We start from the raw sequence: 57,181 nt of genomic DNA, 5'->3' as shown, positions 1-57,181 counted from the left end.
CAATGGCTCGGGTGTGGACAGCAAGGTGCGTGACCTCCTGGTCGCCCAGATGGCCACCGATGTCTGGACCGCGGTGTTCCACGGTGCCATCGGCGATCTGGAGGTGGAACCCGATGGCAGGCCGGTCTTCCCCACCGACTGGCAGGGCGAAGTGCTGCGGGAGATGCTGCCGGACGTGATTCCGGGCGTCCATGTCGAGGAGGCCCTACGGCAGGTCCACCGCCGGCGCACCGGCGAGTCGGGCTGGGTGGAGCTACAGACGCGTATCCATTACGCGGCAATCCGCCGCGCCGATGCGACCAAGGCGCTCGCCCTTGTCATCCGCAGTCTGGAACAGATGAACCGCGAGAGGGAGACGTGATCACCCAACCGAACCATGTGCCGGAGCGCCTGGGGTTGCTCGCCACCTCTGCCGTCGATCCGTTCCTCACCGAGGAACTTCTCAAAGGCGAACAGGTTCATGGTGGGATCGATCTCGCCAAGGTCGTCGAGCCGCTCCCCGAGGACGACGCCAGGTGGTGGGTCGAGCCGATCCGGAGCCTGCTGGAAGACGCCATGTTCGAGTTCCAGGAGGACCGCACCCGAGCCGACGCATGGCTCGCGCCACGGCTCCATGCCACGCTGCGTCTGGCGCGACGAGAAGCGGCGGACAAGCGTCTGTGGAACCACCTCGCCCTGGCTGTGGCCCCGGACTACGTGGTCTGGCGGCACCTGTCGGAGCCGACGGCGAACAGGCCGGAAAGACGCATCGCCGCCGAACGCTTCCGTGGCCCCGCGGACCGTCAGTGCTTCGCCCGCCTGTGGTGGGCGGCCGAACTCTTCAGGAACGGGTCGGACTACGAGCCTGTCGAGGTCGCCTGCGGAAATCAGGACCTCATCCACACCGTGCTCCGGAGTGAGTTGATCGATCACCGTCCTACCGCTCAGGCCTTGGTCCGTCTCCTGAAGAGCGGCCAGGTCTCCGGCGGGCGAGAGATCAACGGCCTCAGCGTGGCGATCAACGCGGCCGGAGCGACCTTGATCTACGACATCCTGGCGCCGGACCAGCCCCGCGACCCCGCACCACTGCGGGATTGGATCGCCGAAGCGGAGTCGGCGCCACCGGTCGAGCGGTACGAACTGCCGAGCGGGCCCGATGAGGACCCTGTCCCTGAGGAATCCGTGGCCGCGCTGACCAGCTACTTCGCGGAGCTGTTCGAGACTGCGCCGGTCAGGGGCAGGAAGAGCGGGGAATGACCCGGGCCGTGCTCGGACTACTTCGCCGACACCTTCTTGCTCTTACGAGGGCGCACGGAGGAAGGGGGCGGCACCTGGTCCTCAGGGCGAGGGCACTTGTCGGTGCAGGCATCGGGGGCCCCGCAGCCGCTGCTGCGCAACTTGGCCCGCTGTTCGTTCGTGGCCGACTGCCACGGCTTCCTCAACGCCTCCGGGTCCGGCTTGGGAAGGCCTAGAGCGGCGCCCAGCAGATGTGCACCGAACAGGGGGGGTACGGCGTTGCCCACCTGCTGGGCCTGCGCCGTACCGGACCACGGATAGTCCGGCGGGAAGCTCTGCAGCATCCCGGCCTCGTTCATGCTGAACCGCGGGCCCTCGTAGACGATGTTCTCGTCGAGGTGCTCGAAGACGACGAAACGTGAGATGCGGCCCGTGACGGTGGCGGCGGGCTGCTGATCGGTCCGCACTCCACGCCTCCCCGGGATCCCGGAGCTGCCGTAGTTCGAGCGGACGAGGAAGGGATGGGGGCGCCCCGGATGGGAGCCCACCGGTTGCGCCAGGGCATCCCGCATCGATCTCCAGGGCTGCGGGTCCGCGTCGCTCGTCGTCGCTGTGGCGGCCTCGTAGAGAGTTGGCTGATGGGCCTGGGGTGCCACTTGGCCGGGCTCGGTCGTCCCGGTCTTCCGGTTCCATTCCTTCGCTTCATAGGAATGGTGGGTCGGCGCGGGGAGCGAGGGTTCGCCGAGCCCGTCACGCCGAGCGATCAGTACCGCGCGGGATCGTGTCTGAGGCACGCCGTAGGTCTCGGTGTCGAGGACGTCGACGACGACCTTGTACTTGGTCCCGTCGGGGAGCCCCGTCTCCTCCAGCACCTTGGCGTAGTGCGCCCAGAGCGGGGCCACTGCGGGGACCTGCTCCAGGACGATGACGTCGTACGGGCGGTGCTCCCGATTCGGGCTCCTGGTCGCCTGAATCGCGTATCGGAGAGGTTCGAGGACCAGCGCAGTGCGCGGATCGGGGAGGGTTTTCAGGTCCTTGTCGATGGCCTGGTCGGACTCGCCCGCCATCAACCGTTCGATGTACTCCTTGACCCGGTCCAGGGCCTGGCGTCCGGCGCCGTGCCCGGCCACCGAGTACGTCTGGCACGGAGGGCCACCTGCGAGCACGTTGATCTCCGGCGGCAGGGCCTCGAAGGAATCCCTGCGTACCGCGCTCACGTCGGCGTGAAGGGTGTCCAGCCCGGCCGCATATCGTGTGAGGCACGCACTTCTGTCCCACTCGATACCGAGACTCGGGATGTCGAGCGCGTTCCCAGCGACGTCCAGCCCTCCGGGTCCTGCGAAGAGGTCCAGGACAAAGGGCTTGTCGAGGATGGACTGGTGGTGCGCCGAGCTGGTCATGTGGCGGAAGTCTAGCCGGCCGCGGGCGGTCGCGGATCCCCGTTCAAGGCCTCGGCGACGGCCCGTCCCAGCGCCTCTCCGACCGGCGGCGGGGTCGCGTGCCCGATCTGGCGGTACCGGGCGGTCTTGAGGCCGGAGATCACCCAGGCTTCGGGGAAGCCTTGGAGCAGGGCGGTCTGGTCCACCGTTATCCGTACCAGTCCGTCGTCCCCGAGTGACGGATCCCATCTGAAGTCGGGGCCGGGCGGCTCGTTCCCGAACGACTTCGTGTAGACCCCCATCCGTCGCCACTTGGCCTTTGTGCCGCTCGGTCCGAAGTCGGGCCCGCCGTGCGTCTTGGATCCGCCGACCACGGTAGGTGCCACACTGGTCGCCTGGGCCGCCCAACGGTCGGCGTCCGGCCAGCCGCAGGAACGCATCGAAGGCGCCAGCGTCTCTCCGACCGACACGTACTCGTCGACGCTGGGGCGGGGCGGTCGGAAGGCACCGGCCCACTGCCGCTTGACGGCCACGAGGATGCCTTGCATGCGGTGCTGGGGCACTCCGAAGTCGGAAGCGTTCAGGGTGAACCAGGCCAGTACGTAGCCGAGGTGCTCCAGCTCCTCGCGGAGGAACTCTCGTACGGGAGCCAAGGACTCCTCGTCCACCAGGGTGGGCACGTTCTCGATGATCAGTGCACGTGGTTGGACTGCGTGGACCAGATAGGCGGTCGCCTCGATGAGACGCGACTCGGCGTCCGAGGACTGGCGCGTCACGGTCGCGCTCGACCTCACCCTGGGCAGACCGGCTGTCAGCAGATCGACGTCGTACACCTCGGGATGATCCACGGGGTCGAAGTCGAGAAGGTCCGCCTTCAGCACGTTCCAGTGCGGCCGGTTGGCTTTGAGCGTGTCGCAGGCAGACGACTCGTTGTCCAGGAGGAGTCGAGGCGTGAAGCCCGCCCGTTCCAGCCCCAGAGCGAGTCCACCTGCCCCCGAGCACACGTCGACAAAGCTCAGTCCGCTCACCGGTTCCTCCCCAGTCCCCGCTGGATCCTCCGCCGATCCACCGCCGCCGCGATGCGGAGAGCCACGTCATCCGGTGCTTCATGCTCCCAGAAGCGCAGTACCTCCCAGCCGGCCGCTACGAGGTGTTCCGTGGTCTCCGTGTCACGCGCCATGTTGCGGTCCAACTTCTGTCGCCACCACTCTGCGTTCGCCACTGGCTGCGTTGCGTGTTCGGGGCAGCCGTGCCAGAAGCATCCATCGATCAGGACAGCTACTTTGACCGAGGTGAACGCCACGTCGATCCGGCGCCGCGCCATGCCTGGCACCGGGTACTCCACGCGGTAGCGCAGGCCCGCTGGGTGCAGGAGGCGCCGAACCAGCAGTTCGGCGGCCGTGTCCTTGCTGGGTTGGCTGCTCATGCGTGCGGAGACGGAGGGCGACGACGGCTTCATTGTGCTCAAGACGGCTGGTGCCTCACGATCGTGGCTCGGTCCCGGCGGCATCCGAGTCCGTACGGCCGAGCCGCCCGGACTACGGCTGTCGTGTCGATTCCATCATGGGGCCGAGCGCTGCCGCACCGGATTCCGCCTGCCGGGCGGTACCGCCGATGCAGGCGGTCTCGGGCATCGCCGCCGGCTATGTCCACGTCACGCCGGACCCGTTCGAGAGCTCTTCCGCTGCCTGAGCCATCTCGGCCGGTCCTGGAAAGTTGATGCCGCGCACGCACTCGACCAAGGTGCTCGCCCCAGGCTGCCGTGCAACCTTCCGACGAACGGCTCGCCCGTCTCCCGCGAGGCGGTGAGGTAGGCGACGAGCTCGGTGCGTTCGAGGGAGTGGGTGAGCTTGGAGACGTACAGCGGTTCCAGACCCGTGCGGTCAGGGGGTTGCCGCTGGCTGGGGGCTGTCCGGGCATGCGCATGCCGCAAAGGACCCCCGCGAGGCTCATAACCCTTCTCCATCCCCCCTCCCCCCAAAGATGGACGTGACCTGCATGGATGGCCGACCATGGGGCGATGTCGATCAGTACGTACGAAGCCGCTCTGTTCGAGGGGTTCCGGGGGCGCCTGGAGGCCATCGCCTATCGGCTGCTCGGGTCGGCCGGGGACGCCGAGGACGCCGTGCAGGACACGTTTCTGCGCTGGCACGCGGCCGACCGGGAACGGATCGAGACGCCCGAGGCGTGGCTGACCAAGGTGCTCACCAACCTCTGCCTCAACCAGCTCACTTCGGCGCGGGCCAGGCGCGAGACGTATGTGGGGGAGTGGCTTCCGGAGCCGGTGCTGGCCGGGGACCCGATGCTCGGTCCGGCCGACACCGCCGAGCAGCGCGAGTCGGTCTCGCTCGCGGTGCTCACCCTCATGGAGCGGCTGTCGCCGAACGAGCGCGTGGTGTACGTACTGCGGGAGGCGTTCGCGTACTCGCACCGGGAGATCGCCGAGATCCTCGACCTCACCGAGGCCAACTGCCAGCAGATCTACCGGCGGGCCAAGCAGCACGTCAGCGCGGACCGGTCGCGGGGCAAGGTCGACGCGGCCGCCGCGCGGAAGATCGTCGAGGAGTTCCTGGAGGCGGCGCTCAGCGGTGACACCGAGCCGCTGATCCGGCTGCTCACCGATGACGCGGTCAGCATCGCCGACGGCGGTGGCCGGGTCTCGGCCCGCCGGACGCCCGTCATCGGCGCTCTCGGGATCGCGAGGTACGTGCGGGGGCTGTTCCGGCCGAACGAGGCCAAGCGCGCGTACACGGGGAGCAGCCCTCTCGTCCATGTCGCCGTGGTCAACGGCGCCCCCGCCGTGCTCATCCAGGTCGGCGAGCAGGTCGCCGGCGTCATCTGTCTCGACACGGCCCCCGGCCGCGTCGGTGCGCTCCACATCCAGGTCAACCCCGACAAGCTGGAGCGCATCACGCGCCAGTGGGCGGCCGAGGGGCCGCACCAGCCCCTTGCCGCCATGTGGTGAGTCACGTCACAACGGTTTTCTGTCAGGGATCGCGAGGGTGTCCGGTTCAGGTGGTGAACGCAGCCGGACGGGCCAGCAGGGCCGGGCCGGACAGGACAGGTCTGACAGGAGCGAGACATGAAGCACCGCATCGTCGTCCTCGGGGCCGGATACGCCGGAGCCGTCACCGCCGGTCGCCTCGCCAAGCGGCTCCACCGCGACGACGTCGAGATCACCCTGGTCAACGGGGACCCGGACTTCGTCGAGCGGGTGCGGATGCACCAGCTGGCGAGCGGGCAGGACCTGCCGAGCCGCCCGCTGCGCGATCTGTTCGCGGGTACGGGGGTACGGATCCGGACGGCGTTCGTCACCTCCGTCGACGTGGACCGCAAGACCGTCGAGCTCAGGGGCGGGCAGGGCGGCGAGGCCCTGGGATACGACACCCTCGTGTACGCCCTCGGCAGCACCATCGCCGACCACGGCGTCCCCGGCGTCGCCGCGTACGCCCACCACCTCGCCGGCAAGCCGGCCGCGCTGCGACTGCGGGCGCGGCTGGGCGAGTTGGCGCCGGGCGGGACCGTGCTGGTCGTGGGCGGAGGCCTGACCGGCATCGAGGCGGCCACCGAGATCGCCGAGGCGCACCCGGGGCTCAAGGTGTCCCTCGCCGCGCGCGGCGGCGTCGGCGACTGGCTCAGCGACAAGGCCCAGCGCCATCTGCGCGGCGCGCTGGACCGGTTCGGCATCACCGTGCACGAGCGGACCGAGATCGCGCGCGTCGAGGCCGACCGCGCGGTCACCGGCGCGGGCGACGAGCTCGCGGCGCAGGTGACGGTGTGGACCGCCGGTTTCACCGTCCACCCGATCGCGGCGGCCAGCACCCTGGAGGTGTCGGGCACCGGGCGGATCGTCGTCGACGCCACCATGCGCTCGGTCTCACACCCCGACGTCTACGCCGTCGGTGACGCCGCGTACGCCATCGGCGCGGGCGGCGAGCCGCTGCGGATGGCCTGCGCCACGGCCAACCCGATGGCGTGGCTGGCCGCCGACGCCCTCGCCGCGCGGCTGACGGGGCGCAAGGTGCCCGACGCGCCGGTCGGTTATGCCGCCCAGTGCATCAGCCTCGGCCGCCGCGACGCGATCTTCCAGCGTGTGACCCACGAGGACCGGATGACGTCCACCGTCATCACCGGCCGCGCGGGCGCCCGTATCAAGGAGTTCATCGTCGCGGGCACGGTCTGGGGCATCACCCACCCCACCAATATGGCGCCGAGCCGTCGCCGCCATCTGCTGGCGAACGGCGAGGCGGCGGGAGCGGACGCGGCGCAGGCCCGCTTCGCGACGGCCCGGTGAGCTGCCTCACTCTGCCCCCGCCGTGTCGGGCGCCTCGGCCCAGACTGCCTGGAGGTCGCGGGCGCGGACCGTGATCGTGGCATCGGTCAGGGCGATCTCATGGACGCAGCCGCCGTCGTCGGCGGGCAGGAGCTCGTCGAGAAGTACGGCGTCGGACCGCATCCAGTCGATCTCGTGGTCGTAGTCGATGGCGAAATGAACCACGCCCTGGTAGACGATGCGCAGCCCGGTCTCGTGCTTCCACTGGTTGGGGGCGAATTCAAGGGTGAGCGTGCCGCTCTTGTCCGTCGCGATCCGGATGTCGGAGAGCTCCAGGTCCTTCACACACCGCACGGCGTTCCGGCGGTAGTGGTCGGCGTCGGAGGCGAAGGCGCGGGCCCCGGGCGGCAGCGCCCCTTCGAGCTCCGGGAGCGCTGCCAGATACGCGGTCGCGTCCGTGAAGAATCCCTGGTGGTCGTCGTCCCAGGCGGCCTCGACGTACTTCATCCACACCCCTTCGCCGCCCGGTGGTGGGCCTGGGGAAGTGCGGCGCGTTTCCCTTCCCGCAGCGCGCTCAGTAGTAGTCCTCGTGCTTCCGGTCCCGCCCCGTCGGGGTCAGCTCATGGCGTTCGAACTGCACTGTGTAGTCGTAGTCGTCCACCATGATCGCGTAGGCGGGCGGGACTTCGGGGTCCTTCGGCTCGGTGATGCCGAGGATCGCGCCGAGGCGGCCCGCCAGCTCCGGGCGGCGCGGGGAGTCGGTGATGCGCACTTCGGCGTAGAAGTGGAACGCGTCTTCTGCGGGCTGTTCCATGGCGGTCATTCCGTTTCCTGCTGTCCGAGTGCCCGTTCCTGCCGGCCGGGCGCCTGCGCCGTCCACTGTCTCACTTGTGGGTGATCTCCCCGTCGAGGGATACGTTCAGATGGCTGCCGTCCCGGCTCAGCCAGCCGAGCTGGGCCTTGCCCTTCTTGCTCAGCTGCACGTCCCACTCGAACGGCTGGCCCGCCGTACGCGACGGCCCCTTGATCCACTCATTACCGAAGCGGTCGATATAACCCTTGCGCGTGCCCCTCGGAAGGCCCGAGTTCACATTGACGTCCTGCGACGGTACGAATCGGATGCGCCCGGAGGTCGGTAGCTGGGCTTCCTTGATGAGCCCCTTCACTCCGGTCCGGGGCTTCTGCGTCGGCACCGGCTCGTCGCACGTCTTCAGTCCCAGCGGGTCGATCATCGACAGCGGGGTGTCGACGTATCCGTGGTGGTTGGGTGCGGGATCCAGGCCGAGGGGGTCCGCCGACAGATAGCGGGCGGTCTCCGGGTCGTAGTAGCGGAAGTAGTTGTAGTGCAGCCCGGTTTCGGGGTCGGCGTACTGGCCGGGGAAGCGCAGGGGGCAGTCGGCCGAACCGTCGTCCGGGGCTGTGGAGCGGCGGGCGCCCCACAGCACGTGGTGGTGCTGCCACGCCAGCTCACCCTCGGCGCCGACCAGTTCGGTCGGGGTGCCCGCCGTGTCGGTGATGACCGCGTGGAAGCGGATCGTGCGGTCGGCGGTGGTGTCCTCGGCCAGCGACGACAGGAGGGAGGCTCCGCCGGTACGGACCAGAGGGCGGTGGCCGGTCTGGGTCAGGGGGGTGTGCGTGCCCGGGGCGTAGTCCCAGGCGGTGACCCGGCCGTCGGGGGCGGTCTGTTCGGCGAGTCGGGTGTCGTCCCAGGTGAAGCCGGTGCGCTCGGCCTCGGTGCCGTCGTCGAGCAGCCGGTACTTGGCGATGCGGCGGCCCACCGGGTCGTACGCGTACTGCCAGCGCTCACCCTCCGGGGTCACCGCTTCGGTGAGGCGGTCCTCGGCGCTCCAGGTGTAGGTCCAGCTCCGGCGCTTGCCGTTGAGCAGCTTGCGTATGCGCCGGACCAGCCGCCCCTGGGCGTCGTGCTCGTACGTCGTGTTCCCGGACCGGCGGATCAGGGTGCCCTCGAACTCGCGCGCGCCGGACGGCCCGTCGGGCGCGGTGCTCTTCGTGGCGCCGGTGGCGGGCACGGCGGCGTGGGTCAGGTTGCCGGAGCTGTCGTAGGCGTACGTCTCGGTCCAGCCGTGCGCCCGGACCTTTGTGACCCGGCCGACCGGGTTGGTGAGGAACTTCCTCGTCCCCGAGGTCAGATCGCGGATCTCGGTCAGGAAGCCGTCCGCACGGTAGGCGTAGGTGCGGTGCTGGAGGAGGCGGTCCGCCTGGTCGGAGCGGCCGATGGCGGACGAGGCGATGAGGGACTGGGAGGCGAGACGGCCCCCGGCGTCCCAGCTCTGGTGCAGGGTGACCCCGTCGCCGATCCGGCGCGCGGTCTCCCGGCCTGCCGCGTCGTACGCGAAGGTCAGCGTGCCCGCGTCCGAGACCAGTTCGACCGGGCGCCCGGTCGGGCTGTACGACCAGCGTGAGACCAGCCCCGACGGGGTGGTCCGGCCGACGAGCCGCTCGCAGGCGTCGTACTCGTACGTCGTGGTGCGGCCGTTCACCGTCTCGGCCGTCACCCGGCCGAGGGCGTCGCGCGCGAGGACGAGCTCCGCGTCGGCGTTGACCGCGCGGACCAGATGTCCGGCCGGGTCGTAGGTGTACGTCGTCGTCGCGTCCGGGCCGGAGCGCTGTTCGGTGATGCGGCCGCGCGGGTCCCGGGTGAAGTGCAGGGGTTCGCCGGCGCCGTTGGTGCGCGAGACCAGCTCGCCCGCCGCGTTGTACGTGTACGTGAGAGTGCGGCCGTTGAAGTCGGTCTCGGCGGTCGGACGGCCGACCTCGTCGTAGGTGTAGCTCCAGGTCAGGCCCTGGGCGTTGGTGACGCCTGTGAGCCGGCGCTCGGTGTCGTGGGTGAAGGTGTAGGTGGTGCCGTCGGGGGTGGTGCGGGTGGCCGGGACATCGAAGTGGCCCGCCGTGTGGTGGGTGGTGTGGCCGGCCTGGTCGGTGTGGGTGAGCGGGTTGCCCTCGCAGTCCCAGGTCCAGGACTCCGTCGTGCCGTCGGGGTGCTCGCGCCGGGACGGCTTGCCCTCCGTGGTCCAGGCGGTGCGGGTGGTGTGGCCCAGGGGATCGGTGACCTCGACCGGGCGGCCGAATGCGTCACGGCGGATGGTCGTGGTGTGGCCCAGCTCGTCGGTGATCGCCACGGGGATGCCCGCCCCGTTCGGGGTGACTCCGCGCACGCCGCCGAGGGCGTCGGTGACCGAGGTCAGATGGCCCAGCTCGTTGTATGCATGGCTGGTGCGGGCGCCCAGCGGGTCGGTGGTGGTGAGGAGGTTGCCCTGCTCGTCGTAGGTGTGGTGCCAGGTGGCTCCGCCCGGCTCGACGACCTCGACGGCCTGGCCCAGCGGGTTGTAGCGAGCGCGTGCCGCCGAGCCGTCGGGCAGGGTGAGCTCGGTGAGGTTGCCCTGGTCGTCGTAGGCGTATCGCGTGGTGCGGCCGAGGGGGTCCGTGCTGGTGAGGGGGTTGTCTCCGCGCTCGTCCCACTGGGTGCGGGTGGTGTGGCCGAGGGCGTCCGTCTCCTCGACGACCAGGCCCTCGGCGTTGTAGCGGTGGCTGGAGGAGTGTCCGAGGGAGTCGGTGTAGGTGGTGGTGCGGGAGGCGTCGTCGTAGGTGAGGGTGCCGGAGAGGATGCCGTCGACGCCGTCGGTGCGCGTGACGCGGCCGCGCGCGTCGTACACGTAGGAGAACCAGGTGCCGTTGCGGTCCGTCCAGCGGGTCATCCGGCCCTGGTCGTCGTAGGCGAACTTCAGGGGCAGGCCGCTGGAGTTGATGACCTCGCTGAGATTGCCGGCGTCGTCGTATCCGTAGCGCATGACCACGGTGCCCGCGTCCGGGGGGAGTTGGCCGCTGTAGCGGTCGGGGGCGTGCTCCAGCAGGCGCAGGGCGGTGATGCGGGGGCCGTGGGAGTCGACGGCGAGGTAGTAGCCGCCGGAGTGGCGGATGCCCTCGGGGACGCCGCCCGCGTTGCGCTCGATGTCGATACGGGCGCCGTTGCGGTCCTGCCACGCGTCGAGGGGCAGGTGGAAGATGCCGGGGGTCGCGGAGTTGAGCGGGGTGCTGAAGGAGCGGATCACTCCGGTGGCCGGGTCGGTGATCGTCATGACGCCGTCCGGCTTGCCGTCCCACTCCAGCGGCCAGCGCGGTCCCTTCACCGGCAGCACCGGCTCGCCCGGCGCCGGTACGGGATAGACCAGGCGCATGCCGTCCGCGCCCGCGTAGACGACACCCTCGCTGTCGATCTGGACGCACTCGTCGAGGGTGGAGATCCAGGTGGGGCCGAAGCAGACCCCGCCCCGGTACGAGGAGAGATGGGTGCGCTCGAAGACGAACGGCAGCGAGGCGGGCAGGCTCAGGTCCGTCTGCGACATCAGCATCGCGCCGGTCGCCACGTCGATCGGCTCGCCCACACAAGGAGTGCGCTCGCCGTTGCGGGCGGCGGGGCCCAGCTCCACCAGGTCGGGGCGGAGCGAGGGCGGGCGCAGCATGAACGGGGTGGGGTTGGTGAACGCGCCCTCGACGCCGGCCTTCAGGACCCCGCTGCCGGCGCCCAGCGCACCGCCGAAGATCATGCCGTCCTTGGCGGCCTGGTTGATCTCGTCCAGGCTGAAGCCGCTCTGCAGACCGGTGGCGATCTTCAAGGGCTGGGCCACGGCCAGGTCGACGGTGACCGACTCGACGCCGCCGAACGCGGCCGCCACCAGCGTCCCCGCCGCGATCTCCGCGACCGTGGTGGAGACCGCGACGCCCAAGGTGGCGCCCATCTCGATGATCACGTCGGCGGCCGCGACCGCCGCCCCGGAGGCCAGACCCGCGGTGAAGAAGGCCAGCGCGATACCGCCCGCGATCACCGCCGCGTCGATGCCGATCTGCGTCCACAGCTTGGTGATCGCGTCGTCGACCGCGTCCGCGAACTTCTCCAGCCCCTCGGCCATCTTCCGCGACGACTTGGACAGATCGCTGAGCCAGCCCGCGTCCTTGCCCTTGGCGTACCGCTCCCAGAACGTGGTGAAGGTCTCGATCGCCTCACCCTGGTTGTTGTGGATGAGCGAGGTCGCCGTGTTGTTCACCGGCGTGCGCACGTCGTCGACCGCGTCGGCGAAGGTCCGCCAGGCCTGCGCCGCGTGCCGCAGGGTGCCCGAATTCGCGTCCGGCCACCACATGCCGAGCTTCAGCAGGATCTTCTTGGCCTCGTCCTCGATGCTCACTCGGCACCGCCCTGCTGCGGCTCCTGCGGTTTCTGCGGCTTGACCTTGGCGAACATCCCGGCGATCAACTCGTCGTTGTCCACGTGCCCGTCCGACATGTCGAGCATCGCCTCATGGATGCTCGTCAGCCCGAGCACCAGGATCCCCGCGCCGCGCTCGATCGCCTTCTGCTGCGGCTCGTACGCGTCCCCGAACGCACTGCCCTGCTCGTCGTCGCCCCACGGCTTGCCGAAGCCGTCGAGTGCCTTCACCAGATTCGTCAGCGCCGTGCTCAGGTTCTTCGCCTGCTCGTGGAACACCGGCGCCGACAGCTTCAGATCAGCCGTCTTGATGTCCAGGACCTTGCCGTCGTCGCCCACCCCGCACCTTCCCCCGTCGATCCGCACCCGCCCCTGCCGTCTGCGTGTGCAACCCCTCGACCGTAAGAGCCCCAGGTCAAGGTGTCGCAAAGCGCATGTCGTGGATGGGTAACGAAAGGCCAGGCCGGAACCGTTCCGACCTGGCCTCACTCGTTCGGGTGGCGTTCAGGTGCAGGTGCTTGACGCTCTGTCAGGCGGCGCCGGTCAGTCGATGCCCTGCGCGAACGAGAACACCCCGTACGGGTCGTACTTGGACTTCACGTACGACAGGCGGCCGTAGTTCTCGCCGTAGTACGCCTCGCGCCAGTCCGTCAGTGCCGGGTCGATGAAGTTCTGGTAGGACTCGCCCCGCGAGATCGGGTCGACCGCGGTGAAGCCGTTGTCGACGAAGCGCTGGCCGGAGGCGAGCTGGTCGCCGGAGAGGATGCCGAAGGCGAACGTGTAGTACGACATCAGCAGCGTGCTGTCGCGGTGGACGTACGCCGTCGAGGTGCGCGGGACCTTGTTGGCGGCGCCGCCCAGCGCCATGATCTCGAACTTGTGGAAGTGGCCGGCCGTGCGCTCGGTGTCGAAGACGCCGACCAGCCGGGCCCACTCGGTCTCCGAAGGCGATCTGCTCAGCAGCCGGCCGCGGCCCAGGACGTGGCCGAACGGGGCGAGCTTGCCGTTCGCCGGGTCCCAGGTGTTGTTGTGGCACTGCTGCTGCGAGTACGAGCCGCAGCCGAAGATCTTCATCATCGCGGACTTGTAGGTGTCCGTGTAGATGTTCTGCTGGATCGGGGCCGCGCCCGTCAGGGCGATCAGCCGGGCGATCTCGGTGTCGAACTCCGCGCGCGTGCCCACCGAGGTGACGAGCAGCGTCACCAGCGGGGCGTTGCCCGCCGCCGAGTCGAACAGGTCGATGTTGGAGCGGCTGCCGAACGTGGTCGGCGCGGACTCCAGCCACTGGGTGAGGCCGTGCATCGCGCCGACCGCGTGGTCGTAGCTGAACAGCAGCTCGGCCACGTTCAGGTTCGGGACGGCGGTCGGGGTGACCGTGTACTGGGTCACGATGCCGAAGTTGCCGCCGCCGCCACCGCGGATCGCCCAGTACAGGTCCGGGTTGGAGGTCGGGGAGGCGGTCACCTGGCGGCCGCTGGCGAGGACGACCTTCGCCGAGGTCACCTTGTCGGCGCCGAGCCCGTGCTGGCGGGTGAGCAGGCCGACGCCGCCGCCCTGGAGGAAGCCGCCGAGGGCCACGGTCGGGAACATGCCCCCGGGGATGGCCAGACCGCTCGCGCCGAGGCCGTTGACCAGGTCGACCAGCTGCGTACCGCCGCCGACGGTCGCCGTGCCGGAGCCGGCGGTGACCGCGTTCAGCCGGGAGACGTCGATGATCAGGCCGGTGGTGGTCGAGAAGCCGCCGCCGCTGTGGCCGCCGCTGCGGGCCGTCACCGGGATGTCGTGGTACTGGCCGAAGAGCAGGCTCGCGGTGACGTCGTCGGCGTTCGCCGCGTACACGATGGCCTGCGGGTTGGTGAGGCTGTACTGGCCGTACTCGACGGTCTTGGCCGCCGTGTACGCGGAGTCGGACGGCAGCACCAGCGTGCCCGTCAGATGCGCGCGCAGCCGGTCCCACTGGCTGGCGGTCGTGGCGGTGGCGGTGGTGAACCCCGACAGGGACAGGGCCGCGGCTCCGGCCCCCGCCATCCCGATGAACGACCTGCGTGTGATCATGCCTTGCTCTCCCCTGTGAGCCTCATCGATCTCTGAGCCTGCGGCCGCTCCGGGACCACCGGGTCCTTCGATCCCCCGCGGACCTTCCCCCACGATCCCCGCGCCCGAGGGATCGGAATCCTGCCACGGATTCCGGCCGACGGGTGGGGCAGTTGGCCAGTACGGCGCGACCTCGACTGCCACTCAAGTCCCGCTGGAGCTGCGGTTGTTCACGGCTGCCGGCGCCTTGCGTGCCGTTCAAGTGTGGAGCTTGACGTGGTCCCGGGCCGTGTTCGCGCCCCCTAGGCTGAACCGGTAGCGACCACGTAGAGGACGGGTGTTCATGGCGGAGTCATGGGTCAATTCCGCGGAGCGGATCGGTGCCGACCTCCATGTGGAACTGGCCGGATCCGGCAGCCGGCGGGCCGCCCTGATCCGTGCGCTGCGCTCCGCCGTCCAGGACGGACGCCTCGCCCCCGGCACCCGGCTGCCCCCGTACCGCTCGCTCGCCGCCGACCTCGGGCTCGCCCGCAACACCGTCGCCGACGCCTACGCCGAGCTCGTCGCCGAGGGCTGGCTCACCGCACGCCAGGGCTCGGGCACCCGGGTCGCGCCCCGTGCCGAGCCCGTCCGCCCCGCGCGCGTGCCGAAGAGGGTGCCGCCCCGGACCGCCGCCCCGGCGCACAACCTGATGCAGGGGCAGCCGGATGCCGGATCGTTTCCGCGCGGCGCCTGGCTCTCGGCCGCCCGGCGCGCGCTCAACGCGGCCCCCAACGAGGCCTTCGGGCCCGGCGATCCCCAGGGCCGTATCGAGCTGCGCCGGGCGCTGGCCGGCTACCTCGCGCGCGTGAGGGGCGTGCGGACCACGCCCGACCGCGTCGTGATCTGCTCCGGGTTCGCCCATGCCCTGCGGCTTCTCTTCGGCGGCCAGGTGCTGCGCGGCCCGCTAGCCGTGGAGGCGTACGGGCTCGGCTTCCACCGCTCCCTGCTCGCCGCGGCGGGCGTACGGACCGTGCCGGTCGGGCTCGACGAGCAGGGCGCGCGCGTGGAGGAGCTCACCGAGCGCCAGGAGCTCAAGGGCGTACGGGCCGCCCTGCTCACGCCCGCCCACCAGTTCCCGACCGGCGGACCGCTGCACCCGGAGCGCCGCGCGGCCGCCGTCGACTGGGCACGCGCGCGAGGGCGGATCATCCTGGAGGACGACTACGACGGCGAGTTCCGCTACGACCGCGAGCCGGTCGGAGCGGTGCAGGGGCTCGATCCCGAGCGGGTCGTCTACATCGGCTCGGTCAGCAAGAGCCTGTCCCCTGCGGTGCGGCTCGGCTGGATGGTGCTGCCGGAGCAGCTCGTGGACCCCGTGCTCGCGGCCAAGGGTCAGCGCGAGGCCTGGGTGAGCGTCCTGGACCAGCTGACCCTCGCGGACCTGATCGAGAGCGGCGCGTACGACCGCCATGTGCGGCGGATGCGGCAGCGCTACCGGGGCCGCCGCGACCAGCTCCTCGCGGCCCTGGACGAGCACGCCCCGCACATCGCGCCGACCGGCATCGCGGCCGGGCTGCACGCCGTGCTGAGGTTGCCGCCGGGCACCGAGCGGGCGGTCCTGAAGGCCGCGGCCTGGCAGGGGGTCGCGCTCGACGGGCTGGCCGGGTACCGCCACCCGGACGCGACCGTGCCCGCCCAGGACGGCCTGGTGGTCGGCTACGCCACCCCGCCCGATCACGGCTACCCGGCAGCCCTGGACGCCCTGTGCCGGGCGCTGCCGCCGGCACCGTGACGTTGGAGCCTGTCTTCCCACCTCCTCGGCTCGCGCCCCGATGACCAGCACGCACGCTCGGACCGTGACCGTAGGGTGGGAGCCACGGAGATCATGAGGGGGAGTGGCTGAAAGTGGCCCAAGTGACCGAAGCCGTGGGGGAGTTCGACGGGGAGCGGATCAGCTGCGCGGTGGCGGAGCCCGACGGGGTGGTCCCCTCCGTCACCGTCGTCCTGCTGCACGGCGCAGGAAGCGGCGACAAGGCGCGGCTCGCGGAGCTGGGTGAGGACTTCCGCGCCCGGGGCCACCGCGTCCTCGCCCTCGACTTCTCCGGTCACGGCGCCTCCAGCGGCGCCCTCGCGGAGCTGAGCCTGGAGCGCCGCTTCCGGCAGGCGCGCGCGGCGATCGACGCGTACGTCCCGCCCGGCCAGAGCCTGGTCCTGACCGGCTTCAGCATGAGCGGCCAGACCGTCGCCGACCTGTCCGCGCACTACGGCTCCCGGGTCGCGGGTATCGGCCTGTGCGCGCCCGCCGTGTACGCCGACGCGGCCTGGTCCGAGCCGTTCGGGGCCGAACCGGGCGCCCCGGGGACGCCCCCCGACGCCCCCGTCTCGCGCTTCACCGAGATCCTGCGTACGCCCGACAGCTGGCGCGGCTCACGCGCCCTCGACGTCTTCCGGGCGCTGCGCACCCGGGTGGTGCTGGCCGTACCCAAAGTGGACGAGATCATTCCGTACGCCGTCACGGAGGCGGTGAGCCAGGCGCTGGCCGCCGGGAACGAGCCGCGCTTCACCCGACTGACCTTCGAGGGCGCCCACCACCGGCTCGGGGTGTGGTTCCGGGAGCACCCGGTCGAGCGCGCGCGATTCGTGGACGCGCTCCTGGACGACCTGGGCGCGGACGGCTGGGAGCTGACCCGCCGCTGGGTCGAGAAGTCCCTTCCGCGGGGGGAGCGCGTACGGGACGCGGTGGCGTTGCGGGGCGGCTGGACGTCACAGATGCGGCTTGTCCGGACGGAGGGAAGCGACGGCCTCCTTGACGACGGCCTCCTTAAGAAGGGGGGAGGTACGCCGTCTCAGGAAGACGGTGTTCGAGCAGAACCAGCCACCGCCGCACGCGAACTGGTGCTGCGCTCCTTCGCCAAGCCCTTCTACCGGCGGCACGCGCACGGTCTCCTCGCGCGCGAGGCGGATGTCCTCGGGCTGCTGGCCGGGACGGACGTGCCCGCGCCCGTACTCGTGGCGGTCGACCCGCGGGGCGAGCACTGCGATCACCCCTCGTTGCTGATGACCCGCCTGGAGGGCGCGGTCCGGCTCGACGAGGAGGATCTGGAGCGGCGGATCGGGCTGCTCGCCGCACAGTTGCTGGACATCCACCGCGTACGGGTGCCGGAGGCGGACCGCCCCCGCGAGTACGAGGCCTGGACCTCCGCCGACCGGGTGCGCGTGCCCGAGGGCACCGACCGGCCCGACGTCTGGCGCCGCGCGGTCGACGTCATCCGGCAGCCGCCGCCCCCGTACGAGGGCTGCTTCCTGCACCGGGACTTCCACCCGGGGAACGTGCTGTTCAGCGGCGCGGGCGAGGAGCTGCGGATCAGTGGGGTCGTCGACTGGGTGGAGACGTCGTGGGGACCGGCCGCGCTCGACGTGGCGCACTGCTCGACGGCGCTCGCGCTGCTGCACGGGGCCGGGGCCGCACGGGAGTTCGTGGCGCGCTACCGGGCCGGGGGCGGACGCCTGGACGGCGGGCTGCTCCACTGGCAGCTCCTGGACGCGCTGGCCTACGCGCCGGACGCCGAGAAGGTCGCCGCGCCGTGGCGGGAGCTCGGCCGCACGGATCTGACGCCCGAGGTGCTGGGCGGGCGGCTGGAGGAGTACATCGCGTCGCTGCTCGACAAGGACGCCTCCCAGGGCCTGTCGGACCAGTCGGACCTGTCGGGCATGTGCTGGGGCCTGCCGTCGAAGTAGCGTCGTCGCCCGGGCGGGCGGCCCGGGCGGGCGGCGCGGCCCGCGCCTCAAAAGAAGGCGCTCACGGGCGGACGGACGAGGTCCCCGGGCACTCACCTGGGATGCCCGAGGACCTCTCTGTCCTTCGGTCCCGTTCCGACGGTGACACTCCCCCGAGTGTGTTTGTCCACCGAGCACCGGCGGTCCGGATCCGATGGAAAGATCTAATCAGCGCCCACCAACAGATCGCTAACATGTGCCCAACGGTCAACGGGGCAGCCGGTGGACGAGCAGCGGGGGAAACCGGTGGAGGTCGGGGTGTGTGTGCGATTCGGCCTGCTCGGGCCGCTGACCGTGGGCGGCGCGCCCGTCGGAAGCGGCAAGGTCGGCTCCCTGCTCGCGGCCCTTCTGATGCGGCCGGGCAGGGTCGTCCCCAGCGACGACCTGAAGCTGGCCCTGTGGGGCGACGAGCCGCCCGCCTCCGCCACCGCGTCCCTGCACAACCACGTGGCCCGGCTGCGGCGCCTGCTCGACTCCGAGGACCGGGTACGGGCCGTGCCGCCGGGGTACGTCCTGCGGGTCGGCCCGGGCGAGCTCGACTCCCAGGTGTTCGAGGCCCACGCGCGCGTGGCGCTGGCCGCGCACAACCAGGGCGACTGGCCGGTGGTGGCCGAGGAGACCGCCGCCGCCCTCGCACTGTGGCGCGGCGCCCCGCTCAGCGGGCTCTACGACCCCGAGGACGGCGAGCCCGCCCTCGTCCAGCGGCTCGCCGAGACCCGGCTGCTCGTCCTGGAGTGGAAGTACGAGGCGGAGCTGCGGCTCGGCCGCCACGAGGGCATCGGGCCGGAACTGGCGGCGCTGACCGCCGAGTTCCCGCTGCGCGAGGCCTTCCACCGGCAGCTGATGCTGGTGCTGTACCGCACCGGGCGCCAGGCGGAGGCGCTCGCCGTGCACCAGCGGCTGCGCCGCACCCTGGTGGAGGAGCTGGGCGTCGATCCGGGGCCCGTCGTACAGGAGGCGTACCAGGAGATCCTGCGCGAGCCCACCCCGCGCGCGGAGCTGCCCGCGCCGGCCCAGCTGCCGCCCGGGCCCGCCCACTTCACCGGCCGCGACGAACTGGTGAGAGAGCTCAGGGTCGTACTGACCCAGGGGCGCCGACCAGAGGCGCGCGCCGGGTCGGACGCGCCACCGGGCACTCCCGTACGCACCCCGTGCGGGCCGACACCCCCCGGCGACCCGGCCGCTCTCACCGAGCCCGCGCGGACGGAGACCTTCCCTCCGCGAAACGAGGCCACCGCCCGGCCCGAAAGCGCCCTCGCCGCCCCCCTCGCCGTGATCACCGGCATGGCGGGCGTCGGGAAGAGCGCGCTCGCCGTCCAGGTGGCGCACGCACTGCGCGAGGAGTTCCCGGACGGGCAGCTGTATCTGAACCTGCGCGGCGCGACCCCCGGACTCACCGCGCTGCCGCCGATCCAGGCGATCGCCGCGCTGCTCAACGCGCTGGGCGTCGACTCCCGCAGCATCCCCGACACCGCCGACGCGGCCGCCGCGCTGCTGCGGTCCCGGCTGGCCCCGACCCGTACGCTCCTCGTCCTCGACGACGCGGGCTCCGCCGCCCAGGTGCGGCCGCTGCTGCCCGCCGGGGGCGGCTGCGCGGTGGTCGTGACCAGCCGTTCGCCGCTGGCCGCGCTCGACGGCGCGACCCGCTTCCCGCTCGCCCCGATGACGGCGGCCGAGAGCCTGCGGCTGCTGCGGGCCGTCTCCGGGCGCGAACTGGCCGAGGGAGCGGCCCGGTTGGTCGACCTCTGCGGGCGGCTGCCGCTGGCGCTGAGGGTCGCGGCCGCGCGGCTCGCCGCCCGCAGCGCGCTCACCCCCGACGCGCTCGCCGGGCTCCTGGACGCCGAGGACGGGCGCCTGGACCACCTGGAGTACGACGATCTGAGCGTGCGCCGCTCACTCGCCGTCGCGCTCGGCGCGCTCGACCCGGACGCGGCGCTCGCGCTGCGCCGGCTGGGCGCGCTCGATCTGCCCGCGTACGAGGTGCCCGTCGTCGCCCGGCTGATGGGCCTGCCGGAGCAGCGTGCGGGGGCGGCCCTGGACCGCCTCGTCGAGGTGGCACTGCTGGACGAGACCTCGTACGGGCGGTACGCGCCACACGATCTGGTGCGCGACTTCGCGCGGGAGCTGGCGGCCCACGACGAGGAGCGGGAGGCGGCCGTCGAGCGCGGGCTGCGGTGGTACGCGGAGGCCGCCCGGCAGAGCGGCCTGGTCCTCGCCCCGCCCGAGCGCGAGGGCCCGGCCCGGGTCCCCGACCCCGTCGGCGACGCCGCCCCCTTCCCGGACACGGCTGCCGCACTGGCCTGGGGTGACCGCGAACTGCCCGCCGTGGTGACGCTCACCGAACGGTACGCACACCGCTCACCCACTGTGTTTCTGCTGGTCAGGGCGTATTTCAGTCATCTTCAGTACCGGGGGAAGTACGCCGCGCTGCGCCATCTCAACCGGTTCGTCCTGACCGCCGCCCGGGCGAGCGGCGACCGGGTGGCGCAGGCGCACGCCCTAGGTGACTTGGCCGGGGCACACTTCCTGGCCAGCCGTATCGAGGAGGCGCTGGCCCTCAACGACGAGGCGATCGCGCTGTGGCAGGAGCTCGGCGAGCGGGGCCGCACCCAGCGCACGCTGGCCAACCGGGGCATGCTCCTGGAGCGCCTCGGCCGGCACGCCGAGGCGGCCGAGCCGCTGGAGCGGAGCCTCGCCCTGACTCGCGAACTCGACGACGCCTACGGCGAGGCGATCATCCTCAGCCACCTGGGCAACCTGTACGAGCACACCGACGCGCGGCTGGCCATCGACTACCACGAGCGCAGCCTGGCGACCGGCTGCCGCATCGGCAGCGAGCTCCTGGTGCACACCGCGCACTGCAACATCGGGTACGCGCACGTCACCCTGGGCGAATGGGCCGACGCCGTCGGCCACTTCGAGCGGGCGCTGCGGATCCTCGGCGAGCAGGGCGACTGGCACGGCCGCTCCCAGTCCTGGGTCGGCCTGGTGCGGGTGCTGGGCGAGCTGGGCCGCACCGACGAGGCGTACGCGGCCTGCGCGGACCTGCTGGACCAGGCCGTGGAGAGGTGCGACGCGTACACCGAGGGGCTCGGCAGGCGCGAGTACGGCCGGCTGGAGCGGTCACGCGGCCGTGCCGCCGAGGCCCGGGCCCAGTGGGAGCTGGCGCTGAAGGCCCTGGAGGGCGGCGCTCCCAAGGCGTACGCGGAGGTGGCGGAGCTGCTGGCGGGGCTGGACGCGGAGGCGTGGCGGGGCGGCGCGGTAGCGGGGCGGTCCGGTGCCGGGCGGGGCGGCGCGGAAGGCGGGTGAAACATTCTCGGGCCCCCAACGCGTCAATGAGGTGTAGGGGAGGTCAAGGGGTCGGGGGAGAGCATGAGAAGGCCGGGGCAGCAGAGGCAGCCGAAACAACAACGCAAGGCGCGCCAGACGCGGACGGAGGAGTTCCTTGAGTTCGCGTCCGGGCGCGCGAACCATCTCTTCCGCTCGGCGTGCCTGCTGACCAGCGGGGACACCCATCTCGCCGAGGACCTGGTGCAGGAGACGCTGGGGCGGATGTACGCACTGTGGGGCCGGGTCTCCCGGATCGACAACCCCGCGGCATACGCGCAGACGATCCTCGTGCGCACGTTCCTCACCCACCGGCGAAGGCGCTCGGCCGACGAACGGCCCCTCGGTGAGCTCCCGGACCACGCCGTCACCACGGCCGGGGACCCGGCCCTGCGGCTCGCGCTGCTCGACGCGCTCGCCCGGCTCGCGCCCAAGGACCGGGCGGTGGTGGTCCTGAGGTACTGGGAGGACCGGAGTGTGGAGGAGACAGCCGAGGCGATGCGGGTCAGCTCGGCAGCGGTGCGCACGCGCTCGGTGCGCGCGCTGGCCAAGCTCCGCGAACAACTGGGTGGCACTTTGGCGGAACTCGCCGCGCTCTGACCGGGAGCCGGGAACCGGATACGGGGACCGGCGACCCGGCCGCGAAACCAACCGCGCATGAACCGCGCATCACCAACCGCGGCTCACCGCTCACGACTACCGCCGCTCACCACTGACGACTTACGGCTTCTGGCTTACGAGCCCGAGCCACCAGCCACTGACCATGAAGCGAGGAGTGGGGTTCCACCATGCCTTTCGAAGACCGGATCGGCGAAGCGATCCGCAGCACCGGTGACGGATTCGTCCCGCAGGACAGCCGCGCGCTGGTCGACGGGGCCCTGAACAGCGGCCGCCGCAGGCTGGCCCGACGCCGGGCCGCCACCGTGACCGGCAGTGTGGTGGCGCTGGCCGCCGTGGGCCTCGGCGGTGCCTGGGCGAGCGGCCTTGTCGGCGGCTCGTCCGGCTCCCGGGGCTCCGGCGGCACGGCCGCGTCGGTGGCGGCGCCGCCCAAGCCGACGCTTCCGGACAAGGTGTCGGTCAGCGCGGAGCAGATGATCAAAAACCTCATCGCGCAGCTGCCGCAGGGCAGGACGAGTGACGAGCGGGGCGAGGGCACGGACGGCCCGCACGACAAGTACCCCACGCCGAACGCGTCGGTGGTCTTCGACGACGGCAAGGGCAAGGGATCGGTCGGCATCTCGCTGCGCATGATCGATCCGACGAGCCAGAGCGCCACCGAGTATGTGACGTGCCCGTCGAGGGCGATCGCCGACTACGACCACTGCACGGCGGAAGTGCTCCCCGACGGCTCACGGTTCGCGTTCCTGCAGACGTACGAGTACCCCGACCACCGCGAGGACACGAAGGACTGGCGGGCCACCCTGGTGACTCCTAAGGGCGTGCTGATCGACGCCAGCGAGTACAACGCGCCCGCTGAGAAGGGCGCGCAGACCACGCGCGTCGACCCGCCCCTGACCGGGGCGCAGATGAAGGCGCTGGTCACAGCCGAGGTGTGGAAGAAGACCATGGCCGGGGCCAAGATACCGGGCCGGGAGCCGGTGCGCCGGGGCGAGCCGAGCGGGGCGTCGATGCAGCGCGAGCTGGTCGCCTCCCTGCCGAAGGCCCTCAAGGTCGTCGACCAGGGGAACCAGGGTGGCTACGCGTTCGCGGTCGTGGACGACGGCAAGGGCAGGAGCCTGGTCGGCATCAACGTCCAGCCCGGCATGGGGGATGTGCCGCTCCACGGCTCGGTGACGACCCTCCCCAACGGCACCCGCGTCAGCGAGGAGCAGCGGCCGGGCGAGAAGGGCGGTGCGGGCGTGGTGTGGTGGACGGTCGACACGATCCGGCAGAACGAACTCCGCGTGGTGATCAGCGCGTTCAACACGGGCAACCAGAACGCTCCGGCGACGCGCGCCACGCCCGCGCTGACGATGGCCCAGCTGAAGGGGATAGCCCTGGACCCGAAGTGGGAGAAGCTGAGCTAGCCGCGCGGTGGGGCGGCGGCGGAGCGAGGCGCGGGCGCGTTACTTGGCGTCCGAGTACCGCTCCACCACCGCTGTAGTGAACGGGAAGCGCACCGGGGTCTCCCCGAAGGCGATCCGGCCGGCCAGGGCGCTCGCGGTGCGGATGGCCCGCACCACCTCGGGGGCCTCGGCCTCGGGACAGTGGACGATGACCTCGTCGTGCTGGAAGAAGACCAGCTCCGCCCGCATTCCGGCGGTCGCGAGCTCCTGGCGCAGCGCGGCGAGCAGCAGCAGGGCCCAGTCGGCGGCGCTGCCCTGGACGACGAAGTTGCGGGTGAAGCGGCCCCGGGCGCGCGCGTTGGTGGACGCGTATCCGGGGGTGAACTCCCCATTGAGGGAGGGAAGTTCGCCGCCGCCTTCCTGGGGGAGGCCCGCCTCACCGCCGTCGTCCGCTCCGGCGGCGGGCGGGCTGGTGCGGCCGAGCCAGGTCCGTACGAGACGGCCCTCCTCACCCGCCTTCGCGGCGTCGTCCACATAGGCCACGGCACGGGGGAAGCGGCGGCGCAGGGCGGCGAGGTTCTTGAGGCCGTCGCCGGAGGTCTGACCGTAGATCGCGCCGAGCAGGGCCAGCTTGGCGTGGTCGCGGTCACCGGAGAAGGCGCGGTCGGAAAGGGAGGTGTAGAGATCGCCGTCGTGTCCGGCCACTTCCATCAGCCCCGGGTCGCGGGAGATGGCGGCGAGCACCCGGGGCTCCATCTGGTCGGCGTCGGCCACCACCAGGCGCCAGCCCTCGTCGGCGACCACCGCCTGCCGGATGACCTTGGGAATCTGGAGCGCGCCGCCGCCGTTGGCGGTCCAGCGGCCGCTGACCGTACCGCCCGGGATGTACTCGGGGCGGAAGCGGCCGTCGCGCACCCAGTCGTGCAGCCAGCTCCAGCCGTGCGCGGTCCAGATGCGGTAGAGCTTCTTGTACGCGATCAGCGGGGCCACCGCCGGATGGTCGATCTCCTCCAGGGCCCAGCGGCGGGTGGAGGTGATCCGGACGCCCGCCTCGGCGAACGCCTTGATGACGTCGGCGGGCAGATCGGGCCGGACCCGGCGGCCGAAAGCGGCGGACACCTCGTCCGCGAGCTCGGCCAGCCGGCGGGGCTCGCCGCCGCCCGCGTACCGCTCGCCGAGCAGGTCGTGGAGCAGGGCGCGGTGGACGTCCGCGCGCCAGGGCAGGCCCGCCCGGTTCATCTCGGCGGCCACCAGCGTTCCGGCCGACTCGGAGGCGGTGAGCAGACGCATCCGGCCGGGGTGCTCGGCCTTCTCGTGCCGGCGCTGCTGCTCCGCGTACACCTCGACCAGGGCTTCGAGGGGCAGCGAGGTGCCGCTCGACGGTTCGAAGAGGGAGGACTGACGGCTCGGCTCGGCGGATCGGGCGGGTGGATCCGGCGGTACGGGGAGGTGGTGCAGCCGGGCCAGGGCGGCGGCGGCCGAGCGGGGCTCGCCGAGGCGGCCCTCGTGGCCTAGGAGGAGCAGCTCGGCGGCCTCGATGTCGTAACAGCGCTCGACGCGGACGCCCGCGGCGAGCAGGCGGGGGTAGATGTCGGCGGTGGAGCGCCACACCCAGCGCCCCACGCCCGGCCGCGACCGGACCGCCTCGGCCAGATCGGGCTCGTGCGCCACGGGGCCCTCGGGCAGCCCGTCCCGGCCGAGGGCGACGAGCCGCGCCCCGCCGTCCTCGGTGGGGTCCACCGCCCACTTCTCGTCCACGAGTGCGAGTGTGGCACCGGGCACTGACAACGGCGCTCGGCGACGCGGCCGAGGAGTTCGTGCAGGTCGGCCGTGTCGGGAGTGGCGACGGCCAGGTCGGGGCCGCCGAGGGCACGGGGGCCGGCCAGGGGAGCCGTGAGGTGGCCGTCCGGGCCGGGAGGGGCGAGGGCCCCAGGGGAAGCGGCGCACAGGGCGACGCACGGAGTGACGCACCGGGTGGCTGACGAGCGGTGCGGTTCGTGGATGTGTTCGGTAACTGCGACCATCGTGTGCGTTCGGCACGCGCGCGTAAGGAGACACTTCGATGTCAGTGGGGCACACGGAGGTGACCGCCCCCGGGAGCGGGCGGGTGATCACCGATCCCGTGATCAGCTGCGAGACCCCGCAGGACGAGTACGAGGTGACCGAGAGGGGCCACAGCCTCACCTATCTGGTGAAGGCCCGCGCGGACCGGTCGATCGGCCACCGCGACGCGATCGCCCGGGCCCGCCGGGACTGGGACGCGGCACGGTGACGACGGTCGAGCGGGCGCTGGCGGCCGCGCTGTACGCCGAGTCGGACGCGGATCTGGACACCGGCGCCTCGCTGCTCGCCGCCGACCCGTCCGCCGACGCCGAGCTCGCGCTGCGCGGGCAGGAGCTGATCGGGCGAGCGTGGGAGCGGGGCTGGCAGCCGGCCGATGTCGTACGGATGGTCCGGCGCGAGCTGGCGGAGCCGCACCTGCGGCTGGTGGCGGAGCTCGTCTTCGTACAGCTGAAGCGGTACGAGCGGCTGCCGGCGCGCTGGGCCGCGCAGTGCGAGGCACTCGCGGAGGACGTCCGCGAGAGCGGCGTACGGCCGGAGGACCGCTTCACGCGCGCGACGACGGTGCTCGAGCTGTACCGGCTGCTGCTGCGGCTGCCCGCGATCGAGCCGGTGGGGCCGGTGCCGGGAGCGCCCGTGCAGCTGCCGCCGGCGCACGGTGAGCCGAAGGCGCTGACGCGGATCCGGGGGCTGCTGGCCAAGGCGGAGGCGACGGAGTTCCCGCAGGAGGCGGAGGCGCTGAGTGCCAAGGCGCAGGAGCTGATGGCGCTGCACAGCATCGACGAGGCGGTGCTGGCGGGGGCGGAGCGCCGGGGGGATGCGCCCGGGGCGTGCCGGATCGGGGTGGACGCGCCGTACGAGACGGCCAAGGCGATCCTGCTCGACGCGGTCGCCTCGGCCAATCACTGCCGGGCGGTGTGGAACGGGGAGTTCGGCTTCTCCACGGTCGTGGGGTTCGAGGCCGACCTGGAGGTGGTCGAGCTGCTGTACACCTCGCTGCTGGTGCAGGGGACTGCGGCGATGACGCGGGCGGAGGCGTTGCAGCGGGCGGGTGGACGTAAGCGGACGAAGACGTTCCGGCAGTCCTTCCTGCTGGCGTACGCGAACCGGCTGGGCGACCTGCTGTCGGCGACGGCCCGGGACGTGGAGTCCTCGGCCTCCGCCGACCTGCTGCCGGTGCTGGCCACGCGGGCGGTGGCGGTCGCGGGGCGGGCGGAGGAGATGTTTCCGCGGACGGTACGGACGCGGGTGCGGGGGGCGTCCGATGCGGCGGGGTGGGAGGGGGGTGTGGCTGCGGCGGATCGGGCTCGGCGGGGGGCTGGGGGGCGGGGGTTGCCACGGGGGTGACCCCGCCCGCGCCGAGGGCTGCGCCCGGCCGCACCCCGGTTTGGCTGCCGGGGCTGGGGCGAGGGCCGCGGCCCCCTCTACCCCGGTTTGGCTGCCGGGGCTAGGCCGAGGGCCGCGGCGCCCTTCACCCCGGTTTGCCTGCCGGCGCGGGCTTTCCGCACCCCACCCCACCCCTTCCCGAAAGCCCTCTGGCGGGCGGCCGGGCTGTCACCTGCGGGCCGGTGGCGGGTTGAGCGCGCAGTTCCCCGCGCCCCTGAAGCCCTCGTTCGTCTGCGGACCGTGGTGGGCTGGTCGCGCAGTTCCCCGCGCCCCTGGAAACCCCCGTTCGTCTGCGGGCCGTGGCCGGTTGCTCGCGCAGTTCCCCGCGCCCCTAAAGGCCAAGCCTGGTGGCTGAGCTGGGTTTCCCGGCCGGGCCCAACCCCTCAGGGGCGCGGGGAACTGCGCGGCCAGCCACCCACACAGCCGCAGACAAAGACCGGGCACAAAAAGGGGCGCGGGGAACTGCGCGGCCAGCACGCCCCAGGAAAACCCCCCGCCCCCGGAGGGTTAGGGGAAGGGGCGGGGTGGGGCTGGATACGCTCGGGCGTATGGGCTGGCTCACCGCCATGAGAGGGACCGCCCGTTCGGGCCTGAGCATCGAGCGGCGGCGGCTCGAACCCGCCGTCGCGCTGCGCGGCGCCACCGGCCTCGCCCTCGTCGTCGGCGTCAGCCTCGTCACCCTCGGCCCCACCGCCGCCGTGAGCTCCGCGTTCGGCGCGTTCCAGGCCGCCATCGCCACGTTCCAGCGCAGCTGGCGTCCCCGCCCGGTGCTGGCGCTGGCGTCGGGCGCCAGTCTCGCGATCTCGACCTTCCTCGGCTACCTGGTCGGCGCCCACTCCCCGTTCTTCCTGGCCCTGCTCGCGCTGTGGACGTTCGTCGCGGGGCTGGCCTGGGCCGTCGGCCCCACCGCCGGGATCATCGCCTCCTCCAACGTGGCGATCATGCTGGTCACCGTCACCCTGCCCACCTCGATCGCCGCCGCCGCCGGGCACGCGGCGATGATCGCCGTGGGGGGCGTCGTGCAGGCGGCCCTCGTCGTCCTCGTCCCCATCCGCCGCTGGGGCGCCCAGCGCGACGCGCTCGCGGACGCCCTCGCCGCCGTGGCCGACTACGCCCGGCGGCTGCGGCACGACCCCCGCGCCCCGTTCGACCCGGAGCCCCTGATGACCGCCCGCCTCGCCGCCGCCGTCACGCCCCGGGAGGCCCGGCGCCGCCCGGCGGAGCTGCGCGGGTCGAGGGGTGTGGCCGAGCGGATCCGGCCGGTCCTCGCCTCCCTCGCGGACCCCGCGCTCGGCGTCCCGGAGGAGGGCCCCGAGCGCGACCGGGTGCGTGAACTGCTCGGCGCCGCCGCCTCCGTACTGGACGCGGCGGCCCGCGCGATCCGGCACGGCCAGGCCGTCCGCGTACCGCCGCCCGCCGAGGCGGCCCTGCGCACCCCCGACACCGGCGCGATCCTCACCGGGCCCGCCCTGCGCGCCGCCACCCGGCTGACCGCACTGCTCGGCGACGTCATGGAGACGGCCGAGGGCACCGGCGGCGGGAGCGCCGAGCCGTTGCTGCGGCCCACCCTGCCCCGGCTCGTCCCGCTGGCCCTCGCCGCCATGCGCCGAGAGCTCGGCCGTCGCGACTCCCCGGTCTTCCGGCACGCGGTCCGGGTCTGCGCGGTCGCCGCCGTCGGCTACCTCCTCGGCAAGGCGCTGCCCCTGGGCCACGCCTACTGGGCGCCGATGGCCGCGGTCATGGTGATGCGCCCCGACTTCTCCCAGACGTACTCCCGCGCGGTCGCCCGCTTCGGCGGGACCCTCGTCGGCGTGGCCCTCGCCACCGCGATCGTCCAGCTCACCCACCCCGGCCCCGGCCTGTCGGCCGCGCTGGCGGTGCTCTGCGCGTTCCTGATGTACCTGCTGATGCGTACGGGATACGCGGCGGCCAGCGCGTGTGTCTCCGCGTACGTGGTCTTCCTGCTCGGCACCGGCGGCCTCCAGTGGACCCAGACCGCCCCCGACCGGGTGCTGCTCACCCTGCTCGGCGGACTGCTCGCGATGGCGGCGTACGCGCTGTACCCGGCGTGGGAGACACCCCGGCTGCGTACCCGGCTCGCGGACTGGCTGGCCGCCTGCGGGCGGTACGCGGCGGCCGTCACCGACCGTTACGCCGACCCCGCCGGGTCCGCCGAGGAGGTCCGCCGGGCGCTGCTCGACACCCGTGCGGCCCGGGTCGCCTGGCAGGAGGCCCTGGACCGGGCCACCCACGAGCCGGTACGCCACCGGGGGCTGTCCAGGGCTGCGGCCGAGGGCGCCGGAGAGGCGGTCGGCCATCTCGGCCGGATCGCGATGCTGATGGAGGCGCACGTCCCCGAGCGCGGCGCGCCCCCCGTCCCGGCCGCGGCCGAGTTCGCCGGGGCGCTGCGCCGCGCCACCGAGCGCGGGGCGAAGGCCGTGCGGGAGCGACGGGTGCCGGAGTGGGGCGAGGTGGCGCGGGCGCTGGCCGCGTGGGACGCCGGGGCGGGCCCCGACCGGTCCGACCGCGTGGTGCGCAAGGGGGCGGGGCTGCTGCTCCGCTGCCTGGACGACCTCTCGGACGCGCTCGCCCCGGCCGCCCCGCCGATGGCCGTCACGGACAGCGGTCCGCCGTCCCGCAGGGAGTCGGCCTGACGGCGAGGCATGACGTCAGAGCGGGTCACGACCCGTAAAGGAAGCTCACGGCAGGTCAGTGAGCGGGAGCCGGCAGGTCAGGGGGCTCAGCAGGTCAGGGAGTCGGCAGGCCCGCGGTCGGGAGCGCGGTCGGCAGCTTGCCGTCCAGCTGCGACTTGGTGAAGGTGTCGGTCGTCCCGCCCTCCCACCTCACCGTGAGGGTCTTGCCGTCCGCGCTCAGCGAGGGCATGCCCGCCGCGCGGTCGGTGTTCCCGTCGGCACACTTCAGCTCGATCATCGCCATGCCGTTGTCGCTGACCGTGCCGCTGCACGTGTGTTCGCCGCCGAGCGCCACGGTCGTCCCGCTGATGACCAGGGCGGTGGGCTTGCCCTGGAGGACGGCCGCCCAGGCTCCGGCGATGTCCTTGGCCGCCACCTTGCCGCCGCCGCTGCTCCCGTTGCCGGAGCCGCCGCTCGCGCTGGGGCTCGCGCTCTGCCCGGTGGCGCCGGCGCTCTTGTCCTTGGGCTTGCCGCCGTCGTCCGAGCTGGAGCACCCGGCCAGGGCGAGACAGCCGGCGAGTGCCACGGCGCCCGCTCCGATACGTACCTGCCTGCGCACTGCGAAATCCCCTTGCCTCGACGGTTTCCGGACGCGACAAGCTACCAGCGCGTGAACCAGGGGGACGTGAGACGCGTCTATACCCAGTGGACGAGTAGTCCAACCCGGTGGAATGCCTGTAACGGCCCGAGTACCGCGCGTGCACGTGCATATGCTCATGCAGGCGCACATGAACACGGCTATGATCCGGGGCAGTTGACCTTTCACAGATGTACGTCTGCACATCCCCCGGGAGCGACCTTGCACCACGCGTACAACGGCATGGCGGCAACAGAGCTTCAGGGTGTCGTCTGGCAGAAGAGCCGTCACAGCAACTCGCAGGGGACCTGCGTGGAGTTCGCGCGGCTGCCGGGCGGAAGGGTCGCCGTCCGCAACTCGACGTTTCCGGACGGCCCGGCGCTGGTCTACACGCGCGCGGAGATCGAGGCGATGCTCCTCGGCGTCAAGGACGGCGAGTTCGACCACCTGATCACCGACTGAGCACCCGGCGACCACGCCGCCCCCGGACACGCGAACGGGCCCCCATCCAGGGGGCCCTCATGCCGTACGGGGGTGGAGCGTCGTCAGTCGGCCGGCTGGAGGCGGAACAAGGCCCAGACCACCTTGCCGCTCAGCGTGCCGGTGAGCGGGTGCCAGCCCCAGGAGTCGCTGAACGAGTCCACCAGGAACAGGCCGCGCCCCGACTCCGCGTCGCAGTCGTCCGAGCCGGGCGAGGACGGGCTGTCCACACTGGGGTCGCGCACCGCGCACACCAGCCGGCTGGTCCAGCGCATCAGATGCAGCCGCACCGGCGGCGCGTCGCTCTCCCGGACGGTGTCGGCGGGCAGCGCGTGCCGCAGGGCGTTGGTGACGAGCTCCGAGACGACCAGGGCCACCTCGTCGAAGCGCTCCGACAGCTCCCACTGGCCGAGGGTCTTCTTGGTGAACTGGCGGGCCCCGCGCACGGCTTCGAAGCGGGCGGGCAGCGCGCACGACGCGGAACTGGCCACGGCGGACGGGTCGATGGGAGGGAGGGCCTGCCTTAAAGGCTCCAACGGCTCCAGCATGGTCGATCCATTCGTCCCCATGCGAGGCACTCCCGGGATTCGCGGCCGTGGCGGTACAGGCGAACGTGGCGTACAGCAGAACAGAACGCTAGGCACAGCAGGACACAAGACGAGCACGCAGGTGCGCGGGGACCATGGTTCCGAATGCCCGCTCCTGATGCAAGGGCAGATGCACGTGCACGTGCCAGACCTGTCCAACCCCGTGGTGATTGTTGCTCATTTCTTCCCGCGGCCGATTTCAGAGCTTGACCATTTCCGTAATCGATTGAGTACGGGGTGAAGCGTTTTGGTGGCAGACTGCCGTGCACCGTCGGTTGGGGAGGGACAGCGAAGTGACCGCAGGAGAGTCGAGCGGGTCGGTGGTCCGGCGCATTCTGCTGGGCTCACAGCTCAGGCGCCTGCGCGAGTCCCGGGGCATCACCCGTGAGGCTGCCGGGTATTCGATCAGGGCGTCGGAGTCGAAGATCAGTCGTATGGAGTTGGGGCGGGTGAGCTTCAAGGCAAGGGACGTCGAAGACCTGCTGACGCTCTACGGGGTCACCGACGACGCCGAGCGCGCGTCGCTCCTGGGGCTCGCGAAAGAGGCCAACATCGCGGGCTGGTGGCACAGTTACGGCGATGTGCTGCCCGGCTGGTTCCAGACGTACATCGGTCTGGAGGGCGCGGCCTCGCTGATCCGGATCTATGAAGTGCAGTTCGTCCACGGCCTGTTGCAGACCGAGGCGTACGCCCAAGCGGTCGTGAGGCGCGGTATGCCCAACGGCTCGAACGCGGAGATCGACCGCCGGGTCGCGCTGCGCCTGGAGCGCCAGAAGGCGCTGGTGTCCGAGCGCGCGCCGAGGTTCCACGCGGTCCTGGACGAGGCGGCGCTGCGCCGCCCGTACGGCGAACGGGAGGTGATGCGCGGCCAGTTGAAGCACCTCATCGAGGTGTCCGAGCAGCCGAACGTGACCCTCCAGGTGATGCCGTTCAGCTTCGGCGGCCACGCGGGCGAGAGCGGGGCGTTCACCCTGCTGCGCTTCCCCGAGTCCGACCTCTCCGACATCGTCTATCTGGAGCAGCTCACGAGCTCCCTCTATCTGGACAAGCCGGAGGAGGTCGCCCAGTACGACCGGGCGATGGAACGCCTCCAGAAGGACAGCCCGGGACCCGAGGAGAGCCGCGATCTTCTCCGTGGACTACTCCAACTCATCTGATACGTCAGTACGATGACGTCACATCAGGATTGTGTACCGGAAGCGGGGGACACAGTGGACGCGACGAAGAACACGTTCGCGACGGACACGGTGGCGGCGCAGTGGCAGCAGTAAGGGATGGCATGTCCTTCTTCACCGACCTGGCCCACCAGTACATCGACGGCGAGTGGCGCACCGGCAGCGGGTCGTGGGACATCATCGACTTCGATCCGTACAACGGGGAGAAGCTCGCGGCCATCACGGTCGCCACGGTGGACGAGGTCGACGAGGCCTATCGCGCGGCCGAGCGCGCCCAGGCCGGCTGGGGTGAGACCAACCCGTACAGCCGAAGACTGGTCTTCGAGCGCGCGCTGCGGATCACCGAGGAGCGCGAGTCGGAGATCATCGAGGCGATCGTCACCGAGCTGGGCGGCACCCGCCTCAAGGCCGGGTACGAGGTGCACCTCGCCAAGGAGTTCCTGCGCGAGGCGATACAGCTGGCGATACGGCCGGAGGGCCGTATCCTGCCGTCGCCCGTCGACGGCAAGGAGAACCGCGTCTACCGGCTGCCGGTCGGCGTGGTCGGGGTGATCAGCCCCTTCAACTTCCCCTTCCTGGTGACGCTCAAGTCGGTGGCGCCGGCCCTGGCGCTGGGCAACGCGGTGGTGATCAAGCCGAACCAGAACGCGCCGGTGGTCGGCGGCGGGCTGATCGCCAAGATCTTCGAGGACGCGGGCCTGCCCGCCGGGCTGCTGAACGTGCTGGTCACGGATATCGCCGAGATAGGCGACGCGCTGATAGAGCACCCGGTCCCCAAGGTCATATCCTTCGCGGGCTCCGACCGCACCGGCCGTCATGTGGCCGCCGTCGCGGGGAGCCACTTCAAACGGGCCATCCTGGAGCTGAGCGGCAACAGCGCGCTGGTGGTCCTGGACGACGCGGACATCGACTACGCGGTCGAGGCGGCGGTTTTCAGCCGATTCGTCTACCAGGGCCAGGTCTGTATGGCCGCCAACCGGGTCCTGGTGGACCGCAGCATCGAGCAGAAGTTCACCGAGAAGTTCTGCGCCCGCGTGGCCGCCCTGAAGACCGGCGACCCGGCGGACCCGGCCACCGACATCGGCCCGGTCATCAACAGCTTCCAGGCGGAAGCGCTCACTTCGCTGGTCGACCAGGCCCTCGCCGAGGGCGCCACCGCGCTGGTACGGGGCCGTACGCGCGGCAGTCTGGTCGAGCCGACCGTGCTGACCGGGCTGCCCGAGGACTCCCCGCTGCTGCGCCAGGAGATCTTCGGCCCGGTGGTGCTGCTGCTCTCCTTCGACGGCGAGGAGGAGGCGGTACGGATGGCCAACGACAGCCCGTACGGCCTCAGCGGCGCCGTCCACACCGGCAACGTGGAGCGGGGGGTGCGCTTCGCCAAGCGGATCGTCACCGGGATGATCCACGTCAACGACTCGACCATCCAGGACGAGCCGCTGGTGTCGTTCGGCGGCGAGAAGTACTCCGGGCTCGGGCGGCTGAACGGCGACTCGACCATCGAGGCCTTCACCACCCAGAAGTGGATCTCGGTGCAGCACGGGAGGAGCCTCTTCCCGTTCTGAGCGACCAGCTGGTTGCTCTCGCGAACGGCGGAGGTCATAGGCTGACGCGCATGTCAGCGATCCGACTCCTCGTCCTCGGCGCGATCCGCCAGCACGGCCGGGCGCACGGCTACCAGGTCCGCAACGACCTGGAGTACTGGGGCGCCCACGAGTGGTCCAACGCCAAGCCCGGCTCGATCTACCACGCCCTCAAACAGATGGCGAAGGAGGGCGTGCTGCACGCCCACGAGATCGCGCCGAGCACGGCGGGCGGTCCGCCGCGCACCGAGTACGAGCTGACCGAGGCGGGGCGCGAGGAGTATCTGAAACTGCTGCGCGCGGCGCTGACCTCGTACGACCAGAAGATGGACATGCTCTCGGCGGCGATCGGCTTCATGGTCGACCTGCCGCGCTCGGAGGTGGTGGCGCTGCTGCGCGACCGCCTGGAGCGGCTGGCGGCCTGGCGCTCCCGGGTGACGGAGTACTACACCCCCGAGCAGGGCCCCGAGTCCCTGGGCCACATCGGCGAGATCATGAACATGTGGGTCCACTCGGCGGACGCGGAGGCGACGTGGACGGGGGGCCTGATCGCCAGGATCGAGGGCGGCGCGTACTGCTTCGCGGGCGAGGGGGAGCCGTTCGTGGGGATCCTGGCGGACGGCGAGGAGAACCCGTACGACGGGGAGTGAGCGGGGCAGTGCGCTTGTCTGCGGGCCGGTGGTGGGCTGGTCGCGCAGTTCCCCGCGCCCCTGAGGGGTCGGGGGCCGCTGCAACGGGTGCGCGCAGCCCAGATGCCTCAGGGGCGCGGGGAACTGCGCGAGCAACCACGCACGATCCGCAGTCGCACACGGCGCCCAGCCAGAACGGCGCCGCACCCCGCCCCACTCAGTGGTGGAACGCCGTCGCCTCCGACTCATCACGCCCCAGCGGCGACGACTGCCGCCGCAACTCCGGTAGCAACCGCCCCAGATCCTCCACCAGCATCCCCGCCAGGTCCGACGAGAACCCGTTCCGGCACACCACCCGCAGCACCGACAGGTCCTCGCGCTGCGGTGGGAAGGTGTACGCCGGGACCAGCCAGCCCCGCTCCCGAAGCCGCCGCGACACGTCGAACACGTCGAACCGCTTCACCTCCGGCGCCGTCGTGAACGCGAACACCGGCAGCTCGTTCCCGCGCGTGAGCAGCCGGAAGTCGCCCAGCGCCTCGATGTGCCCGGCCAGTGTGCGCGCCACGTCACGGGTGGTCTGCTGCACCGCCCGGAACCCTTCCCGGCCCAGCCGCAGGAACGTGTAGTACTGCGCCACCACCTGCGCCCCCGGCCGGGAGAAGTTCAGCGCGAAGGTGGGCATGTCGCCGCCCAGGTAGTTCACCCGGAAGACCAGCTCCTCCGGGAGCTCCCGCGCCGAGCGCCACAGCGCCCACCCGACGCCCGGGTACACCAGCCCGTACTTGTGCCCGGAGGTGTTGATCGAGGCGACCCTGGGCAGCCGGAAGTCCCACACCAGGTCCTCGTCCAGGAAGGGCGCCACCATCGCCCCCGAGGCCCCGTCGACATGGACCGGCACGTCAAGGCCCGTACGCTCCTGCAACGCGTCGAGGGCCGCGCAGAGTTCCGCGATCGGCTCGTACGATCCGTCGAAGGTGGAGCCGAGGATCCCGACCACGCCGATGGTGTTCTCGTCGCAGAGCTCGGCCGCCGCCTGCGGGTCGAGGTGGAAGCGGTCGCCCTCCATCGGGACCTGGCGCGCCTCGACCTCCCAGAAGGCGCAGAACTTCTCCCAGCAGACCTGGACGTTGACGCCCATCACCAGGTTCGGCACCGCGTCCCGCCCCGGATAGCGGTCCGCGTTCCGCTTCGCCCAGCGCCGCTTGAGCGCCATCCCGGCGAGCATGCACGCCTCGCTGGAGCCCGTCGTCGAGCAGCCCACCGCCCCGGCCGGGTCCGGCGCGTGCCACAGGTCCGCGAGCATCGCCACACAGCGCCGCTCCAGCTCGGCGGTGCGCGGGTACTCGTCCTTGTCGATCATGTTCTTGTCCCGGCACTCCGCCATCAGCACCGCCGCCTGCGGCTCCATCCAGGTGGTGACGAAGGTGGCCAGATTGAGCCGGGAGTTGCCGTCCAGCATCAGTTCGTCGTGGACGAGCTGGTACGCCGTGGAGGGGGCCAGCGGCCGGTCCGGCAGCCGGTGCCGGGGCGGCGCCGAGGTCATGGAGCCGACCGGGTCGGCCTCCCCGTAGAACGGGTTGAGGGCGAGCCGCCCCTGGTCCTTCCCGTGCTCGTGCGCCTTCTTGTCGCCGCCCTGGTGCAGTGCCATGGCCGTCCCGCCTCAGAGCTTGGTGATCACGACGGCCGTTCCGTACGCACAGACCTCCGTCCCGACGTCGGCGGCCTCCGTGACGTCGAACCGCATCATGAGGACGGCGTTCGCCCCACGCGCGCGTGCCTGCTCGACGAGCCGCTCCATGGCCTGGTTGCGGGTCTGCACCAGCGTCTTGGTCAGCCCCTTCAGCTCGCCGCCGATCATGGACTTCAGCCCGGCGCCGATCTGGCTGCCGAGGTGCCGTGAGCGCACGGTCAGGCCGAAGACCTCGCCGATGACCTGCTGGACCTGATAGCCGGGTACGTCGTTCGTGGTCACGACCAGTACGTCGGACTGCGCGCCCTGTCCGCCGCCAAAATCCTCGATGCCCATCACGCCGCCTTCCTGGAGATCCTGGGACTCAGCTTCGTACCCGCCAGGGCACAGCGCATCCCCAGGAACCCGGTGGAACCTGGGGCGGGCCGGAGGCGTTGATAGCTTTGGCCCGTCAACGCGCGCTTACGCGCCCCCATCCCGACCCCTGACCCAGGAGCGCCGGAACCCGTGACCAACCTCGCACTCGGTCCGAGCTGGCTGGACCCCGACCAGCTGCTGTCGTCCTTCGGCCTGGCCGGTCTGCTGGTGATCGTCTTCGCCGAGTCCGGCCTGCTCATCGGCTTCTTCCTGCCGGGCGACTCGCTCCTGTTCACCACGGGTCTGCTGGTCACCAGCGGCAAGATCGACACCCCGCTGTGGCTGGTGTGCCTGGCGGTGGTGGCCGCCGCCGTCCTGGGCGACCAGGTGGGCTATCTGTTCGGCCGCAAGGTCGGCCCCTCGCTCTTCAACCGGCCGGACTCCAAGCTCTTCAAGCAGGAGAACGTGGAGAAGGCCCACGAGTTCTTCGAGAAGTACGGCCCGAAGTCGCTGGTGCTGGCCCGTTTCGTCCCCATCGTCCGGACGTTCACGCCGATCATCGCGGGCGTGAGCCGGATGAACTACCGCTCCTTCATCACGTACAACGTGATCGGCGGGACGCTGTGGGGCGCGGGCGTGACGCTGCTGGGCGCGGCGCTGGGCAATGTCGAGTTCGTGCACAAGAACATCGAGATGATGCTGGTCGCCATCGTGCTGATCTCGGTGATCCCGATCGCGATCGAGTTCCTGAGGGCCCGCTCCAAGGCGAAGAAGACGGGCCCGGGGCCCTCTTCGACGCCCCCCACCCAGCAGCGCAGGCGCCACGCGAAGCGCTGAGACCGGTCGAACACTTCGGCTAGAACCCGCGCGTCCGCTAGAACCCCCGCGTCCGCTTCGCCGCCTTCCGCGCCGCCCCCGGCGCCTTCAGGAACAGCCGGGACATCTCGCTCCCGAGGTTCACCCCGATCGCGATCGCCATCGCCAGGGCCGCCGCCTTGGCGATGTTGGCGAGCCCCTGGTCCCGGTGGTTCTGGGCGATCGCCAGCACCCCGAAGTACGTGGCGCTACCGGGCAGCAGCGGCCCGATCGCCGCCGTCACATACGGCAGCGCCGATGTGTTGCGGTAGCGCGCGACCAGCTGTCCGAACAGGCCGACAAGGCCCGCCGCCACCGCCGTCGCCATGATCGGCGACCCCTTCGCGGTGACCGCGATCGACGCGTAGATCACCCAGGCGACCCCGCCGTTCAGCGTCGCGATCCACACGGTGGACCGTTCCTGCTGGAGCAGGACGGCGAAGGTCAGACAGAGCGCCATCGACGCCAGCGTCTGGACCACCGGCCGCTCGATGGGGCTCAGCGCGCCCTCGGGGTTCAGCTTGGCGTCGACCTGGAGCCCCCCGTACAGCACGGTGAGGACACCGATCACGATCGCCACGAAGAAGTACGTGACCTCCAGGAGGCGGGCCGAGGCGGTGATGTAGAAGCCGGTCAGGCCGTCCTGTACGGCGGCCACCAGGGCCCGCCCGGGGATCAGCGCGAACAGGCCACCGGTGATGACCGCCGAGGGCCGCAGATCCCAGCCGAGCAGGCTGAGCGCCACGCCCATCGCGGCGGGCGGCATCGCGGCCACCACGAACTGGTAGAACTCGGGCAGCCCGCGCGCCGCGCAGAGCCAGGCGAGCCGGTCGCCGAGGATCGCGCCGGCCGCGGCCACCAGGAACACCGTCACACCGCCGCCGACCAGCACCGAGGCCGCCCCGGCGAGCACCCCGGCGGCGAGGGTGAGGACCCAGCCGGGGTACGGGTGCCGGTTGCGGCGGATCTCCGCGAGCCGCCGGTAGGCCTCTTCGAGGGTGACGTCGTGGTCCGAGCTGGTCATGTCCGTGACGAGCCGGTGCACGGCCGCGAGGCGCGTGTAGTCGGTGCCCCGGCGGCGTACCGTCCGGTTCGCCGTGACCGGGTCGTCCACAAGGGAGGGCTGGTGGGTGATGGAGAGCAGGGTGAAGGTCACCGTCGGCTCGCAGCGGTCCAGGCCGTAGCTGCGGCAGATCGCGAACATCGCCGCCTCGACGTCCTCCGCGCCCTCGCCGCCCGCCAGCAGCAGCTCGCCGATACGCAGCGTCAGGTCGAGCACGCGTGGCACGGCGGGCCCGGAGTCGTCGGTCTTCAGGGCCGTCTCCGGCACCGGCCGCTCGCCCACCGGCATCCGCAGCATGGTGCGCATCCGGTCCTGCCAGGGCGCGTCCTTGGAGAGCCGCACCAGCGGCAGCCCGGCGGTGGTGATCGTCGCGTGCGGCGCCTCGCGGGCCGAGTAGGTGCTGGGCGGCGCGAAGGCCGAGGCGGCCTGTTCGACCAGCGGCTCGGGCTCGGGCACCCCGGCCGGCAGCGCGAACTCGGAGGTCGGCGCGTCCTCCTCCAGGGGACCCGGCTGATCCACCCCGTCGGGAGCCGAGAAGGCGCTGCGCGCCTCGTCCGAGGGCTTGCGCTCCTCCGGCTCCTGCTGCTCAGGCACCTCTTGCCTCCCTCCAGTCCCTTCCGTACGCGTGCGTGTGCCCAGTATGTGGGTGATCATCAAGTCGTACGACAACGGGCGGCGCACCCCGGAAGGTGCACCGCCCGTCGTCGTACGGATTCAGGGGCGCGTCAGTGCGCGCCGCCCTGCGCCTCGAGGCGCTTGTAGGAGGCCTTGATCTCCTCCTCGGCCTCGGCGCGGCCGACCCAGTTGGCGCCCTCGACGGACTTGCCGGGCTCCAGGTCCTTGTAGACCTCGAAGAAGTGCTGGATCTCCAGGCGGTCGAACTCGGAGACGTGGTGGATGTCGCGCAGGTGCTCGACCCGGGGGTCGGACGCCGGCACGCAGAGCAGCTTGTCGTCGCCGCCCGCCTCGTCGGTCATACGGAACATGCCGATGGCGCGGCAGCGGATCAGGCAGCCCGGGAAGGTGGGCTCGTCCAGGATGACGAGCGCGTCCAGCGGGTCGCCGTCCTCGCCGAGGGTGTTCTCGACGAAGCCGTAGTCCGCCGGGTAGCTGGTCGAGGTGAAGAGCCGACGGTCCAGGCGGATCCGGCCGGTCTCGTGGTCCACCTCGTACTTGTTCCGCGAACCCTTCGGGATCTCGATGGTGACGTCGAACTCCACGGGTGGCTCTCCTCCATGATCAGCACATGCATTGGACGGTTCTGCGTCCCCCGGGCCGGGCCCGGGACACTCAGCCGGACGGGCCGCCGGTGCTGACCCGGAGTGCCATGTTCGCGGCAAGACGCAGTTCTGGTGATTAAGTGTCCCTCACGCAGGTGTGTGATCGCGAAAGGGGCTGGTCCTCGGTGCCGGGACCCAAGACATGGCAGCTCATGGCGGGTGCGGCTGCGGTAGGCCTGGCGGTGGCGGCCGGAGCGGTGGCCACGGCCGGTCCCTGGGACTCGGGTCAGCGTACGGCGGAGCGCGACCGCGCAGCGGCTCACCGGCGAACAGGTGGCGCACATCACCTGAGCGCGCCCCCTCAACCAGCGCCCGCGCCCAGCGCGAGGGGCGTGCTCGCCGCGCTGAGCGCCCCCCTGAACGCCCCGGCGGAGACCGCCCTCGACCAGGCTCTCGGCCCCCTGCTGGCCGCGCCCGGCCTCGGCCCGCGCCCGGCCGCCGCGGTGTACGACACGGCCACCGGCAAGCAGCTCTACGGGCAGCGCGCGGACACCCCCATGACACCCGCCTCCACCGTCAAGATCGCCACCGCCGTCGCCGCCCTGTCGGCGCTCGGCCCCGGCCACCGCATCCCCACCACCGTCGTCGCCCCCGCCACCGGCACCGCGCTCACCCTGGTCGGCGGCGGCGACCCCACGCTCGGCGAGGACGGTCTGCGCGCGCTGGCCGACGCCACCGTCCGCGCCCTGCGCACCCGGGGTGCCACCACCGCCTCCCTCACCTACGACCTCTCCCGCTACAGCGGCCCCGAGCTGCACCCCATCGGCCCGAACGAGAACCTCGCGCCCGTCGTCGCCCTGATGACCGACGAGGGCCGCACCGACCACAGCGACAGCGGCCCCGCGCCGCGCAGCGGGGACCCGGCGGGGGACACCGCCCGCACCTTCGCCTCGCTGCTGCGCGAGCGCGGGATCACCGTGAGCGCGCCCCGGCCGGGCAAGGCCCCGCAGGGCGCGGCCGAGCTCGCCCGCACGCTCTCCGCGCCGCTGTCCGACCTGGTCGAGCGGATGCTGACCAACAGCGACAACGACCTCGCCGAGGCGCTCGCCCGGCAGACCGCGATCGCCGCCCGGCGCCCGGCCGACTTCGACGGGGCCGCCAGGGCGGTCGCCGACCGGCTCGCCGCGCTCGGGCTGCCGCAGGCCGCCGCCGCCCGGTTCGCCGACGGCAGCGGCCTCGACCGCGCCGACCGCCTCAGCGCCGGACTCCTCACCCTGCTGCTGGCCCGCGCCGCCGACCCGGCCCACCCGGAGCTGCGCCCGGTCCTCACCGGGCTGCCGGTCGCCGGGTTCACCGGCACCCTGCGCGGCCGCTACGGCGCCGCCTCGTCCGGCACCGGCCTCGTCCGCGCCAAGACCGGCACCCTCTCCGGCGTCAACGCGCTCGCGGGCACGGTCGTGGACGCCGACGGCCACCTGCTCACCTTCGCCTTCCTCGCCTCGGACACCCCCGGCCCCGACGCGGCCCAGCGCGCCCTCGACGGGCTCGCCGAGCGCCTCGCCCGCTGCGGCTGCTCGGCCGGACCGGCGGCCGCCGCCCGGTGACCGCCCGGCGTCAACCCCCCTCCCCCTCGGGGAAGGACAACGTACGGTTGACGCATGACGAGCATCGGTGGTGCCGCATCTCCTGGGATGGTCGACTGGAACCTCGCGGTGGCGACCGCGACCCGGCTGGTGAGGCCGGGCCCCGAAGTGAGCCGGGACGAGGCGCGCGCCGTCGTCTCCGAGCTGCGCGGGCACGCCAAGGCCTCGGAGGAACACGTACGGACGTTCACCCGGATGATCCCGGACAGCGTGCGGCCGGCCGACACCCCCGTCCTGGTGGTCGACCGCGCGGGCTGGGTCAAGGCCAACGTGGCGGGCTTCCGGGAGGTCCTGAAGCCGCTGCTCGACAAGATGCAGGAGCGTCGCGGCACCAGCCCCGGCGGCGCCGTGCTCGGCGCGGTCGGCGGCAAGGTCACCGGCGTCGAGCTGGGGATGCTGCTCAGCTTCCTGTCCTCGCGGGTGCTCGGCCAGTACGAGACGTTCGCGCCGCCCACCCGCGAGCTCCCGGCCGGTGAGAACGGCGGCGGGCGGCTGCTCCTGGTCGCCCCCAACATCGTCCACGTGGAGCGCGAGCTCGACGTCGACCCGCACGACTTCCGGCTCTGGGTGTGCCTGCACGAGGAGACCCACCGCACCCAGTTCACCGGAGTGCCCTGGCTGCGCGACCACCTCGAGGGCGAGATCCAGTCATTCCTGGGTGAGACCGACGTCGACCCGATGACCGTCCTGGAGCGGCTGCGCGAAGCCGCCCAGTCGCTCACCGGCAGCCGCCCCGAGGGCGAGGAGGGCGACAGCGGCCGGTCCCTGGTCGAGCTGGTGCAGACCCCCGCCCAGCGGGAGATCCTCGGCCGCCTCACCGCCGTGATGTCGCTCCTCGAGGGCCACGCCGACTTCGTGATGGACGGCGTCGGACCGCAGGTCGTGCCGTCGGTGGCGGAGATCCGCGAGAAGTTCCAGCAGCGCCGCGCCAAGGGCGCCTCCCGCCTCGACCAGGCCCTGCGCAAGCTGCTCGGCCTCGATGCCAAGCTGCGCCAGTACCGCGACGGTGAGCGGTTCGTGCGGGCCGTCGTCGACCAGGTCGGCATGGACGGCTTCAACCGGGTCTGGACCTCGCCGAACACGCTGCCCACCAAGGCGGAGATCGCCAAACCGGCGGACTGGGTCGCGCGGGTGCACCGACGGACGGAGGGCTGACCCCGCGAGCGCCGACCGCACCCACGTACCCGGGGCCCTCATCTGTCCCCCGGAAATGCGCAGGATCACCCATCCGAGGGACCGTAGGGCATGGGTAGGCGTGCAATGCTCGGGTATCGGCTCGGTTCTGTCACCATCTACGCACTCTGTGTGACCGATCTTTTCCCTCGTCCCGAGGCACCCCCCAACTTCACCGAAGGGCACCGGACATGGGTCCCCATCCTGCGGTCGCGGCGATACGCCTGGCGGTCCGCCGCGTTCTCCACGACATCCTGCGCGACGCGCTCGTCCTCAGCGACGGCCGCACCCCGCCCCCCGACACCATCCCCCGCGACATCGCGCGCGAGGGCGGCGCCGACGGCCCCCTGGTCCTCGTCGCCTGCTCCGGAGGCGCCGACTCCATGGCGCTCGCCTCCGCCCTCGCCTTCGAATCCCGCAAGCTCTCCGTCCGCGCCGGCGCCGTCACCGTCGACCACGGCCTCCAGCCCGGCTCCGACCAGCGCGCCGCCGAGGTCGCCGCCCGGCTCACCGCGATGGGGCTCGACCCGGTCGAGTCCATCGCCGTGAAGGTGGGCCGCGAGGGCGGCCCCGAGGCCGCCGCCCGGGACGCCCGCTACGCCGCCCTGGACGCCGCCGCCGAGCGCCACGGCGCCGCCGCCGTCCTGCTCGGCCACACCCGCGACGACCAGGCCGAGACGGTCCTGCTCGGCCTCGCCCGTGGCTCCGGCACCCGCTCCCTGTCCGGCATGGCCGCCGTCTCCGGCGCCCACGGCCGCTACCGCCGCCCCTTCCTCCAGCTCGACCGGCACACCGCCCGCAAGGCCTGTCTGGTCCAGTCGCTGCCCGTCTGGGACGACCCGCACAACGCCGACCCCGCCTACACCCGCTCCCGGCTGCGCCACGAGGGCCTGCCCGCCCTGGAGAAGGCGCTCGGCAAAGGCGTCGTGGAGGCGCTGGCGCGCACCGCCGAGCTCTCCCGCGACGACGCCGACGCCCTGGACGCCTGGGCCGCCGACGCCGACCCCTCGGTACGGGACGAGGCCGGCGAGCTGCTGTGCAAGAAGCTCTACGCGCTGCCCGCCGCGGTCCGCCGCCGGGTGCTGCGCAAGGCCCTCATCGACGCCGGTTCCCCCGCCGGCTCGCTCTTCGCCCGCCACGTCGAGGAGGTCGACCGCCTGATCACGGGCTGGCGCGGCCAGCGGGCCATCAACCTCCCCGGGCGCGTCGAGGCACGGCGGCAGGGTGGCAGACTGGTCATCCGGCAGAGCTGAGCTCACGTACGTACAACGAAAGTGGCCCGGGTGAACGAGAAGGACATGGGCACCGACCTCCAGTCGGTGCTCATCACCAAGGAAGAGATCGACGCCAAGCTGGCCGAGCTGGCCGCGAAGATCGACGCGGAGTACGCGGGCAAGGACCTCCTCATCGTCGGCGTCCTCAAGGGTGCCGTGATGGTCATGGCGGACCTGGCGCGCGCGCTGTCCACCCCGGTCACCATGGACTGGATGGCCGTCTCCTCCTACGGCGCGGGCACCCAGTCCTCCGGCGTCGTCCGGATCCTCAAGGACCTCGACACCGACATCAAGGGCAAGCACGTCCTGATCGTCGAGGACATCATCGACTCCGGCCTCACGCTGTCCTGGCTGCTCTCCAACCTCGGATCCCGCGAGCCCGCCTCCCTCGAGGTCTGCACGCTGCTCCGTAAGCCGGATGCCGCAAAGGTCGCGATCGACGTGAAGTGGATCGGGTTCGACATTCCGAATGAATTCGTCGTCGGTTACGGTCTCGACTACGCCGAGAAGTACCGCAATCTCCCCTTTGTCGGGACTCTCGCTCCGCACGTCTACGGCGGCTGAGCCGGGAACCCGGCCGGGAACCCAGAGCCCCCTTCCCGCGTTGGAGCTTGGGAAGGCGGGTTTGCCAGCCGTCCCTTGCGGCCGCGGGTGACAATGCTGGGGTACCGTCCGAAGAACAGTCTTTTCTCACAGCAGCATTTACCTACGGGCAGGAGGGACGGGGCGTTCTCGCTCCGTATGGATGGACGTGAAGCGATACTTCCGTGGGCCGGTCATGTGGATCGTGCTGGCCGTCCTCGCCGTGGTCGTGTTGATGCAGGTCGTCGGCTCGTCGGGCGGCTACAAGACGGTGGACACCTCCGAGGTCGTCCAGGCGATCGACAAGAACCAGGTAGAGCAGGCCAAGATCACGACCGGCGACGAGTCGGTCATCAAGGCGGAGCTCAAGGACGGCCAGAAGGTCAAGGGCGCCAGCAAGATCCAGGCGAGCTACATCGGCGACGCCCAGGGCACCAACCTGGCCAACAAGCTGCAGGGCAAGTTCGACAGCGGAGACCTGACCAAGGGCTACACGGTCTCCCCCTCGAAGCAGAACCCGATCGTGGGGATCCTGCTCTCGCTGCTCCCCTTCGTCCTCATCGTCGTCGTCTTCCTGTTCCTGATGAACCAGATGCAGGGCGGCGGCTCCCGGGTCATGAACTTCGGGAAGTCCAAGGCGAAGCTCATCACCAAGGACACCCCGAAGACCACGTTCGCGGACGTGGCCGGGGCGGATGAGGCCGTCGAGGAGCTCCACGAGATCAAGGAGTTCCTCCAGGAGCCGGCGAAGTTCCAGGCCGTCGGCGCCAAGATCCCCAAGGGCGTGCTCCTCTACGGTCCGCCCGGCACCGGCAAGACCCTCCTCGCGCGCGCCGTCGCCGGCGAGGCAGGCGTCCCCTTCTACTCGATCTCCGGCTCCGACTTCGTCGAGATGTTCGTCGGTGTCGGCGCCTCGCGTGTCCGCGACCTCTTCGAGCAGGCCAAGGCGAACGCCCCGGCGATCGTCTTCGTCGACGAGATCGACGCCGTCGGCCGGCACCGCGGCGCGGGCCTCGGCGGCGGCCACGACGAGCGCGAGCAGACGCTCAACCAGCTGCTCGTCGAGATGGACGGCTTCGACGTGAAGGGCGGCGTCATCCTGATCGCCGCCACCAACCGGCCCGACATCCTCGACCCGGCCCTCCTGCGGCCCGGCCGCTTCGACCGCCAGATCGCGGTCGACCGCCCGGACATGCAGGGCCGTCTGGAGATCCTCAAGGTCCACCAGAAGGGCAAGCCGGTCGCCCCGGACGTCGACCTCGCGGCCGTCGCCCGGCGCACCCCCGGCTTCACCGGCGCCGACCTGTCGAACGTGCTGAACGAAGCGGCGCTCCTCACGGCGCGCAGCAACCAGAAGCTGATCGACAACCACATGCTGGACGAGGCCATCGACCGCGTCGTGGCGGGCCCGCAGAAGCGGACCCGGATCATGTCCGACAAGGAGAAGAAGATCACTGCGTACCACGAGGGCGGACACGCCCTGGTCGCGGCGGCTTCCCCGAACTCGGACCCGGTCCACAAGATCACGATCCTGTCGCGCGGCCGTGCCCTCGGCTACACGATGGTCCTGCCGGACGAGGACAAGTACTCGACCACCCGCAACGAGATGCTCGACCAGCTCGCGTACATGCTGGGCGGGCGCGCGGCCGAGGAGCTCGTCTTCCACGACCCGACCACGGGCGCGGCGAACGACATCGAGAAGGCCACGGCCACCGCGCGCGCGATGGTCACGCAGTACGGCATGACCGAGCGGCTCGGCGCGATCAAGTTCGGCGGCGACAACACGGAGCCGTTCCTGGGCCGCGAGATGGCGCACCAGCGCGACTACTCGGAAGAGGTCGCGGCGCTGGTCGACGAAGAGGTCAAGAAGCTCATCGAGACCGCGCACAACGAGGCCTGGGAGATCCTCGTCGAGAACCGCGACGTCCTCGACAACCTGGTCCTCCAGCTCCTGGAGAAGGAGACGCTGGGCAAGGAGCAGATCGCCGAGATCTTCGCTCCGATCATCCGGCGCCCCGCGCGTCCGGCCTGGACGGGTTCCTCGCGGCGTACGCCGTCGACCCGCCCGCCGGTCCTCTCCCCCCGGGAGCTGGCCCTGACCAACGGCGCCACCACCGCCAACGGCTCGGCCCCGACCGACTCGGTCCCGACCGAGCAGCTCCCGGGCACGGAGGACCGCCCCGAGAGCTGACCCCCGGCTCCTCGGACCCGGAATGCACGCCGCGCCCCCCAGGTTTTAGCCTGTGGGGGCGCGGCGCTTTTCGTGCGCCGGTGCAGGAACACGAGGAACGAGGCACAGATGACCGACCCGGTGACGCTGGACGGCGTGGGCCGCATCGGCGAGTTCGACGAGAAGCGGGCCGAGAACGCCGTGCGCGAGCTCCTCATCGCGGTCGGCGAGGACCCGGACCGCGAGGGCCTGCAGGAGACGCCGGCGCGGGTGGCGCGGGCTTATCGGGAGATTCTGGCAGGGCTCCGGCAGGAACCCGAGGACGTGCTGACGACGACGTTCGACCTGGGGCACGACGAGATGGTCCTGGTGAAGGACATCGAGATCGTTTCCCTCTGCGAGCACCATCTCCTGCCGTTCCACGGGGTGGCCCACGTCGGCTACATCCCGGCTGACTCCGGCAAGATCACCGGTCTGTCGAAGCTGGCCCGTCTGGTGGACGTGTTCGCCCGTCGGCCCCAGGTCCAGGAGCGCCTGACCACGCAGATCGCCGACTCGCTCATGCGGATCCTGGAGGCGCGGGGCGCGATCGTGGTGATCGAGGCTGAGCACATGTGCATGTCGGTACGCGGCATTCGCAAGCCCGGAGCGAAGACGACCACGTCGGCGGTGCGCGGTCAGCTGCGGGACGCCTCGACCCGGGCCGAGGCGATGAGCCTGATACTGGCGCGGTAGGCCCGTTGTCAGTGGTGCCCGATACGGTCCGTGATCAGCGGAGTACTCGCTGATCCGGAGGTTTCCATGGGGTACGGGGTTCCGAGCCGCCAGACGGTGAACGTAGCCCCCGAGCTTCTGCTGGGCACTCCGGACGGCTGGGTGCATGCCCGGGACGCCGCCGGGACGGTGCTGGCGTGGACACCTGCGCGCAAGTTGTGCCGGGAACGGTTGACGATCCGGCCCGGGCGCCAGTTCGGCTACTTCGTGGGTGCCACATGCGCCGACGGTACGGTCGGCAAGAACTATGTCTCTCTCGTGGTCAACAACGAGGAGTTCGCCGCTCGGTACGCGTCGGCGGTCACCGCTGCCACCGGTCTGGCGGCGCGGGTGGAGCCCGTCACACGGCCATCGGGCTATCTGGGGAGGGACCTGCCGGGCTTTCGGGTGCGCGTCGTCTCGTCGTATCTCGCGGATCTGCTGCGGCAGTACGTCGGTGGCGACACCCACCACCTGCGTCAGCGTTTCCCGCGCGTCGTCCTGCATGACCAGGATGTGTTCGAGGGATTCCTGGACGGCTACGCCGACGGGGACGGCTGCCGCGTCCGTCGGTGGCCCGCGCGCGTCGTCGTCAGCGCCAATGTGCCGTTCCTCGCGGAGATCGCGAAGGTGGTCGGCGCACGGTTCACGCCCCGCACCGACGGCAAGGTCTCCCGTCTCGTGCTGGCTGACAGCTGGCCCGCACGCGGTACGTTCCGTGCGGAGCGGCATCCGATCGAGCTGACGGAGTCGACGTGGACCGAGGTGCGTGAAGTGCGCTCCCGGGCGGTGCCCGACAAGCCGTTCACGCTGTACGGCTTCCGGTTGGGTCCGCTGCCCACGTTCCTGGTGAACGGTCACCTCGTGCGCCAGGCGTGGTGACAGACGGCGGGAAAGCCCGCTACGCCGCCGGCGCCTTGCCCTCGTCCTCGTCCTCCGGGAGCTTGCAGACCCGTTCCAGGAAGAAGGCCGCCGCCACCACCGCGATGCCCGCCGCCACCGAGAAGCCGGCGTAGATGGCCTGGTCGCGGCGGGCCGGGATGTCCAGGGAGCGCAGCAGGAAGACGCCCGTGCCGCCGTACATCCCGGAGACCAGGGCGGCGACCAGGGCGCTGGACTGGCCGAAGACGACCGCTCGGGCCGCCATCAGCGGCTCCACGCCCTTCGCCCCGGGGCGGCGCTCGCGCTGGGCGCGCAGGCGGGAGCGGATCGACAGGGCCGTGGCGAGGAGGATGACCGCGATCACGGCCAGCACGATCGGCGCGGCCAGCGGGACGCTCGGCAGGGTGCCCAGGGAGTCCCACAGGCGGGCGCCCGCCCAGGAGAGCACTCCGGCGACGGCGAAGAGTCCCGCCAGTACGCCCAGCCGCAGTTGTTTCACCGAAGAGTGCCCTTCACTCGGAACCTACTCGCCGTCAGCAGCCTAACGACTACTCGGGCAGGCGGAGTTCCAGGTCGGCGCGGGGAAGCACGCCTTCGCGGCCGATCGTGTCGAGCAGGGTGGCCACCGGGCCGCGGCCGGGGAGCTGGGCCTGCGGGTCCACGTCCTGCCAGGGGGCGAGGACGAACGCCCGCTCGTGGGCGCGCGGGTGGGGCAGCGTCAGGACCGGGTCGTCCACGACGAGATCGGCGTAGGCAACGATGTCCACGTCGATCGTGCGCGGTCCCCAGCGCTCGTCGCGGACCCGGTCGAAGGCCTCCTCGATGGCCTGGCCGCGCTCCAGCAGGGAGGACGGCGGCAGGGTCGTCTTCACCACGACCACCGCGTTGAAGTACGACGGCTGGGAGCCCGGGGCGACGCCCCACGGCTCCGTCTCGTACACCGGGGAGACCGCCTTGACCCGCAGGCCCGGCGTGTCCTCCAGCGCGTCGATGGCGCCCTGGAGGGTCTCCAGGCGGTTGCCGAGGTTGGAGCCGAGGGAGATCACGGCGCGCTGGGGGTTGGAGAGGGTGACATCGGCCGCGTCCACCTGCTCGACCACGGAGGCGGGCACCGGCTGAACGGTCGGGTCGCTCTGCGGGCTCTTGTGGGAGAACACAGTCATACTCGGCTCCGGGTGATGGTGATGGTCACGTCGTCGAAGGGGACGGTGATCGGAGCGTCCGGCTTGTGGACGCACACCTCCACCTGCTGGACCCCCGCGTGCTTCAGGCACTGCTGGGCGATGCGCTCGGCCAGCGTCTCGATCAGGTCGACCGGCTCGCCCTGGACGACATCCACGACTTCCTCGGCCACCACTCCGTAGTGCACGGTCTTCGCCAGGTCGTCGTCGGCCGCCGCGGGGCGGGTGTCGAGGCCGAGCACCAGGTCCACGATGAAGGTCTGGCCCTCCTCGCGCTCCCGGGGGAAGACGCCATGGTGCCCGCGGGCCTTGAGGCCGCGCAGCGCGACACGATCCACGCGAATCACTCCTGCTGTCGTTGGTCGGTCGGGCACCCGCCGCGTGCGGGCGGCTCCGTACCCACCATCGAATCTACCTGCGAGCACTGACAGCGCTCGCCCACGGGGGCTATGGACAGACGGCGTCGGGACTGGTACCCGCCCCTACCCAGAGGCCCTTGGTTCAATCCTCGGAAGCACCCTCTTCAACGGCCGTAGTCCCCGGCTTTAATCCTCCGACGCCTCGTCGTCGCCCGTTTCGGCGAGGACGGGGGAGCCGTGGTGGGACCAGAGCTTCCAGCCCTCGGATGTGCGGCGGAACACATTGGTGGCGACGACCAGCTGGCCGACCAGCGGTCCGAGCTCGCCGCTCTCCTGGGCGGGGCCGCCGCTGAGGATGTTCTCGGTGCAGGTGACCACGGCGGTGTCGGTGAGGACGACGACCTTCACATCGGTAAGGAAGAACTGGATGTACTCCGTGTTCGCCATGATCAGCGCGTACGAGCGGAGCACCTCGCCACGGCCGGAGAGGACCGGCCAGCCCGGGTGGACGCAGGAGATCGAGGTGTCCCCGGCGTCGGTGGCGCTCAGCCACAGCTCGGAGAGCTCGTCGAAGTCGCCCCGCTCCAGCGTCTCGTAGAACGCGGTGTTGGCCCGCTCGACGGCCTCCACGTCGGTGCGGGCCGTCACGTGGTCGTCCCGGCGGGGCCGCCCGAGGCCTGCTCGACCGCGCGCGCGACGCGTACGGCGTCGGCCGTGGCGCGGACCTCGTGGACCCGGACCGCCCAGGCGCCCTCGTGGGCGGCGATGGCGGAGACGGCGGCCGTGGCGGCGTCCCGCTCGCGGGCGGGCGGTGGGCCGGAGCCGTCGCCGGCCAGGACGTGGCCCAGGAAGCGCTTGCGGGAGGCGGCGACGAGCAGCGGGCGGCCCAGGGCGCGCAGCTCGGCCAGGTGGGCGACGAGCGCGAGGTCGTGCTCGGCCTGCTTGGCGAAGCCGAGGCCGGGGTCGAGGACGATCCGCTCGGGCGGGATGCCGCCGGCGACGACGGCCTCCACGCGCGCGTGGAGCTCGGCGACGACCTCGCCGACCACGTCCGCGTACACCGCGCGGCTGTTCATGTCCTTGCTGAAGCCGCGCCAGTGCATCACGACGAAGGGGGCCTCGGTGGCGGCCACCACGGGGATCATGCGCGGGTCGGCGAGGCCGCCGCTGACGTCGTTGACCAGCAACGCGCCCGCGGCGACGGCCTGTTCGGCGACGGCGGCGCGCATGGTGTCCACGGAGACGGTGACGCCCTCCGCGGCGAGTCCGCGCACCACGGGCACGACCCGGCGCAGCTCCTCGTCCTCGTCGACGCGGGTCGCGCCGGGGCGGGTCGACTCCCCGCCGACGTCCACCAGGTCGGCGCCCTCGGCGACGAGGTCGAGGCCGTGCTTCACGGCGGCCGCGGTGTCGAACCAGCGGCCGCCGTCGGAGAAGGAGTCGGGCGTCACGTTGACGACGCCCATGACCGCACAGCGGTCCCACTCGGGCAGCCCGGTCACCGTGCCCCGTCGGCGCAACGTACTCATACGTCCAGCGTAGGCGTCAGCCGGTGGTCCTCGGACCAGACGTCAGCCGACGGTCCCCGGGCCCCGGCCGGAGCGGGCGCCGGGGCCGGTGAACAGGCGCCGCAGCAGTTCGTGCAGGGCGCCGCGGTCGGCGCCGGCCAGGGCGTCCAGGGCGCTGTGGGTGCCGTGCATCCCGGCCCGGACGGTCTCCACGGCCCGTACGCCCTCCTCGGTGAGCAGGACGTTCTTGACCCGGCGGTCGGTGGGGCTGGGCTCGCGGCGGACCAGGCCGCGACTCTCCAGGCGGTCCACGATGCCGGTGACGTTGGAGGCGTCGCAGTGCAGCGTGGTGGCGAGGGAGCGCATCGCGGCGGGGCCGCGGCGCAGCACGGTGAGGGCCTTGGCCTGGCTGGCGGTGAGGCCGGCCTCGGCGGCGGCGGTGGTGAAGTCGCCGTAGTAGTCCGCCAGGGAGTCCCAGAGGGCGTCCATGAGCGCGTCGTTCGTGACGGCGTCGGTCACGGCGGCCGGGCGGCTGGTTCCAGACATGGCGCCACCTTACCGCGAGAAACTTGACGATCTCAACCTTTGAGGTTTACCGTCACTCTAGTTGCTTCGGGTAATCAAGCACTTGAGGTTGTCAAGCATCGGCCGACGCCGCACCGGCGTCGCCCGAGCGCCGGCGGCCTCGGCACATCCCTCCCTACGGACTCCTACGGAAGAAACCGTGACTCCCACACATCACGTGGCGCCCACGCGCCCCACCGGCGGCCCCGCGCTCGTCCTGGTCCTCGGGCTGGCCGCCATGGTCGTCTCGATGATGCAGACCCTGGTCGTGCCGATCCTCGGCATCATCCAGAACGACCTCGGCACCTCCACCGCCAACGTCAGCTGGGTCACCACCGCGACCCTCCTCTCCGCCGCCGTCTTCACCCCGCTGCTCGGCCGCTTCGGCGACATGCACGGCAAGAAGCCCACGCTCATCGGCGTCCTGGTGCTCATGGTCGCGGGCTCGGTGCTCGCCGCCACCACCAGCTCGCTGCTGTGGCTGATCGTCGGCCGGGTCATGCAGGGCGCGGCCACCGCGATCTTCCCGCTGGCCCTCTCGGTGCTCCGTGAGGAGATCCGCCCGGAGAAGCTGCACGGCGCGATGGCGCTGGTCAGCGGCACCCTGGCGTTCGGCAGCGGTCTCGCCCTGGTGGGCGCGGGCCTGCTGACCCAGGGCGACCACCCCGACTACCACCGCGTCTTCTGGCTGGCCGCCGTGCTCGCCGTCGTCGCCCTGGTCGCCGTCGTCGCGGGTGTCCCGGCCTCGCGCCACAAGCCCGGCGGGCGCACCGACTGGCTGGGCGCCGGCACGCTGGCGGCCCTCCTGGTCCTCCTGCTGCTGCCGATCTCGCAGGGCCACGAGTGGGGCTGGACCTCGGTCCGTACGCTCGGCCTGTTCGTCGCCGCCGTCGTCATGGCCGGGGTCTGGGTCCTGGTGGAGCGCAAGGTCAAGTCGCCGATGGTGGACATGAAGATGTTCGCCCACCGCCCGGTGCTCTTCACCAACCTGGCCGGTCTGCTGCTCGGCTTCGCGATGTTCTCCCAGTTCATCGGCGTCTCGTACCTGGTGCAGATGCCGGAGAAGGTCACCGGTTACGGGTTCACCGCCTCGGTGCTGCGCGCCTCCGTCGAGTACCTGCTGCCCACCACGATCATGTCGCTGGTCGCCGCCCAGGCGGGCGGGATGCTGGTGCGCCGCATCGGCGCCCGCTTCACGCTGACGGCCGGTGCCGCGTTCGGTGTCATCGGGTTCGCCTGGCTGACCGGCGCGCACGACTCCAGCGCCTCGGTGATCCTGGCCGGCATGGTGATCGGTGTCGCCATCAGCTTCGGTTACGCGGCGATGCCGGCCCTGATCGTGGCGAGCGTCCCTCACCACCAGACGGGTATCGCCAACGGGATCAACTCGATCTCGCGGTCGGTCGGCAGTGCGATCGCCAGTGCGGTGATCACTTCGCTGCTCGCGTCGAAGACGATTCAGCATCTGCCTCCGGGGGTGCCGGCGCTGCCGCAGGAGAGCCAGTTCACGCTGAGCTTCGCGCTGGCCGGGGCCGCGTTCCTGGCCGTCGTCGTGGTCGCCCTGGTGGGCCTGCACTCCGACCGACGGCCCAAGGTCACGGAGGCCGTGGCTGCCGCCGAGGCCGAGACGGCTGCCGAGCCGGAGACTGCGTCCGCGTAAGACGAAAGGGGCCCGGGGATTTTCCCCGGGCCCCTTTTCGTCGCCTATCAGCTGCGGACCGTGCTGGGTTGCTCGCGCAGTTCCCCGCGCCCCTGAGGGGCGCCCCGGAAAAGGGAGCTACAGCGCCGCCCCCACCCTTCTCTCCGGCTCCCGGGCCGTGAGGTGGGCGCAGGGGCGCTGGCGGTGGGTGCGGCTGAAGCGGGTGAAGGGACGGGGCAGGCCCACGTTCACGAAGCCCTCCGCCTGCATCACCGCGAAGCCGATGCGCGGCAGGTCGCCGTGCGCCCGGTAGACCATGAAGCGCGGCTCCCAGCGTGGCTGGAACTTTGCGTTGAACTTGTACAGCGACTCAATCTGGAACCAGCGGGACAGGAAGACCAGCAGACCGCGCCAGAGCCGCAGCACCGGACCGGCGCCGATCTTCTCGCCGCGCGCCAGGGCCGAGCGGAACATCGCGAAGTTGAGGGAGACGTGCTCGATGCCGATCTTCGGAGCGGCCTGGAGCGCGGCTACGATCAGCAGCTCGTTCATACCGGGGTCGGCGGAGCGGTCGCGGCGCATGAGCTCCAGCGACATTCCGTCGGAACCCCAGGGGACGAAGTGAATCATGGCCTTCAGGTCGCCGTACGGGCCGGGCTCGCCCGACTCGTCGTCGGCCTTGTGGGCGGTGGCGATCACACAGTCGCCGTCGCCGGGGTCGCCGATCCGCCCGAGCGCCATGGAGAAGCCGCGCTCGGTGTCGGTGCCGCGCCAGTCCTCGGCGGCCCGCCGGACCCGGTCCAGCTCACCTACGGAGAGATCACGGACGCGCCGTACGCGGGTTTCGTAGCCATTGCGCTCGATGCGCTTGACCATCTGGCGTACGTTCCGCATGGCGCGCCCGGACAGGGAGAAATCCGCGGCGTCCACCACCGCCTCGTCGCCCAGCTCCAGGGCGTCAAGCCCGGTCTCGCGGGTCCACACCTCGCCGCCGGTCTCCGAGCAGCCGACCACGGCCGGGGTCCAGGAGTGGGCCTTGGCCTCGTCCATGAACCGCTCGATGGCGCCGGGCCAGGCCTCCACGTCGCCGATCGGGTCGCCCGAGGCGAGCATCACACCGGAGACCACGCGGTAGGTGACGGCCGCCTTGCCGCTGGGGGAGAAGACGACCGCCTTGTCGCGGCGCAGCGCGAAGTGGCCGAGCGAGTCGCGGGCGCCGTGCTTGGCGAGCAGGTCGCGCAGCTGGCGCTCGTCGTCCTCGGTGAGCCGGGCGGCCGGGTGCTCGGGGCGGAAGGCCAGGTAGATGGTGGTGATCGCGGTCAGCAGGCCGAGCGCGCCGAGCGAATAGGCGACGGTCCAGCTGGTGTCGCCGGCGTACTCGACGGGGCCCTCGAAGCCGAACAGGCCGTACATCACGTGCTGGATGCGGTCGGCGATCGACGGGTTGCCGACGACCCGGCCCGGGTGGACCGAGACGATCACCAGGCCGAGGCCCAGCGAGCCGGAGCCGAGCAGGATGAAGTTGGCCAGCGCCTTCCAGCGGCTGCGCGGGTCGGGCAGCGCGGTGAACTCGCTGCGGTGCTTGACCAGCAGGACGAGCAGCGCGATCGAGATCAGTACGCCGATGACCGAGTGCCGGTAGAGGAACTGGGCCACCGCGCCGATCGGCAGCAGCGCGACCGCGGCCCGCCAGGCCCGCCGCTTGCGCCGCTTCAGGCCGTGCGCCAGGAGCAGCAGCAGGACGCCGGTGCTGAGGGCCAGAGCCGCCGCGAAGGGGCCCGTCGTGCCGGGCAGGACCTCGGTGACGGCATGCATCCGGCTGGCGCGGAAGCGCGGGAAGATGCCGGCGGCGATGTTGAGCAGGCCGACGAACGTCGCGGCCGTGCCGACCAGTGAAGGAACCGAATCGGGGCGCGGTCCGCGGAGGACTTTGCGCGCGCCGGCCGGAACCGAACCCTTTTTGTCCCCATCTATCCTGACAGACATCGCTTCCCGTGACTCCGCGAGAGATTCTGTTGTCCGCCACAGTGACAAGGTCGCCACTGTGTTCCGGACAATTTGCGCCCTCTAGGACGGCACATCCCGGGGGCGGGTTCCCTCGGTCTCAGGAAAATCTCAGTCAGAAAGTTTCGACGACTCATGGGTCTCACGAGCAACAAGGTTCTGGCGCTCGCCGTCGTTCTGGCGGTGGTGCTGTTCGCGCTCACCATCTGGCTCTGGCCGAAGCTGGCCAACCGCAGCTGGCGAGCCGTCCTGGGCCGGATCGGCCTGCTCCTCGGCACTCAGCTGATGCTCTTCGCCTCGGTGGGCCTCGCGGCCAACAACTCCTTCCTCTTCTACGGCTCGTGGGCGGACCTGTTCGGCCAGGAGAACGGCATGGGCGTGGTCGTCGACCACTCGGCCGCGGCCAAGGACATCAAGGTCACCGGGAAGCAGAAGCCGGACACTCCCGGCGCCGGGAACCCCGCCGCGGGAGGTGAGATCCAGAAGGTGGTCGTCCAGGGCGAGCGGTCGAGAATAGCCAGCCCCGCCTACGTCTATCTGCCCCCCGAGTACTTCCAGAAGAAGTACGAGAAGCAGAAGTTCCCGGCGGCCGTGGTGCTCACCGGCTACCCGGGCACCGCGGAGAACCTGATCAAAGGGCTGAGGTACCCGAAGACGGCGTGGGCGCAGGTCAAGCAGAAGAAGGCGCAGCCCATGATCCTCGTGATGATGCGCCCGACGGTGGCGCCGCCGCGGGACACCGAGTGCGTGGACATCCCGGGCGGGCCGCAGACCGAGACCTTCTTCGCCAAGGACCTCCCCAAGGCCGTCTCCGAGACCTACCGGGTCGGCACCAAGCCGCAGAACTGGGGCTTCATCGGGAACTCCACCGGCGGCTACTGCGCCCTGAAGATCGGCATCCACCACCCGGAGACCTTCGGCGCCAGCGCCGGTCTCTCGGCGTACTACAAGGCCGCCAGCGACCCGACCACCGGCGATCTCTTCCACGGCGACAAGGCCGCGCGGAATCGTTCCAACCTGCTGTGGTCGCTCGACCACGTGGCGCCGGCCAAGTCCTCGTTCCTGGTCACCAGCTCCAAGTCGGGCGAGGACAACCTCAAGCCGACGCTGAAGTTCATCGAGAAGGTGAAGTCGCCCGCACGCGTCTCGTCGATCACGCTCGACAGCGGCGGGCACAACTTCAACACCTGGCGGCGGGAGATCCCGCCGGTCCTGGAGTGGATCAGCAGCCGCCTCAGCGCGAACTGACCGTCTCCACCTCCACCTCGGTACGGGGCACGGCCTGGGCGTCCGCGTCGATCGAGCGGCGCAGCGCCTCGTGCAGCCGCGCCGGGGTGAGCACCCCGAGGAAGCGGCCGGCCCCCTCGGGGTCGATGACCGCGATCCACCCCGCGTCGTGCTGGAGCATCGTGGCGAACGCCTGCTTGAGCGAGGCGCCCAGCGGAAGCCAGGCCTCCATGCGGCGGGCGTGCTCGCGCACGGTCGCCTTGCGGGCACCCTCGCCCGTGAGCGCGGCCCTCTCGGCGGAGATCCAGCCGTGCAGATCCCCGGCGCCGTCCAGGACCACCGCCCAGGGGGCGCCGAGGTCGCGCGGGAGCGGGTCGTCGAGCCGCACCACCGGCGGCTGCTCCAGGTCGCCCTCCTCGATGGGCGTCACCGAGAGGCGCTTGAGGCCCCGGTCGGCGCCGACGAAGTCCGCGACATAGGGGGTCGCGGGGGCGCCGAGGACCGCCGCGGGGGCGTCCAGCTGCTCGATGCGCCCCTGTCCGTACACCGCGATGCGGTCGCCGAGGCGGACCGCCTCCTCGATGTCGTGGGTGACGAACAGGACCGTCTTGCGCACCTGTGACTGGAGCTTGAGGAACTCGTTCTGGAGCCGCTC

General features: G+C 71.5%; 49 protein-coding genes (2 of these 49 only partly in view). 26 read left to right on the top strand and 23 right to left on the bottom strand.

What is annotated here, in order from left to right; translation table 11 throughout:
* Together ABD236_RS25775 and ABD236_RS25770 are read left to right on the top strand one after the other, a co-directional pair.
* Nucleotides 1-361: the end of a hypothetical protein gene (locus tag ABD236_RS25775; RefSeq protein WP_344077357.1), read on the top strand. 635 nt of this gene lie to the left of the window's left edge; only the last 361 of its 996 coding nucleotides appear in the window; the start codon falls outside the window, past its left edge; the stop codon is at nt 359-361.
* A complete protein-coding gene (locus ABD236_RS25770) occupies nt 358-1,236 on the top strand; it encodes a DUF6339 family protein (protein ID WP_344077355.1) in 879 nt (292 codons plus the stop codon). Before ABD236_RS25775 ends, ABD236_RS25770 begins: the two co-directional genes overlap by 4 nt.
* A gap of 17 nt (nt 1,237-1,253) precedes the next feature.
* Here ABD236_RS25770 and ABD236_RS25765 read toward each other — a convergent pair whose 3' ends face one another.
* From ABD236_RS25765 to ABD236_RS25755, 3 genes are read right to left on the bottom strand one after another with little or no spacing between them, the layout of a single operon-like run.
* Nucleotides 1,254-2,615 carry a DNA cytosine methyltransferase gene (locus ABD236_RS25765; RefSeq protein WP_344077353.1) on the bottom strand — a complete coding sequence of 454 codons (1,362 nt, stop codon included), beginning with the start codon at nt 2,613-2,615 and terminating at the stop codon, nt 1,254-1,256.
* An 11-nt stretch (nt 2,616-2,626) separates the two neighbouring features.
* Nucleotides 2,627-3,622: a DNA cytosine methyltransferase gene (locus tag ABD236_RS25760; RefSeq protein ID WP_344077351.1), complete on the bottom strand. Its 996-nt coding sequence runs from the start codon at nt 3,620-3,622 to the stop codon at nt 2,627-2,629.
* Nucleotides 3,619-4,020, bottom strand: a complete 402-nt coding sequence (locus ABD236_RS25755) for a very short patch repair endonuclease (RefSeq protein ID WP_344077349.1) — start codon at nt 4,018-4,020, stop codon at nt 3,619-3,621. Before ABD236_RS25755 ends, ABD236_RS25760 begins: the two co-directional genes overlap by 4 nt.
* A gap of 594 nt (nt 4,021-4,614) precedes the next feature.
* On the opposite strand from ABD236_RS25755, the gene ABD236_RS25750 reads away from it, so the two are divergent.
* Both ABD236_RS25750 and ABD236_RS25745 read left to right on the top strand, forming a co-directional pair.
* Nucleotides 4,615-5,559 carry an RNA polymerase sigma-70 factor gene (locus ABD236_RS25750; RefSeq protein ID WP_344077347.1) on the top strand — a complete coding sequence of 315 codons (945 nt, stop codon included), beginning with the start codon at nt 4,615-4,617 and terminating at the stop codon, nt 5,557-5,559.
* A 117-nt stretch (nt 5,560-5,676) separates the two neighbouring features.
* Nucleotides 5,677-6,888: an NAD(P)/FAD-dependent oxidoreductase gene (locus ABD236_RS25745; protein ID WP_344077344.1), complete on the top strand. Its 1,212-nt coding sequence runs from the start codon at nt 5,677-5,679 to the stop codon at nt 6,886-6,888.
* A gap of 6 nt (nt 6,889-6,894) precedes the next feature.
* Here the strand turns inward: ABD236_RS25745 and ABD236_RS25740 are convergent, their stop codons facing one another.
* The 5 genes from ABD236_RS25740 to ABD236_RS25720 all read right to left on the bottom strand — a co-directional run bounded on the left by ABD236_RS25740 (nt 6,895) and on the right by ABD236_RS25720 (nt 14,143).
* Entirely contained in the window at nt 6,895-7,374 is a 480-nt protein-coding gene (locus ABD236_RS25740) for a hypothetical protein (RefSeq protein ID WP_344077341.1), read from the bottom strand.
* 67 nt (nt 7,375-7,441) lie between these two features.
* Nucleotides 7,442-7,690 (bottom strand): hypothetical protein, encoded by a 249-nt coding sequence (locus ABD236_RS25735; RefSeq protein ID WP_344077339.1) that lies wholly within the window; start codon nt 7,688-7,690, stop codon nt 7,442-7,444.
* A gap of 61 nt (nt 7,691-7,751) precedes the next feature.
* Nucleotides 7,752-12,068 (bottom strand): polymorphic toxin type 17 domain-containing protein, encoded by a 4,317-nt coding sequence (locus tag ABD236_RS25730; protein ID WP_344077337.1) that lies wholly within the window; start codon nt 12,066-12,068, stop codon nt 7,752-7,754.
* Complete coding sequence (locus ABD236_RS25725) at nt 12,065-12,427, bottom strand: hypothetical protein (RefSeq protein WP_344077335.1); 363 nt, start codon at nt 12,425-12,427, stop codon at nt 12,065-12,067. The genes ABD236_RS25730 and ABD236_RS25725 overlap by 4 nt, the downstream gene beginning before the upstream one ends.
* Before the next feature lie 204 nt (nt 12,428-12,631).
* Nucleotides 12,632-14,143, bottom strand: coding sequence for an FAD-binding oxidoreductase (locus ABD236_RS25720; protein ID WP_344077333.1), 1,512 nt, complete (start codon nt 14,141-14,143; stop codon nt 12,632-12,634).
* A gap of 322 nt (nt 14,144-14,465) precedes the next feature.
* On the opposite strand from ABD236_RS25720, the gene pdxR reads away from it, so the two are divergent.
* From pdxR to ABD236_RS25695, 5 genes are all read left to right on the top strand, one after another.
* Nucleotides 14,466-15,896 carry a MocR-like pyridoxine biosynthesis transcription factor PdxR gene (pdxR, locus tag ABD236_RS25715; RefSeq protein WP_344077331.1) on the top strand — a complete coding sequence of 477 codons (1,431 nt, stop codon included), beginning with the start codon at nt 14,466-14,468 and terminating at the stop codon, nt 15,894-15,896.
* A 122-nt stretch (nt 15,897-16,018) separates the two neighbouring features.
* Nucleotides 16,019-17,842 (top strand): alpha/beta fold hydrolase, encoded by a 1,824-nt coding sequence (locus ABD236_RS25710; RefSeq protein WP_425543952.1) that lies wholly within the window; start codon nt 16,019-16,021, stop codon nt 17,840-17,842.
* Between the two features lie 303 nt (nt 17,843-18,145).
* Complete coding sequence (locus tag ABD236_RS25705; RefSeq protein WP_425543957.1) at nt 18,146-21,190, top strand: AfsR/SARP family transcriptional regulator; 3,045 nt, start codon at nt 18,146-18,148, stop codon at nt 21,188-21,190.
* Nucleotides 21,191-21,253: 63 nt separating this feature from the next.
* A complete protein-coding gene (locus ABD236_RS25700) occupies nt 21,254-21,808 on the top strand; it encodes a SigE family RNA polymerase sigma factor (RefSeq protein ID WP_344077327.1) in 555 nt (184 codons plus the stop codon).
* 188 nt (nt 21,809-21,996) lie between these two features.
* On the top strand, nt 21,997-23,235 hold the full coding sequence (locus tag ABD236_RS25695; RefSeq protein WP_344077325.1) for a hypothetical protein: 1,239 nt from the start codon (nt 21,997-21,999) through the stop codon (nt 23,233-23,235).
* Between the two features lie 39 nt (nt 23,236-23,274).
* On the opposite strand, the gene ABD236_RS25690 is transcribed toward ABD236_RS25695, so the two are convergent.
* Nucleotides 23,275-24,972, bottom strand: coding sequence for a bifunctional 3'-5' exonuclease/DNA polymerase (locus tag ABD236_RS25690; RefSeq protein WP_344077323.1), 1,698 nt, complete (start codon nt 24,970-24,972; stop codon nt 23,275-23,277).
* Nucleotides 24,973-25,276: 304 nt separating this feature from the next.
* Between ABD236_RS25690 and ABD236_RS25685 the strand changes: the two genes are divergently transcribed.
* The 3 genes from ABD236_RS25685 (at nt 25,277) to ABD236_RS25675 (ending at nt 29,315) form a co-directional block, all read left to right on the top strand.
* Nucleotides 25,277-25,486: a hypothetical protein gene (locus tag ABD236_RS25685; protein ID WP_344077321.1), complete on the top strand. Its 210-nt coding sequence runs from the start codon at nt 25,277-25,279 to the stop codon at nt 25,484-25,486.
* A complete protein-coding gene (locus ABD236_RS25680) occupies nt 25,483-26,622 on the top strand; it encodes a DUF2786 domain-containing protein (RefSeq protein WP_344077319.1) in 1,140 nt (379 codons plus the stop codon). The genes ABD236_RS25685 and ABD236_RS25680 overlap by 4 nt, the downstream gene beginning before the upstream one ends.
* A gap of 587 nt (nt 26,623-27,209) precedes the next feature.
* Nucleotides 27,210-29,315: an FUSC family protein gene (locus tag ABD236_RS25675; protein WP_344077317.1), complete on the top strand. Its 2,106-nt coding sequence runs from the start codon at nt 27,210-27,212 to the stop codon at nt 29,313-29,315.
* Nucleotides 29,316-29,409: 94 nt separating this feature from the next.
* Here ABD236_RS25675 and ABD236_RS25670 read toward each other — a convergent pair whose 3' ends face one another.
* Nucleotides 29,410-29,913 carry a hypothetical protein gene (locus ABD236_RS25670; protein WP_344077315.1) on the bottom strand — a complete coding sequence of 168 codons (504 nt, stop codon included), beginning with the start codon at nt 29,911-29,913 and terminating at the stop codon, nt 29,410-29,412.
* 240 nt (nt 29,914-30,153) lie between these two features.
* On the opposite strand from ABD236_RS25670, the gene ABD236_RS25665 reads away from it, so the two are divergent.
* Nucleotides 30,154-30,393 (top strand): DUF397 domain-containing protein, encoded by a 240-nt coding sequence (locus ABD236_RS25665; protein WP_180357232.1) that lies wholly within the window; start codon nt 30,154-30,156, stop codon nt 30,391-30,393.
* An 83-nt stretch (nt 30,394-30,476) separates the two neighbouring features.
* Here ABD236_RS25665 and ABD236_RS25660 read toward each other — a convergent pair whose 3' ends face one another.
* Nucleotides 30,477-30,980, bottom strand: coding sequence for an ATP-binding protein (locus ABD236_RS25660; RefSeq protein ID WP_344077314.1), 504 nt, complete (start codon nt 30,978-30,980; stop codon nt 30,477-30,479).
* A 311-nt stretch (nt 30,981-31,291) separates the two neighbouring features.
* On the opposite strand from ABD236_RS25660, the gene ABD236_RS25655 reads away from it, so the two are divergent.
* The 3 genes from ABD236_RS25655 (at nt 31,292) to ABD236_RS25645 (ending at nt 34,403) form a co-directional block, all read left to right on the top strand.
* A complete protein-coding gene (locus ABD236_RS25655; protein WP_344077312.1) occupies nt 31,292-32,155 on the top strand; it encodes a helix-turn-helix domain-containing protein in 864 nt (287 codons plus the stop codon).
* Between the two features lie 122 nt (nt 32,156-32,277).
* The gene (locus ABD236_RS25650; protein WP_344077309.1) at nt 32,278-33,735 is read left to right on the top strand and encodes an aldehyde dehydrogenase family protein; all 1,458 of its coding nucleotides are present in this window, start codon (nt 32,278-32,280) and stop codon (nt 33,733-33,735) included.
* Between the two features lie 50 nt (nt 33,736-33,785).
* On the top strand, nt 33,786-34,403 hold the full coding sequence (locus ABD236_RS25645; protein ID WP_344077306.1) for a PadR family transcriptional regulator: 618 nt from the start codon (nt 33,786-33,788) through the stop codon (nt 34,401-34,403).
* A gap of 196 nt (nt 34,404-34,599) precedes the next feature.
* Here ABD236_RS25645 and gad read toward each other — a convergent pair whose 3' ends face one another.
* Together gad and ABD236_RS25635 are read right to left on the bottom strand one after the other, a co-directional pair.
* Entirely contained in the window at nt 34,600-36,030 is a 1,431-nt protein-coding gene (gad, locus tag ABD236_RS25640; RefSeq protein ID WP_344077304.1) for a glutamate decarboxylase, read from the bottom strand.
* Nucleotides 36,031-36,042: 12 nt separating this feature from the next.
* On the bottom strand, nt 36,043-36,408 hold the full coding sequence (locus ABD236_RS25635; RefSeq protein ID WP_344077302.1) for a YbjQ family protein: 366 nt from the start codon (nt 36,406-36,408) through the stop codon (nt 36,043-36,045).
* A 171-nt stretch (nt 36,409-36,579) separates the two neighbouring features.
* On the opposite strand from ABD236_RS25635, the gene ABD236_RS25630 reads away from it, so the two are divergent.
* Nucleotides 36,580-37,266 (top strand): DedA family protein, encoded by a 687-nt coding sequence (locus ABD236_RS25630; RefSeq protein WP_344077300.1) that lies wholly within the window; start codon nt 36,580-36,582, stop codon nt 37,264-37,266.
* Nucleotides 37,267-37,303: 37 nt separating this feature from the next.
* On the opposite strand, the gene ABD236_RS25625 is transcribed toward ABD236_RS25630, so the two are convergent.
* A complete protein-coding gene (locus ABD236_RS25625) occupies nt 37,304-39,001 on the bottom strand; it encodes a threonine/serine exporter family protein (RefSeq protein WP_344077298.1) in 1,698 nt (565 codons plus the stop codon).
* Nucleotides 39,002-39,072: 71 nt separating this feature from the next.
* Nucleotides 39,073-39,567, bottom strand: a complete 495-nt coding sequence (locus ABD236_RS25620) for an inorganic diphosphatase (protein ID WP_101389400.1) — start codon at nt 39,565-39,567, stop codon at nt 39,073-39,075.
* Nucleotides 39,568-39,779: 212 nt separating this feature from the next.
* Between ABD236_RS25620 and dacB the strand changes: the two genes are divergently transcribed.
* The 7 genes from dacB to ABD236_RS25585 all read left to right on the top strand — a co-directional run bounded on the left by dacB (nt 39,780) and on the right by ABD236_RS25585 (nt 48,044).
* Nucleotides 39,780-41,171 carry a D-alanyl-D-alanine carboxypeptidase/D-alanyl-D-alanine endopeptidase gene (gene dacB / locus ABD236_RS25615; protein WP_344077522.1) on the top strand — a complete coding sequence of 464 codons (1,392 nt, stop codon included), beginning with the start codon at nt 39,780-39,782 and terminating at the stop codon, nt 41,169-41,171.
* 54 nt (nt 41,172-41,225) lie between these two features.
* Nucleotides 41,226-42,365, top strand: coding sequence for a zinc-dependent metalloprotease (locus ABD236_RS25610; RefSeq protein WP_344077296.1), 1,140 nt, complete (start codon nt 41,226-41,228; stop codon nt 42,363-42,365).
* Nucleotides 42,366-42,574: 209 nt separating this feature from the next.
* Entirely contained in the window at nt 42,575-43,636 is a 1,062-nt protein-coding gene (gene tilS / locus ABD236_RS25605; protein WP_344077294.1) for a tRNA lysidine(34) synthetase TilS, read from the top strand.
* Nucleotides 43,637-43,681: 45 nt separating this feature from the next.
* On the top strand, nt 43,682-44,221 hold the full coding sequence (hpt, locus tag ABD236_RS25600; protein ID WP_067161225.1) for a hypoxanthine phosphoribosyltransferase: 540 nt from the start codon (nt 43,682-43,684) through the stop codon (nt 44,219-44,221).
* Between the two features lie 181 nt (nt 44,222-44,402).
* A complete protein-coding gene (gene ftsH, locus ABD236_RS25595) occupies nt 44,403-46,430 on the top strand; it encodes an ATP-dependent zinc metalloprotease FtsH (RefSeq protein ID WP_344077292.1) in 2,028 nt (675 codons plus the stop codon).
* A gap of 108 nt (nt 46,431-46,538) precedes the next feature.
* Nucleotides 46,539-47,144, top strand: a complete 606-nt coding sequence (gene folE, locus ABD236_RS25590) for a GTP cyclohydrolase I FolE (protein WP_344077290.1) — start codon at nt 46,539-46,541, stop codon at nt 47,142-47,144.
* 66 nt (nt 47,145-47,210) lie between these two features.
* Nucleotides 47,211-48,044 carry a hypothetical protein gene (locus ABD236_RS25585; RefSeq protein WP_344077288.1) on the top strand — a complete coding sequence of 278 codons (834 nt, stop codon included), beginning with the start codon at nt 47,211-47,213 and terminating at the stop codon, nt 48,042-48,044.
* Nucleotides 48,045-48,063: 19 nt separating this feature from the next.
* On the opposite strand, the gene ABD236_RS25580 is transcribed toward ABD236_RS25585, so the two are convergent.
* The 6 genes from ABD236_RS25580 to ABD236_RS25555 all read right to left on the bottom strand — a co-directional run bounded on the left by ABD236_RS25580 (nt 48,064) and on the right by ABD236_RS25555 (nt 51,638).
* Nucleotides 48,064-48,543 carry a DUF3180 domain-containing protein gene (locus ABD236_RS25580; protein WP_344077286.1) on the bottom strand — a complete coding sequence of 160 codons (480 nt, stop codon included), beginning with the start codon at nt 48,541-48,543 and terminating at the stop codon, nt 48,064-48,066.
* Between the two features lie 49 nt (nt 48,544-48,592).
* A complete protein-coding gene (gene folK / locus ABD236_RS25575; RefSeq protein WP_344077284.1) occupies nt 48,593-49,207 on the bottom strand; it encodes a 2-amino-4-hydroxy-6-hydroxymethyldihydropteridine diphosphokinase in 615 nt (204 codons plus the stop codon).
* Nucleotides 49,204-49,563: a dihydroneopterin aldolase gene (gene folB, locus ABD236_RS25570; protein WP_101389407.1), complete on the bottom strand. Its 360-nt coding sequence runs from the start codon at nt 49,561-49,563 to the stop codon at nt 49,204-49,206. Before folB ends, folK begins: the two co-directional genes overlap by 4 nt.
* Nucleotides 49,564-49,770: 207 nt before the next feature.
* Nucleotides 49,771-50,232: a nuclear transport factor 2 family protein gene (locus ABD236_RS25565; RefSeq protein ID WP_344077281.1), complete on the bottom strand. Its 462-nt coding sequence runs from the start codon at nt 50,230-50,232 to the stop codon at nt 49,771-49,773.
* Complete coding sequence (folP, locus tag ABD236_RS25560) at nt 50,229-51,113, bottom strand: dihydropteroate synthase (protein WP_344077279.1); 885 nt, start codon at nt 51,111-51,113, stop codon at nt 50,229-50,231. The genes ABD236_RS25565 and folP overlap by 4 nt, the downstream gene beginning before the upstream one ends.
* Before the next feature lie 42 nt (nt 51,114-51,155).
* On the bottom strand, nt 51,156-51,638 hold the full coding sequence (locus tag ABD236_RS25555) for a MarR family winged helix-turn-helix transcriptional regulator (protein ID WP_425543951.1): 483 nt from the start codon (nt 51,636-51,638) through the stop codon (nt 51,156-51,158).
* 178 nt (nt 51,639-51,816) lie between these two features.
* Between ABD236_RS25555 and ABD236_RS25550 the strand changes: the two genes are divergently transcribed.
* Nucleotides 51,817-53,316: an MFS transporter gene (locus tag ABD236_RS25550; RefSeq protein WP_425543950.1), complete on the top strand. Its 1,500-nt coding sequence runs from the start codon at nt 51,817-51,819 to the stop codon at nt 53,314-53,316.
* 117 nt (nt 53,317-53,433) lie between these two features.
* Here ABD236_RS25550 and ABD236_RS25545 read toward each other — a convergent pair whose 3' ends face one another.
* Nucleotides 53,434-55,281, bottom strand: coding sequence for a phosphatidylglycerol lysyltransferase domain-containing protein (locus ABD236_RS25545; RefSeq protein WP_344077277.1), 1,848 nt, complete (start codon nt 55,279-55,281; stop codon nt 53,434-53,436).
* A 153-nt stretch (nt 55,282-55,434) separates the two neighbouring features.
* On the opposite strand from ABD236_RS25545, the gene ABD236_RS25540 reads away from it, so the two are divergent.
* Nucleotides 55,435-56,547 carry an alpha/beta hydrolase gene (locus tag ABD236_RS25540; RefSeq protein ID WP_344077275.1) on the top strand — a complete coding sequence of 371 codons (1,113 nt, stop codon included), beginning with the start codon at nt 55,435-55,437 and terminating at the stop codon, nt 56,545-56,547.
* Here the strand turns inward: ABD236_RS25540 and ABD236_RS25535 are convergent.
* Nucleotides 56,534-57,181: the 3' portion of an ABC transporter ATP-binding protein gene (locus ABD236_RS25535; RefSeq protein ID WP_344077272.1), read on the bottom strand. 516 nt of this gene lie beyond the right edge of the window; only the last 648 of its 1,164 coding nucleotides appear in the window; its start codon lies off the right edge, out of view — the gene reads right to left on this strand; it ends in the stop codon at nt 56,534-56,536. The genes ABD236_RS25540 and ABD236_RS25535 overlap by 14 nt on opposite strands.

It is taken from the genome of Streptomyces crystallinus, from assembly GCF_039521265.1.
Lineage (GTDB): Bacteria > Actinomycetota > Actinomycetes > Streptomycetales > Streptomycetaceae > Streptomyces > Streptomyces crystallinus.
This window is presented reverse-complemented; position numbering and strand designations above follow the sequence as displayed.

Excerpts from the sequence above, each read along its gene's own strand:
- ABD236_RS25765 (WP_344077353.1), bottom strand. The coding sequence starts at position 2,615 with ATGACCAGCTCGGCGCACCACCAGTCCATCCTCGACAAGCCCTTTGTC.
- ABD236_RS25755 (WP_344077349.1), bottom strand. The coding sequence starts at position 4,020 with ATGAGCAGCCAACCCAGCAAGGACACGGCCGCCGAACTGCTGGTTCGG.
- ABD236_RS25750 (WP_344077347.1), top strand. The coding sequence starts at position 4,615 with ATGTCGATCAGTACGTACGAAGCCGCTCTGTTCGAGGGGTTCCGGGGG.
- ABD236_RS25745 (WP_344077344.1), top strand. The coding sequence starts at position 5,677 with ATGAAGCACCGCATCGTCGTCCTCGGGGCCGGATACGCCGGAGCCGTC.
- ABD236_RS25740 (WP_344077341.1), bottom strand. The coding sequence starts at position 7,374 with ATGAAGTACGTCGAGGCCGCCTGGGACGACGACCACCAGGGATTCTTC.
- ABD236_RS25735 (WP_344077339.1), bottom strand. The coding sequence starts at position 7,690 with ATGACCGCCATGGAACAGCCCGCAGAAGACGCGTTCCACTTCTACGCC.
- ABD236_RS25720 (WP_344077333.1), bottom strand. The coding sequence starts at position 14,143 with ATGATCACACGCAGGTCGTTCATCGGGATGGCGGGGGCCGGAGCCGCG.
- pdxR (WP_344077331.1), top strand. The coding sequence starts at position 14,466 with ATGGCGGAGTCATGGGTCAATTCCGCGGAGCGGATCGGTGCCGACCTC.
- ABD236_RS25700 (WP_344077327.1), top strand. The coding sequence starts at position 21,254 with ATGAGAAGGCCGGGGCAGCAGAGGCAGCCGAAACAACAACGCAAGGCG.
- ABD236_RS25695 (WP_344077325.1), top strand. The coding sequence starts at position 21,997 with ATGCCTTTCGAAGACCGGATCGGCGAAGCGATCCGCAGCACCGGTGAC.
- ABD236_RS25685 (WP_344077321.1), top strand. The coding sequence starts at position 25,277 with ATGTCAGTGGGGCACACGGAGGTGACCGCCCCCGGGAGCGGGCGGGTG.
- ABD236_RS25675 (WP_344077317.1), top strand. The coding sequence starts at position 27,210 with ATGGGCTGGCTCACCGCCATGAGAGGGACCGCCCGTTCGGGCCTGAGC.
- ABD236_RS25660 (WP_344077314.1), bottom strand. The coding sequence starts at position 30,980 with ATGGGGACGAATGGATCGACCATGCTGGAGCCGTTGGAGCCTTTAAGG.
- ABD236_RS25650 (WP_344077309.1), top strand. The coding sequence starts at position 32,278 with ATGTCCTTCTTCACCGACCTGGCCCACCAGTACATCGACGGCGAGTGG.
- ABD236_RS25645 (WP_344077306.1), top strand. The coding sequence starts at position 33,786 with ATGTCAGCGATCCGACTCCTCGTCCTCGGCGCGATCCGCCAGCACGGC.
- gad (WP_344077304.1), bottom strand. The coding sequence starts at position 36,030 with ATGGCACTGCACCAGGGCGGCGACAAGAAGGCGCACGAGCACGGGAAG.
- ABD236_RS25635 (WP_344077302.1), bottom strand. The coding sequence starts at position 36,408 with ATGGGCATCGAGGATTTTGGCGGCGGACAGGGCGCGCAGTCCGACGTA.
- ABD236_RS25625 (WP_344077298.1), bottom strand. The coding sequence starts at position 39,001 with ATGATCACCCACATACTGGGCACACGCACGCGTACGGAAGGGACTGGA.
- dacB (WP_344077522.1), top strand. The coding sequence starts at position 39,780 with ATGGCGGGTGCGGCTGCGGTAGGCCTGGCGGTGGCGGCCGGAGCGGTG.
- ABD236_RS25610 (WP_344077296.1), top strand. The coding sequence starts at position 41,226 with ATGACGAGCATCGGTGGTGCCGCATCTCCTGGGATGGTCGACTGGAAC.
- tilS (WP_344077294.1), top strand. The coding sequence starts at position 42,575 with ATGGGTCCCCATCCTGCGGTCGCGGCGATACGCCTGGCGGTCCGCCGC.
- hpt (WP_067161225.1), top strand. The coding sequence starts at position 43,682 with ATGGGCACCGACCTCCAGTCGGTGCTCATCACCAAGGAAGAGATCGAC.
- ftsH (WP_344077292.1), top strand. The coding sequence starts at position 44,403 with ATGGACGTGAAGCGATACTTCCGTGGGCCGGTCATGTGGATCGTGCTG.
- folE (WP_344077290.1), top strand. The coding sequence starts at position 46,539 with ATGACCGACCCGGTGACGCTGGACGGCGTGGGCCGCATCGGCGAGTTC.
- ABD236_RS25585 (WP_344077288.1), top strand. The coding sequence starts at position 47,211 with ATGGGGTACGGGGTTCCGAGCCGCCAGACGGTGAACGTAGCCCCCGAG.
- folK (WP_344077284.1), bottom strand. The coding sequence starts at position 49,207 with ATGACTGTGTTCTCCCACAAGAGCCCGCAGAGCGACCCGACCGTTCAG.
- folP (WP_344077279.1), bottom strand. The coding sequence starts at position 51,113 with ATGAGTACGTTGCGCCGACGGGGCACGGTGACCGGGCTGCCCGAGTGG.
- ABD236_RS25555 (WP_425543951.1), bottom strand. The coding sequence starts at position 51,638 with ATGTCTGGAACCAGCCGCCCGGCCGCCGTGACCGACGCCGTCACGAAC.
- ABD236_RS25545 (WP_344077277.1), bottom strand. The coding sequence starts at position 55,281 with ATGTCTGTCAGGATAGATGGGGACAAAAAGGGTTCGGTTCCGGCCGGC.
- ABD236_RS25540 (WP_344077275.1), top strand. The coding sequence starts at position 55,435 with ATGGGTCTCACGAGCAACAAGGTTCTGGCGCTCGCCGTCGTTCTGGCG.